General features: G+C 71.2%; 63 protein-coding genes, 2 tRNA genes, 1 pseudogene and 1 other annotated feature (2 of these 67 cut by a window edge). Of the genes and pseudogenes, 47 read left to right on the forward strand and 19 right to left on the reverse strand.

Annotated features, from left to right (window positions below; translation table 11 throughout):
- Together AB0H37_RS04845 and AB0H37_RS04850 are read left to right on the forward strand one after the other, a co-directional pair.
- On the forward strand, positions 1-847 hold the 3' portion of the coding sequence (locus AB0H37_RS04845) for an alpha/beta hydrolase (RefSeq protein ID WP_360611419.1). The gene continues 104 nt to the left of window position 1, outside the view; the window shows 847 of its 951 coding nt (coding positions 105-951); the start codon falls outside the window, past its left edge; it ends in the stop codon at positions 845-847.
- Between the two features lie 29 nt (positions 848-876).
- Entirely contained in the window at positions 877-1,584 is a 708-nt protein-coding gene (locus AB0H37_RS04850) for a YafY family protein (RefSeq protein ID WP_179836475.1), read from the forward strand.
- An 80-nt stretch (positions 1,585-1,664) separates the two neighbouring features.
- Here the strand turns inward: AB0H37_RS04850 and AB0H37_RS04855 are convergent, their stop codons facing one another.
- Entirely contained in the window at positions 1,665-1,967 is a 303-nt protein-coding gene (locus tag AB0H37_RS04855; protein ID WP_329087732.1) for a hypothetical protein, read from the reverse strand.
- A 22-nt stretch (positions 1,968-1,989) separates the two neighbouring features.
- Positions 1,990-2,751: a L,D-transpeptidase gene (locus AB0H37_RS04860; RefSeq protein ID WP_360611421.1), complete on the reverse strand. Its 762-nt coding sequence runs from the start codon at positions 2,749-2,751 to the stop codon at positions 1,990-1,992.
- A 93-nt stretch (positions 2,752-2,844) separates the two neighbouring features.
- On the opposite strand from AB0H37_RS04860, the gene AB0H37_RS04865 reads away from it, so the two are divergent.
- Together AB0H37_RS04865 and AB0H37_RS04870 are read left to right on the forward strand one after the other, a co-directional pair.
- Positions 2,845-3,534, forward strand: coding sequence for a response regulator transcription factor (locus tag AB0H37_RS04865; protein WP_179836472.1), 690 nt, complete (start codon positions 2,845-2,847; stop codon positions 3,532-3,534).
- 7 nt (positions 3,535-3,541) lie between these two features.
- Positions 3,542-5,557 carry an ATP-binding protein gene (locus AB0H37_RS04870; RefSeq protein WP_329087737.1) on the forward strand — a complete coding sequence of 672 codons (2,016 nt, stop codon included), beginning with the start codon at positions 3,542-3,544 and terminating at the stop codon, positions 5,555-5,557.
- A gap of 106 nt (positions 5,558-5,663) precedes the next feature.
- Here AB0H37_RS04870 and AB0H37_RS04875 read toward each other — a convergent pair whose 3' ends face one another.
- Together AB0H37_RS04875 and AB0H37_RS04880 are read right to left on the reverse strand one after the other, a co-directional pair.
- Entirely contained in the window at positions 5,664-5,885 is a 222-nt protein-coding gene (locus AB0H37_RS04875) for a hypothetical protein (protein ID WP_360611424.1), read from the reverse strand.
- Between the two features lie 145 nt (positions 5,886-6,030).
- Entirely contained in the window at positions 6,031-6,537 is a 507-nt protein-coding gene (locus tag AB0H37_RS04880) for a hypothetical protein (protein WP_360611425.1), read from the reverse strand.
- Positions 6,538-6,770: 233 nt separating this feature from the next.
- Between AB0H37_RS04880 and AB0H37_RS04885 the strand changes: the two genes are divergently transcribed.
- The gene (locus AB0H37_RS04885) at positions 6,771-7,328 is read left to right on the forward strand and encodes a sigma-70 family RNA polymerase sigma factor (protein WP_329087739.1); all 558 of its coding nucleotides are present in this window, start codon (positions 6,771-6,773) and stop codon (positions 7,326-7,328) included.
- Positions 7,325-8,446 carry a CU044_5270 family protein gene (locus AB0H37_RS04890; protein WP_360611428.1) on the forward strand — a complete coding sequence of 374 codons (1,122 nt, stop codon included), beginning with the start codon at positions 7,325-7,327 and terminating at the stop codon, positions 8,444-8,446. Before AB0H37_RS04885 ends, AB0H37_RS04890 begins: the two co-directional genes overlap by 4 nt.
- 91 nt (positions 8,447-8,537) lie before the next feature.
- Here the strand turns inward: AB0H37_RS04890 and AB0H37_RS04895 are convergent, their stop codons facing one another.
- Positions 8,538-10,838 carry an ABC transporter permease gene (locus tag AB0H37_RS04895; protein ID WP_360611430.1) on the reverse strand — a complete coding sequence of 767 codons (2,301 nt, stop codon included), beginning with the start codon at positions 10,836-10,838 and terminating at the stop codon, positions 8,538-8,540.
- Positions 10,835-11,509 (reverse strand): ABC transporter ATP-binding protein, encoded by a 675-nt coding sequence (locus AB0H37_RS04900; protein ID WP_179836466.1) that lies wholly within the window; start codon positions 11,507-11,509, stop codon positions 10,835-10,837. The genes AB0H37_RS04895 and AB0H37_RS04900 overlap by 4 nt, the downstream gene beginning before the upstream one ends.
- 139 nt (positions 11,510-11,648) lie before the next feature.
- Between AB0H37_RS04900 and AB0H37_RS04905 the strand changes: the two genes are divergently transcribed.
- The 4 genes from AB0H37_RS04905 to AB0H37_RS04920 all read left to right on the forward strand — a co-directional run bounded on the left by AB0H37_RS04905 (position 11,649) and on the right by AB0H37_RS04920 (position 14,728).
- Positions 11,649-12,425: a histidine kinase gene (locus AB0H37_RS04905; protein ID WP_360611432.1), complete on the forward strand. Its 777-nt coding sequence runs from the start codon at positions 11,649-11,651 to the stop codon at positions 12,423-12,425.
- Entirely contained in the window at positions 12,422-13,069 is a 648-nt protein-coding gene (locus AB0H37_RS04910; protein WP_360611434.1) for a response regulator transcription factor, read from the forward strand. Before AB0H37_RS04905 ends, AB0H37_RS04910 begins: the two co-directional genes overlap by 4 nt.
- A 246-nt stretch (positions 13,070-13,315) precedes the next feature.
- Positions 13,316-13,906, forward strand: coding sequence for a VOC family protein (locus AB0H37_RS04915; protein ID WP_360611436.1), 591 nt, complete (start codon positions 13,316-13,318; stop codon positions 13,904-13,906).
- A gap of 447 nt (positions 13,907-14,353) precedes the next feature.
- Complete coding sequence (locus AB0H37_RS04920; RefSeq protein ID WP_179836462.1) at positions 14,354-14,728, forward strand: VOC family protein; 375 nt, start codon at positions 14,354-14,356, stop codon at positions 14,726-14,728.
- A gap of 96 nt (positions 14,729-14,824) precedes the next feature.
- On the opposite strand, the gene aceE is transcribed toward AB0H37_RS04920, so the two are convergent.
- On the reverse strand, positions 14,825-17,614 hold the full coding sequence (gene aceE / locus AB0H37_RS04925; RefSeq protein ID WP_360611438.1) for a pyruvate dehydrogenase (acetyl-transferring), homodimeric type: 2,790 nt from the start codon (positions 17,612-17,614) through the stop codon (positions 14,825-14,827).
- Between the two features lie 317 nt (positions 17,615-17,931).
- Between aceE and AB0H37_RS04930 the strand changes: the two genes are divergently transcribed.
- From AB0H37_RS04930 to AB0H37_RS04955, 6 genes are all read left to right on the forward strand, one after another.
- A complete protein-coding gene (locus AB0H37_RS04930) occupies positions 17,932-18,129 on the forward strand; it encodes a DUF1918 domain-containing protein (RefSeq protein WP_179836460.1) in 198 nt (65 codons plus the stop codon).
- A gap of 73 nt (positions 18,130-18,202) precedes the next feature.
- Positions 18,203-18,610 (forward strand): YjbQ family protein, encoded by a 408-nt coding sequence (locus AB0H37_RS04935; RefSeq protein ID WP_329087753.1) that lies wholly within the window; start codon positions 18,203-18,205, stop codon positions 18,608-18,610.
- Positions 18,611-18,947: 337 nt separating this feature from the next.
- A complete protein-coding gene (locus tag AB0H37_RS04940) occupies positions 18,948-19,376 on the forward strand; it encodes a DUF3052 domain-containing protein (protein WP_179836458.1) in 429 nt (142 codons plus the stop codon).
- A gap of 20 nt (positions 19,377-19,396) precedes the next feature.
- A complete protein-coding gene (locus AB0H37_RS04945; protein ID WP_179836457.1) occupies positions 19,397-19,864 on the forward strand; it encodes a peroxiredoxin in 468 nt (155 codons plus the stop codon).
- Between the two features lie 81 nt (positions 19,865-19,945).
- Positions 19,946-20,296, forward strand: coding sequence for a hypothetical protein (locus AB0H37_RS04950; RefSeq protein WP_360611442.1), 351 nt, complete (start codon positions 19,946-19,948; stop codon positions 20,294-20,296).
- Between the two features lie 104 nt (positions 20,297-20,400).
- Positions 20,401-21,459, forward strand: coding sequence for an ion channel (locus AB0H37_RS04955; RefSeq protein WP_329087760.1), 1,059 nt, complete (start codon positions 20,401-20,403; stop codon positions 21,457-21,459).
- A 166-nt stretch (positions 21,460-21,625) separates the two neighbouring features.
- Here the strand turns inward: AB0H37_RS04955 and AB0H37_RS04960 are convergent, their stop codons facing one another.
- Complete coding sequence (locus tag AB0H37_RS04960) at positions 21,626-22,597, reverse strand: phosphoribulokinase (RefSeq protein ID WP_360611444.1); 972 nt, start codon at positions 22,595-22,597, stop codon at positions 21,626-21,628.
- A 159-nt stretch (positions 22,598-22,756) separates the two neighbouring features.
- Here AB0H37_RS04960 and AB0H37_RS04965 point away from each other — a divergent pair, with 159 nt between their 5' ends.
- Positions 22,757-23,413 carry a response regulator transcription factor gene (locus AB0H37_RS04965; RefSeq protein WP_179836454.1) on the forward strand — a complete coding sequence of 219 codons (657 nt, stop codon included), beginning with the start codon at positions 22,757-22,759 and terminating at the stop codon, positions 23,411-23,413.
- Complete coding sequence (locus AB0H37_RS04970) at positions 23,410-24,558, forward strand: GAF domain-containing sensor histidine kinase (RefSeq protein ID WP_360611446.1); 1,149 nt, start codon at positions 23,410-23,412, stop codon at positions 24,556-24,558. The genes AB0H37_RS04965 and AB0H37_RS04970 overlap by 4 nt, the downstream gene beginning before the upstream one ends.
- 74 nt (positions 24,559-24,632) lie before the next feature.
- Here AB0H37_RS04970 and AB0H37_RS04975 read toward each other — a convergent pair whose 3' ends face one another.
- A complete protein-coding gene (locus tag AB0H37_RS04975; protein ID WP_360611448.1) occupies positions 24,633-25,811 on the reverse strand; it encodes a saccharopine dehydrogenase NADP-binding domain-containing protein in 1,179 nt (392 codons plus the stop codon).
- A gap of 125 nt (positions 25,812-25,936) precedes the next feature.
- On the opposite strand from AB0H37_RS04975, the gene AB0H37_RS04980 reads away from it, so the two are divergent.
- Positions 25,937-26,113, forward strand: coding sequence for a hypothetical protein (locus tag AB0H37_RS04980; protein ID WP_360611450.1), 177 nt, complete (start codon positions 25,937-25,939; stop codon positions 26,111-26,113).
- On the opposite strand, the gene AB0H37_RS04985 is transcribed toward AB0H37_RS04980, so the two are convergent.
- Positions 26,070-26,996 (reverse strand): LysR substrate-binding domain-containing protein, encoded by a 927-nt coding sequence (locus AB0H37_RS04985; protein ID WP_360611452.1) that lies wholly within the window; start codon positions 26,994-26,996, stop codon positions 26,070-26,072. The two genes, AB0H37_RS04980 and AB0H37_RS04985, sit on opposite strands and share 44 nt — an antisense overlap.
- 209 nt (positions 26,997-27,205) lie before the next feature.
- On the opposite strand from AB0H37_RS04985, the gene AB0H37_RS04990 reads away from it, so the two are divergent.
- From AB0H37_RS04990 to AB0H37_RS05030, 9 genes are all read left to right on the forward strand, one after another.
- Entirely contained in the window at positions 27,206-28,639 is a 1,434-nt protein-coding gene (locus AB0H37_RS04990; RefSeq protein WP_179836441.1) for a form I ribulose bisphosphate carboxylase large subunit, read from the forward strand.
- Between the two features lies 1 nt (position 28,640).
- On the forward strand, positions 28,641-29,069 hold the full coding sequence (locus tag AB0H37_RS04995) for a ribulose bisphosphate carboxylase small subunit (RefSeq protein ID WP_179836440.1): 429 nt from the start codon (positions 28,641-28,643) through the stop codon (positions 29,067-29,069).
- Positions 29,066-30,031 carry a CbbX protein gene (cbbX, locus tag AB0H37_RS05000; protein WP_329087774.1) on the forward strand — a complete coding sequence of 322 codons (966 nt, stop codon included), beginning with the start codon at positions 29,066-29,068 and terminating at the stop codon, positions 30,029-30,031. Before AB0H37_RS04995 ends, cbbX begins: the two co-directional genes overlap by 4 nt.
- Positions 30,032-30,146: 115 nt before the next feature.
- On the forward strand, positions 30,147-31,055 hold the full coding sequence (locus AB0H37_RS05005; protein ID WP_360611455.1) for a PAC2 family protein: 909 nt from the start codon (positions 30,147-30,149) through the stop codon (positions 31,053-31,055).
- A 48-nt stretch (positions 31,056-31,103) separates the two neighbouring features.
- Positions 31,104-31,523 (forward strand): CBS domain-containing protein, encoded by a 420-nt coding sequence (locus AB0H37_RS05010; protein ID WP_179836438.1) that lies wholly within the window; start codon positions 31,104-31,106, stop codon positions 31,521-31,523.
- On the forward strand, positions 31,520-32,155 hold the full coding sequence (locus AB0H37_RS05015; protein ID WP_329087779.1) for a dienelactone hydrolase family protein: 636 nt from the start codon (positions 31,520-31,522) through the stop codon (positions 32,153-32,155). The genes AB0H37_RS05010 and AB0H37_RS05015 overlap by 4 nt, the downstream gene beginning before the upstream one ends.
- Positions 32,155-33,324, forward strand: a complete 1,170-nt coding sequence (locus tag AB0H37_RS05020; protein WP_360611457.1) for a geranylgeranyl reductase family protein — start codon at positions 32,155-32,157, stop codon at positions 33,322-33,324. The genes AB0H37_RS05015 and AB0H37_RS05020 overlap by 1 nt, the downstream gene beginning before the upstream one ends.
- A gap of 68 nt (positions 33,325-33,392) precedes the next feature.
- Positions 33,393-33,785, forward strand: coding sequence for a nuclear transport factor 2 family protein (locus tag AB0H37_RS05025; RefSeq protein ID WP_360611459.1), 393 nt, complete (start codon positions 33,393-33,395; stop codon positions 33,783-33,785).
- A 224-nt stretch (positions 33,786-34,009) separates the two neighbouring features.
- Positions 34,010-34,084 (forward strand) — tRNA-Val (locus AB0H37_RS05030).
- Between the two features lie 84 nt (positions 34,085-34,168).
- Here AB0H37_RS05030 and AB0H37_RS05035 read toward each other — a convergent pair.
- From AB0H37_RS05035 to AB0H37_RS05045, 3 genes are all read right to left on the reverse strand, one after another.
- Entirely contained in the window at positions 34,169-34,357 is a 189-nt protein-coding gene (locus AB0H37_RS05035) for a tyrosine-type recombinase/integrase (protein ID WP_360611461.1), read from the reverse strand.
- A gap of 660 nt (positions 34,358-35,017) precedes the next feature.
- A complete protein-coding gene (locus AB0H37_RS05040) occupies positions 35,018-35,275 on the reverse strand; it encodes a hypothetical protein (RefSeq protein ID WP_360611462.1) in 258 nt (85 codons plus the stop codon).
- Entirely contained in the window at positions 35,272-35,571 is a 300-nt protein-coding gene (locus AB0H37_RS05045; protein ID WP_360353022.1) for a DUF6247 family protein, read from the reverse strand. The genes AB0H37_RS05040 and AB0H37_RS05045 overlap by 4 nt, the downstream gene beginning before the upstream one ends.
- 135 nt (positions 35,572-35,706) lie before the next feature.
- Here AB0H37_RS05045 and AB0H37_RS05050 point away from each other — a divergent pair.
- A tRNA-Arg gene (locus tag AB0H37_RS05050) sits at positions 35,707-35,772 on the forward strand.
- A gap of 312 nt (positions 35,773-36,084) precedes the next feature.
- On the opposite strand, the gene AB0H37_RS05055 is transcribed toward AB0H37_RS05050, so the two are convergent.
- The gene (locus tag AB0H37_RS05055; protein WP_360611464.1) at positions 36,085-36,480 is read right to left on the reverse strand and encodes a hypothetical protein; all 396 of its coding nucleotides are present in this window, start codon (positions 36,478-36,480) and stop codon (positions 36,085-36,087) included.
- Between the two features lie 63 nt (positions 36,481-36,543).
- Between AB0H37_RS05055 and AB0H37_RS05060 the strand changes: the two genes are divergently transcribed.
- Positions 36,544-37,107 carry a dihydrofolate reductase family protein gene (locus AB0H37_RS05060; RefSeq protein WP_360611466.1) on the forward strand — a complete coding sequence of 188 codons (564 nt, stop codon included), beginning with the start codon at positions 36,544-36,546 and terminating at the stop codon, positions 37,105-37,107.
- A 328-nt stretch (positions 37,108-37,435) separates the two neighbouring features.
- On the opposite strand, the gene AB0H37_RS05065 is transcribed toward AB0H37_RS05060, so the two are convergent.
- Complete coding sequence (locus tag AB0H37_RS05065) at positions 37,436-38,443, reverse strand: RNA polymerase subunit sigma-70 (protein ID WP_360611467.1); 1,008 nt, start codon at positions 38,441-38,443, stop codon at positions 37,436-37,438.
- Positions 38,444-38,646: 203 nt separating this feature from the next.
- Here AB0H37_RS05065 and AB0H37_RS05070 point away from each other — a divergent pair, with 203 nt between their 5' ends.
- From AB0H37_RS05070 to AB0H37_RS05115, 10 genes and pseudogenes are all read left to right on the forward strand, one after another.
- Entirely contained in the window at positions 38,647-38,850 is a 204-nt protein-coding gene (locus AB0H37_RS05070) for a hypothetical protein (protein ID WP_360611469.1), read from the forward strand.
- Positions 38,851-39,217: 367 nt separating this feature from the next.
- On the forward strand, positions 39,218-39,577 hold the full coding sequence (locus AB0H37_RS05075) for a hypothetical protein (RefSeq protein WP_360611471.1): 360 nt from the start codon (positions 39,218-39,220) through the stop codon (positions 39,575-39,577).
- Positions 39,578-39,591: 14 nt separating this feature from the next.
- Positions 39,592-39,942 carry a hypothetical protein gene (locus AB0H37_RS05080; protein ID WP_360611473.1) on the forward strand — a complete coding sequence of 117 codons (351 nt, stop codon included), beginning with the start codon at positions 39,592-39,594 and terminating at the stop codon, positions 39,940-39,942.
- Positions 39,897-40,028, forward strand: a sequence feature (AL1L pseudoknot). It overlaps the preceding gene by 46 nt.
- Positions 39,996-40,514 (forward strand): IS3 family transposase, encoded by a 519-nt coding sequence (locus tag AB0H37_RS05085; RefSeq protein WP_360611475.1) that lies wholly within the window; start codon positions 39,996-39,998, stop codon positions 40,512-40,514. It overlaps the preceding feature by 33 nt.
- Positions 40,515-40,523: 9 nt before the next feature.
- A complete protein-coding gene (locus AB0H37_RS05090; RefSeq protein WP_360611477.1) occupies positions 40,524-41,399 on the forward strand; it encodes a maleylpyruvate isomerase family mycothiol-dependent enzyme in 876 nt (291 codons plus the stop codon).
- Between the two features lie 290 nt (positions 41,400-41,689).
- Positions 41,690-42,580, forward strand: a pseudogene (locus tag AB0H37_RS05095) (IS30 family transposase).
- A 69-nt stretch (positions 42,581-42,649) separates the two neighbouring features.
- Positions 42,650-43,486: a methyltransferase gene (locus AB0H37_RS05100; protein WP_360611479.1), complete on the forward strand. Its 837-nt coding sequence runs from the start codon at positions 42,650-42,652 to the stop codon at positions 43,484-43,486.
- 12 nt (positions 43,487-43,498) lie between these two features.
- The gene (locus AB0H37_RS05105) at positions 43,499-43,786 is read left to right on the forward strand and encodes a peptide deformylase (protein WP_360611481.1); all 288 of its coding nucleotides are present in this window, start codon (positions 43,499-43,501) and stop codon (positions 43,784-43,786) included.
- 73 nt (positions 43,787-43,859) lie between these two features.
- Complete coding sequence (locus AB0H37_RS05110) at positions 43,860-44,177, forward strand: hypothetical protein (RefSeq protein ID WP_360611626.1); 318 nt, start codon at positions 43,860-43,862, stop codon at positions 44,175-44,177.
- A 39-nt stretch (positions 44,178-44,216) separates the two neighbouring features.
- On the forward strand, positions 44,217-44,804 hold the full coding sequence (locus tag AB0H37_RS05115; RefSeq protein WP_360611483.1) for a hypothetical protein: 588 nt from the start codon (positions 44,217-44,219) through the stop codon (positions 44,802-44,804).
- A 502-nt stretch (positions 44,805-45,306) separates the two neighbouring features.
- On the opposite strand, the gene AB0H37_RS05120 is transcribed toward AB0H37_RS05115, so the two are convergent.
- Together AB0H37_RS05120 and AB0H37_RS05125 are read right to left on the reverse strand one after the other, a co-directional pair.
- Positions 45,307-45,408, reverse strand: a complete 102-nt coding sequence (locus tag AB0H37_RS05120) for a ribonuclease domain-containing protein (RefSeq protein WP_360611620.1) — start codon at positions 45,406-45,408, stop codon at positions 45,307-45,309.
- A gap of 171 nt (positions 45,409-45,579) precedes the next feature.
- Entirely contained in the window at positions 45,580-46,242 is a 663-nt protein-coding gene (locus AB0H37_RS05125; protein ID WP_360611484.1) for a hypothetical protein, read from the reverse strand.
- Between the two features lie 668 nt (positions 46,243-46,910).
- On the opposite strand from AB0H37_RS05125, the gene AB0H37_RS05130 reads away from it, so the two are divergent.
- Positions 46,911-47,255 (forward strand): hypothetical protein, encoded by a 345-nt coding sequence (locus AB0H37_RS05130; protein WP_360611486.1) that lies wholly within the window; start codon positions 46,911-46,913, stop codon positions 47,253-47,255.
- Positions 47,256-47,413: 158 nt separating this feature from the next.
- On the opposite strand, the gene AB0H37_RS05135 is transcribed toward AB0H37_RS05130, so the two are convergent.
- Together AB0H37_RS05135 and AB0H37_RS05140 are read right to left on the reverse strand one after the other, a co-directional pair.
- On the reverse strand, positions 47,414-47,881 hold the full coding sequence (locus AB0H37_RS05135; RefSeq protein WP_329087028.1) for a nucleoside deaminase: 468 nt from the start codon (positions 47,879-47,881) through the stop codon (positions 47,414-47,416).
- Positions 47,878-48,696: an LLM class flavin-dependent oxidoreductase gene (locus AB0H37_RS05140; RefSeq protein WP_329087026.1), complete on the reverse strand. Its 819-nt coding sequence runs from the start codon at positions 48,694-48,696 to the stop codon at positions 47,878-47,880. Before AB0H37_RS05140 ends, AB0H37_RS05135 begins: the two co-directional genes overlap by 4 nt.
- Positions 48,697-48,789: 93 nt before the next feature.
- On the opposite strand from AB0H37_RS05140, the gene AB0H37_RS05145 reads away from it, so the two are divergent.
- The 6 genes from AB0H37_RS05145 to AB0H37_RS05170 form a co-directional block, all read left to right on the forward strand.
- Positions 48,790-49,236, forward strand: coding sequence for an Lrp/AsnC family transcriptional regulator (locus AB0H37_RS05145; RefSeq protein ID WP_360611489.1), 447 nt, complete (start codon positions 48,790-48,792; stop codon positions 49,234-49,236).
- A gap of 287 nt (positions 49,237-49,523) precedes the next feature.
- Positions 49,524-50,927 carry a PLP-dependent aminotransferase family protein gene (locus AB0H37_RS05150; protein ID WP_360611491.1) on the forward strand — a complete coding sequence of 468 codons (1,404 nt, stop codon included), beginning with the start codon at positions 49,524-49,526 and terminating at the stop codon, positions 50,925-50,927.
- A gap of 92 nt (positions 50,928-51,019) precedes the next feature.
- Entirely contained in the window at positions 51,020-51,799 is a 780-nt protein-coding gene (locus AB0H37_RS05155) for an ABC transporter permease (protein WP_229810538.1), read from the forward strand.
- A 38-nt stretch (positions 51,800-51,837) separates the two neighbouring features.
- Entirely contained in the window at positions 51,838-52,881 is a 1,044-nt protein-coding gene (locus AB0H37_RS05160; RefSeq protein ID WP_360611494.1) for a glycine betaine ABC transporter substrate-binding protein, read from the forward strand.
- Complete coding sequence (locus tag AB0H37_RS05165) at positions 52,865-53,653, forward strand: ABC transporter ATP-binding protein (protein WP_360611496.1); 789 nt, start codon at positions 52,865-52,867, stop codon at positions 53,651-53,653. Before AB0H37_RS05160 ends, AB0H37_RS05165 begins: the two co-directional genes overlap by 17 nt.
- A gap of 26 nt (positions 53,654-53,679) precedes the next feature.
- Positions 53,680-54,541, forward strand: the 5' portion of a protein-coding gene (locus AB0H37_RS05170) for an LLM class flavin-dependent oxidoreductase (protein ID WP_179836841.1). 254 nt of this gene lie beyond the right edge of the window; only the first 862 of its 1,116 coding nucleotides appear in the window; its start codon is at positions 53,680-53,682; its stop codon lies off the right edge, out of view.

A 54,541-nucleotide genomic window follows, 5' to 3' on the forward strand; every position in this document is an offset into this window, starting at 1 on the left:
CGAATGCTGGTACTCCTGGCGGCACCAGCTCACCGCGCTCGCCGAGGCCGGGTTCCACGCCGTCGCGCCCGACCAGCGCGGCTACGCCCGCACGGGCGGCCCCGCGGACGCCGGCCGGTACACGATCCTGCACCTGGCCGCGGACGCGGTCGGGCTCATCGGCCCGCTCGGCGCGGACCGCGCCGTCGTGGTCGGCCACGACTGGGGCGCCCCCGTCGCCTGGGCCGTGGCCCAGATGCGCCCCGACAGGGTGCGCGGCGTGGTCGGCATGTCGGTTCCGCACCGTCCGCGCAGCAGCGGGCCGCCCGTGGAGTCCATGCGCCGCCTCTTCGGCGACGGCTTCTACATGGTGCACTTCCAGCAGCCGGACGTCCCGGAGACCGAACTCGACCGCGACCGGGCTGCCACCTTCCGCCGCATGCTGTACGGGGTGTCCGGCGACGGCCCGTGCCCGCCGCTGGTCGTCCCGGAGGGCGGTGGCTTCCTCGACGGCCTCCCCGAGCCGGAGAAGCTGCCCGGCTGGCTCACCGCCGAGGACATCGCCGCCTACGTCGAGGAGTACGCCGAGAGCGGCTTCACCGGCCCCGTCAACTGGTACCGCAACCTCGACCGCAACTGGGAACTCACGGCCGCCTGGCACCGCGCCCCCATCGGCCCGCCCGCCCTCTACATCGCGGGCGACCGCGACCTCGTCGCCATCGGCGCCCGCGACACGATCGCCTCCATGCGCGACTTCGTGCCGAACCTGCGCGACACCGTCTGGCTGTCCGGATGCGGCCACTGGACGCAGCAGGAACGCCCCGCCGAGGTCAACGACGCCGTGATCGGCTTCCTCCGCGCCCTCTGACTGTCGGAGCCGGCGCGTACGGTCGGCGCGTGAACCGCACCGACCGCTTGTACGCCTTGGTGGAGGAGTTGCGCGCGTGCGCCCCGCGCCGGGTCAGCGCGCGGGAACTGGCCGCGCGGTACGAGGTGAGCGTCCGCACGATCGAGCGCGACATCGGCGCGCTCCAGCAGGCCGGTGTGCCGATCTTCGCGGACGTGGGCCGCGGAGGCGGCTACACCCTCGACAAGAGCCGGACGCTGCCGCCGCTGAACTTCACCCCCGCCGAGGCGGTGGCCCTCGCGATCACCCTGTCCCGGGCCGGCGGCTCGCCCTACTCCCGGGCCGCCCGCACCGCCCTGCACAAGATCGTCGCCGCGATGTCGGCCGCCGACAGTGCCTCGGCCCGCGAACTGGCCCAGCGCGTCCGCTTCCTGACCCCCGCCGAGGTCGACGATCCGGCGTCCGTGCCGGCCGTGCTGGAGGAGGCCATCCGGACCCGCCGGGTGGTCCGCCTCACCTACGTCGACCGGACGGGCACCGAGACCGAACGCGACGTGGAGCCCGTCACGTTCACCGCGTCCGGCAACGGCTGGTACCTGACCGCCTGGTGCCGCATGCGAGACGGAAGCCGCATCTTCCGCACCGACCGCGTCCGCCGCGCCGCCCTCCTGGAGGAGACCGCCCCCGACCGCCCCGTCGAGGCCATGCACGACGACATCCCGTCCGACTACACCGTCCGCCCCCTGGAGTTCATCTGAGAACACCGGCACAGGGCCGTCGCGGCGCTTCTACGGCGGCAGGCCCGCACGACGGGAGACGTGCGGGCCTGCGGTCACGGTCAGCCGGTGTAGTTCGGCACCCTGGGGATGGCATTGCCGGGGGGCATGGCGGTCGGCGGCTCGCTGGGCATCGGCAGGTTGCCGCCGGGGCGCTGGGACGGGGTCGGGACGCCGGGGCGCTGGGGCGCCGGAGAGCCGGGGTGCTGGGGCGGGTTCGAGGCGCCGGGGTGCTGGGGCGGGGTCGGGACGCCGGGTGAGGTGGTCGGGTGGGGGGTGGCGGTGGCGGCCTCGGCGGCGGCCATCCCGGTGCCGGCCAGGCCGACGCCCAGCGCGACGGCCGCGATGAGGGACTTCAGATGCATCGATGTTCCTTTCGGTGTTGTTTCACTTCTTGACGACGACAGGCGTGCCGATCGCCAGGTTCTTGGCCATCCAGGTGATGTCGTCGTTGCCGACCCGCACGCAGCCGTGGCTGACCTTGCCGCCCAGCGCCGACGCCTTGTTCGTGCCGTGCACGGCGAGCTGTCCTGGGCCGCCGGCGAACGTCTTCAGCGTCGGCGAGAAACCGCTCAGCCCGAAGGCGTACGCGCCGTAGTCACCGTTGGGGTTCGGCGGTCGGACCAGCTCGGTGAAGTAGAAGCGACCGGCCGGGGTCGGGGTGCCGCCCTCGCCGGTGGCGACCTTGCCGGTGCGCGCCACCTTGTCGCCGTCGAAGACGGTGAACGTGAACGCCTTCGGGTCGATCTCCACGCGGTGGGGCGTCGACGACAGCTTCACGTCGGACGCCCTGACCCAGCCGGTGCTGCCGTTCGGCCGGATCGGCAGCAGCACCTTGAGCCACTCGCCGTCCTTGGCGGCGACGAGGAAGACCCGGGTGGCGCCCATCTCGTTGGGGCTGGACAGCGTCTTCCAAGTCGCGCCGTCGCCCTTCTGCTTGTGCACGGCGATCCGGCGGCCCTGCACGGTCGCTATCTCGGCGCCCTGCGGCTGCCGCCCTGACCGCTGTGGCTCGGCGGCGGCCGCCGGTCGGTCCGCATCGGGCGGGCCGTCCCCTGATCTGCGGTTGTCCGACGAGCCGCAGCCGGCCAGCCCGGTGATCAGGCCGGCGGCGAGCAGGACGCCGGTGTGGATCTTGACTTGGCGCATGCCGCGAGATGCTGGCCGAGGAGTGTGAAGAACCTGTGAGGCCGATGTGATGATCCCGTGGTGCCGGGATCGGCTTGGCTACGCTCAGGCCCCATGTGCGCGAATGTCCTGGTCGCGGAGGACGACCCCAAACAGGCGGAGCTGCTGCGCCTCTACCTCCAGCGCGAGGGGCACTCCGTGGTCGTCGTCCACGACGGGCGGGCCGCGATCGACGAGGCTCGCGCGCGCCGCCCCGACATCGTGCTGCTGGACGTGATGATGCCGGGGGTCGACGGCCTCGACGTGTGCCGCGGGCTGCGCGCCGAGTCCGACGTCCCGGTGCTCATGCTGACCGCCCGCTCGACGGAGGACGACCTGCTGCGCGGCCTCGACCTCGGCGCCGACGACTACGTCACCAAGCCCTACAGCCCGCGCGAGCTGATGGCCCGGGTGCGCACGCTGCTGCGGCGGACCGGGCGGGGGAGCGGCGAGCAGGTGTACCGGGTCGGCGGCATCACGGTGGACCCCGAACGGCACACGGTCCTCGCGGACGGGCGCGAGGTCGAGTGCACGCCCGCGGAGTTCCGCCTCCTGGAGGCGCTGGCCGAGCGGCCGGGCCGGGTGCTCACCCGGGTGCAGCTCCTGGAGCACCTGCACGGCTTCGACCGCTTCATCACCGAGCGCACCGTCGATGTGCACGTGAAGAACCTGCGCAAGAAGATCGAGCCGCAGCCGCGGCGGCCGGTCCGGCTGTGCACCGTGTACGGCGTCGGATACAAGCTGGTCGGCGACCGTGCGCCATAGCCTGCTCGTGCGACTGGTCGCCAGCTCGGTACTGATCGCGGTGTGCTCGATCGTGGCGACCGCGTGGCTGGCGGCGCGCAGCACGTCCGGCGAGATCCGGCAGCGGCAGGGCCGGACGCTCGCCCGCGACGCCCGGATCAACGACGCGCTGCTCGGCTACGCGGCGAGCCATCCGCGTTGGGACGGCGTCGGGGAGACCGTGCGCGGGCTGGCCCGGCAGAGCGACCAGCGGGTCGCGCTGGCGACCGAGGACGGCACCCGGATCGCGGACTCGGCGGCCGGCCGGCCGCCGCTGCCGGCGCGCCCCTCGGCCGTCGTCGACCCGCTCGCCGTCGACGTCTCGCTGGGGCCCGGTGCGGCCACCGACCGGATCGACGCGCGTGCGGCCGGGCCGTTCCGGCTGCCGGATCCCGAGCGGGTGCGGCTGCGGCGGGAGGTCGACGCGCAGGCGGCGTGCCTGCGCCGCGAGGGCCAGCGCGCCACGGTCGTCGTCGGGCCCGGCGGCCGCCCGTACCTCCGCCGCGAGGGCGGTCCGACCAGCCCGGCACCGGGCACGAACCCTCCGGGCGCGCCTGTCGGCGCGCCTTCCGGACACGCTCCTTCCACGCCGCGAGCGGCGCTTGCGCGACCGTCCGGTGGCGGAGCGTTTCGGCTCGCCGAAGTCGCCGAGACGCCGTCGGCCGAGGTCCCGCCGACGCCGAGACCTTCCTCGTCGGCCGAGCCCGGGGAGAAGCCGCAGCAGCCGGGGAACACGCCCGACGCGCCGCCCGGCGTGCCGACCCGGGCGCCCGGCGCGCAGACCGGCGCGCCCGGCGGCAGGCCGGCGGACCGGCCCACCGCGGAGCCGGAGCCCGCGGTGCCGCCCGCGTCGTGCTCGCCGGACGCACCCGGGCCGACCACGACCGAGAAGCGCGCGCTCACCCAGCTCGCCGCCCTGGTCCGGCAGTGCCGCGGAAGCCAGGTCGACGTGTGGCTGGACGAGACCGGCACGCCGGCCGCTCCGGCGTCGGCCGCCGAGTGCCTGGCCACCGCGCGCCGCACCCAGCTGAAGTCCTACGTCGCGCCGGCCGCGCTGCTCTACATCGGCTCGTCGGAGGACCGCACGCCCGCCATCGACCCGTACGGCATCGCGGGGGTCACCGCGGTGATCCTCGTCCTGGCGGTCGGGATCAGCGTCCTCGTCGCCACCCGGCTGGCGCGGCCGGTGCGGGCGGTGACCGCGGCGGCCCGGCGGATGCGGGCCGGCGACGGCTCGGCGCGGGTCGCGATGCGCGCCAAGGGCGAGGTCGGCGAGCTGGGCGCCGCGTTCAACGAGATGTCCGAGCACCTGGACCGCATGGAGCGGCAGCGCAAGGCGATGGTCAGCGACGTGTCGCACGAGCTGCGCACGCCGCTGAGCAACATCCGGGGCTGGCTGGAGGCCGCCCAGGACGGCGTGGCCGACCTGGGCCCGGCGCTGACCGCTTCGCTGGTCGAGGAGGCCACGTTGCTGCAGCACATCGTCGACGACCTCCAGCAACTCGCGCTCGCCGACGTGGGCAAGCTGCGGCTGCACCCCGAGCCGGTCGACGTGGCCGATCTGGTCGAGCAGATCGCGACCGTCTACCGGGCCGCGGCCGAGGCCGCCGAGCTGGTGCTGACCGCCGAGGTGACCGGTCGGCCGCACCTGGACGCCGATCCGGTACGGCTGCGGCAGGCGGTCGGCAACCTGCTCGCCAACGCGGTCCGCTACACGCCGGCCGGCGGACGGGTGGGCCTGAGCGCGCACGCCGACGGCGACGACGTGCTGATCGAGGTCGCCGACACCGGGCCGGGCATCGCGCCCGAGCACCTGCCGCACCTCTTCGACCGGTTCTGGCGGGCCGAGAAGTCGCGCAGCCGGCAGACCGGCGGCAGCGGACTGGGCCTGGCCATCGTGCGGCAGCTGGCCGAGGCGCACGGAGGCTCCGCCGCGGTGCGCAGCGAGCCGGGCCAAGGCGCGACGTTCACCCTGCGACTGCCCCGCGCACCGGACAACGCCTAGCCGCCCGCCGCTCCCCGAGGCGCGTCTCCACAGGTCAGCGCCTCGGGGTCCGGTGCGGAGGAGGGGCAGGAGGGAGGGACGCGATCCGGCCCCTGGCCGGTGGTGCTCAGCACTCGCGGAGCGAGTAGGGGTCGAGGCCGCCGCCCCACAGCCAGGCGTGCCCCTCCCAGCCGTACCGGATCTTGACCCAGTCCGACCTGGTCCGGCCCCAGGAGGTCATCTGCGAGCCGTCGGTGATGTGGCACAGGGCGCTGGCCTCCGCGGGCGGCATGATCGAGCCGATGATCCTGCCCGGCGGGACGCCCGGAGCCCCCGGATCTTCCCGCACGTGCAGGGCCTGGCCCAGTCGCCGACGGTGACCTGGTCCGCGCGAGCGCGGGCCGGAGAGTCGGCGACCGCGGCCGAGGGCGCCGCCACGGCCGACAGCGCCAGCGCCAGCGCCGCGACCATTCCGGCCCCGGTTCGCCAGGGGTTCATCGACCCTCCTCGCGAGCCCGGCAGCCGCAGGTCTTGCCGTCCCCGCCGCGGTCGGTCTTGATCCTCGGGCACCCGCAGAGGCACGGGCGGATGACTTCGTGGGGGTTGAGCCCGGGGTCCCACAGCCAGGCGGTGCGCTCCCCACCTAGGTCGATCTTGACCCAGGTCGAGCCGGTCCTGCCCTTGAAGGCGGTGATCGTGGCGCCCTCGGCCGCGCAGAGGGCCATGGCGCCGTCTCCCGGACGCTTCGCCCCGATGATATTTCCGGGCCGGCCGCCCGGCCAGCCCGGGTGATCCCGGATGTTGAGATGGGGTTTCGCCCACTGGGCCACCTTGACGCGGTACACGGGGGGCGCCGCCGACACACCGGACGGGACGCTCCCGGCCGCCGCTTCCGGCGGGGCCGCTGACCGGTTCACCGAGCCACCGGTGGCGGAGGCGGCCTGGCCGCTCGCGCTGAACGGGGCCGCCGCGAGCAGGCCCACCGCCGCCGTCAGGGTCACGCACACGCCACTCCTTGAAGCGCCAATCGCCGTCCTGCCGGCCATCGAGCGCCGGCGCATCCATCGTGGACGGTCAGCCTTGAGGCAATGCGCGCCTACCCGGCCGTCCAGGCAGGACGCCGCGCGCCCGTCGCCGTGGCGCGATCGCCGAAGGATTTCCGGGCCCGCGAGGTAATCCGCCGTGCCCTTCTCGGACTTCTCGGCGTACCGGCTCCGAGAAGAGAGGAGGTGGCGTGGACGAGCAAGAGGCCCGATTCACCCGCCTCTACGAGGCGTACTACCGCAACGTCTTCGGCTACGTCGTGCTGCGGGCCGCCCCCCAGGCCGCCGAGGATCTGACGGGCGAGGTGTTCACCGTCGCGTGGCGGAAGATCGACGAGATCCCCGACCAGGCGCTGCCGTGGCTGCTGGGCGTGGCCGGGAACCTGGTCCGCCAGTCGCACGGCGCGGCGGGCAGGGCGCGCGGCCTGGTCGACCGGCTGGCCGGCCTCAGCACCGACGCCGACCTGCACGCCTGGGACGTCGCCGACCACCTCATAGCCCGCGACCAGGCGCTGACCGCCCTGCGGGCCCTTTCCGCCAAGGAGGCCGAAGCGGTCACCCTGACCGCCTGGCACGGGCTCGACCCCGCGGAGGCGGCCCGTGTCGCGGGCTGCTCCCGCACCGCCTTCGTCGTCCGGCTGCACCGGGGGCGCCGGCGGCTGGCCAAGGCGATCGAGGCGTCCCAGGAAGGCACCGCGCGAGCGCATGGACGCGCCCCGCGCCCGCGAGTCACCCAGGAGAAGCAATGAAGCAGGACGAACTCGACGATCTGATCGTCGCCCTGAAGCCCGCGGCGGTCGCGGAACTGGCCGACGACGCCTACGCGCGGCGCCCCGGCGTGGCGCAGGTCCGTGCGCGCGCCGGTGCCGTGAACCCGCGCATCGTCCCCGCGCGACGGCCGGTCCGGCGGCTGGCTCTCGCCGCCGGCGTGACCGCCGTGGCGGCGGCCGCCACGGCGCTGACCGCCGGCGTGCCTTCAGACGGCCCCGGCCCCGGCTCCGGACATGACGACACGATCGATACCCGCGCATTCCTGCTGGCCAGCGCGAAGACGGCCGCCAAGCAGCCCGACACCCGCGGGGACTGCTGGTACAAACGGACCCGCACGTGGCAGGACATCATGCCCTTCAAGCCCGGCCCGGGCGTACCGACGCCCCTGGGCGAGCCCCAAAGGTTCCAGGCGCGGACCGCGAGCAGCGCCGAGGACTGGGCGTGCGCTGGAGGCGGGACCGGCATGCGCTTCCGTTCACACGGACCGCTGGACATCGAGGTCACCTTCCCCACGAAGAAGGACGAGGCCGCCTGGAAGGCGGCGGGATCGCCCCCGCTCGACGTCAACGGCGGCACGACCGCCTCGAAACCGCTCACGGTCACCTACGGCAAGCGCTCGCACCTGGTGAACCCCACCATCGGGTCCCACGAGATCGAATGGAAGACGATCGCGAAGCTGCCGGCGACCGAGACCGCCCTGGAGAGCCACCTGCGCAAGCTGTGGCGGCAGGACCGCCGGGGCGGCGCGAACGGCTACACCGCCCCGGCCGACTTCGGCCAGTACGTCTTCGTCAGCGCCTGGGACCTGTTCATGGCCCCGACCACCCCCGGCACCCGAGCGGCCCTCTACCGGATCCTGGCGCGCACCCCGTCCGTCCGCGTCACCGGACAGATCAAGGACCGACTGGGCAGGCCCGGCGTGGCCATCACCGCCCAGGGCACCAGCGTGCGGCTGGTCGTGGACCGTAAGAGCGCCCAACTCCTCGACTTCGAGGACCAGTACACCGCCCTCCCCGGCAAGCCGGCCGGCAGTGAGTACCTGGCCTTCGAGAGCCAGGGGTGGGTGAACAAGATGGGAGCCACCCCCGCCCGCTGACCGGCGACGACCGCGGGGACGCCGCACACCGCGGCGGCCCCGCCCTCGCCTCCGTCCGCCCACCCGGGGTCCTCTGCCCCGGGTGGGCGGGTCACTCCGAGCGCAGGGCCGCCGCCGTCTTGATCCGGGACGCCCGGCCGGCCGGGATCAGGGCGCCGAGCAGGGCGATCGCGATCCCCGCCAGGACGGACAGGAGCATCAGCGGCCAGGGGAAGGTCTCCATGAGGCCGTAGGGGAGGACCAGGCCGCCTGTGTCGGCCATGGCCGGCAGCACCACATGGTGGGCGGCCACCCCCAGCGGCAGTCCGATGAGTCCGCCGACCAGGCCGAGCACGGCCATGGAGGCGAGCACGACCGTCAGGACCTGCCGCGGTGTCGCGCCCAGCGATTTCAGGACGCCGAAGTCGCGCGCCCGGTCCTGGGTGTTGAGGATCACCGTGTTGAACACCCCGAGCCCGGCGACCGTGGTCAGTCCCAGGGTCAGCAGGGTGAGGAGTCCGAGGAGGATCACCTGGCCGGATTCGATGCCCTCGGCGGCCGGCTCGGCCGGGACCCCGTCCGCCCTGAGCGCGGCGGCGTAGTGCTCCGGGGAGGTGCCGGGGGTGAGGGTGACCTCCAGAAGAGAGGTCACCATGCCGGAGCGCGGGCCGGAGGGTTCCGGGGACGCCGCAGGCTTCCCGCGGTCGACGAGCGAGGTGAGGGACGCCCAGTCCGTGAGGACGGTGTCGCCGCCGTCCACGAGCGCCGTCCCGACGATCCGCAGTGCGGCCTTCCTGCCGTCCGCGGTCACGACGACGGTGTCGCCGATCTTCTTGCCGCCGGTCTTCAGGAACGGGTCGCCCACGACGGCCTCACCCGGCCCGCCGAGCCAGCGGCCGTGCACCATCCGGTAGCCGTGCCGGTCGGTGACGTCCCCCTGGTAGGCCTTGACCTGCACCGGCCGGTCGAACCCCGGCACGTGGACCTGCTCGAAGCGCGTGACCGCGACCTTGGCGGTGCCGGGCCGCCCGGCCAGTGAGACCGGCCGGCCGCCGTCGACGGGGACCAGGACGTGGACGGTCTCGGTGAGTTCCGCGTCGGCGAGGTAGGCGCTGAGGGACCGGTTGAGGCCGGCGGCGAACGTCACCGCCGCCACTCCGAACGCGACGGCGGTGACGGTCAGCGCGGTACGGCCCGGCCGGGCGAACGGCAGGCCCAGGCCCAGGCTGACCGGGCGCGACAGCCGCGTCCGGGCCAGCGCCCGCTGCACCCGCAGGGCCCGGCCCCGCCGCGTCGCGGCGCCCGCGCTGACCGCGACCGCCGTCGGGATCCGCCCGGCCCGGACGGCCGGCACCAGCGCGGTGACGACGGCGACCGCGAGCACGCCCGTGAAGGCCAGGACGTCCACCCAGGGCGAGACGCCGGTGGCGGTCGGCAGGTCGAACGAGTCGCCCAGCGTGGTGGTGACCGTCCCCGCCAGGACGTTGCCCGCGGCGATTCCGATCAGGCTTCCCAGCACCCCGGGTATCGCGATCATCACCAGGTAGACGCCGGTGACCTGCGCGGGGGTGAAGCCGAGGGACTTGAGGACGCCGATGTGCCGGAACCCCGACACGACGGCGCCGCTGACCACGTTGGCGATGACGAGCACCGCGACGAGCAGCCCGGCGATCCCGAACGCGATCAGGAACGGGATGACGGTCGTTCCGGCCTCGGTGGCCTGCTGCCGGGAGACGAGATAGCTCTGGCTCGCGGTCGCCGGCAGCCCGGCGGTGACCGTGCCGGCCGGGGCGGCCGGGTCGGCGAGCCGGTAGAGCATCTGGAGGCCGTCCGGGGCGGTCAGCTGGCCGGGCGCCACCCACGCCTGGGAGGACCGGGTGATCGACCGGCCGATTCCGACGATGGTGAAGGTCCGCCCGTCGCCGAAGGTCACCTTTTTCCCGATCGGGTCGAACGGGAACCGCGCGTAGTCGGTGCCCAGCACGATCTCGCCGGGCGCGCCGGCCCAGCGGCCGCTCCTGAGCGTCAGGCGGTCGACCGGGTCGCCGGCGCGGCCGGTCCGCTCGGTGACCGTGAAGGGGCCGGGCGGAAGCAGCCCCGGACGCGACCGGTCGGTCTCCTCCGGGATGTTGACGACCTGCGAGCGGTACGGGCCGCCCGCCGCCGTCACGCCCGGCCGGGACGCCGACGCCGCGACCTGCGCGGCCGTCGCCTTCGCGGGGTCGTAGGAGACCGTCAGATGTGCGCCGTGCTGCCGCGCGAACGCCTTGTCGTACGGGCCGTCCACGGTGGCGAGCAGGCCCAGCGCGAGCACGACCGTCCCGGTCGACACCAGCAGCACCAGCGTGATGATGGTCGTCTGCAGCCTGCGCCGCCGCACCGCGAACCGCGCGGCCTGCCACACCGCCCTCACCGGGTCACCTCGGCGGCCACGCGGCCGTCCTCGAACGCGACGACCCGGTCGGCGACCCGGGTGGCCAGCCGCTCGTCGTGGGTGACGATGAGCAGGGTCTGGCCGATCTGGTTGAGGTCCAGCAGCAGGTCCATGACCTGTTCGCCGGCCCGCGAGTCGAGCGCGCCCGTCGGCTCGTCGGCCAGCAGCAGGGCGGGCCGGTTCATCAGCGCGCGGGCGACGCCGACCCGCTGCCGTTCCCCGCCCGACAGCACCACCGGGTAGGCGTTGCGGCGATCGGCGATGCCCAGCTCGTCGAGCAGCTCCATCGCGCGGGCCTGCGCCTGCTTGCGCGCGGTGCCGAGCAGCTGGGCGGCCAGCATCACGTTCTCCAGCACCGGCAGGTCGTCGAGCAGGTTGAAGAACTGGAAGACCATGCCGATGCGGCGGCGCCGGTACCGGGCCAGCTCGGCCTCGCCCATGTCCGTGATGTCCTCCCCGCGCACCACCACGGTGCCGGAGGTGGGCCGGTCCAAACCGGCGATCATGTTGAGGAGGGTCGACTTGCCCGACCCCGACGGGCCCATCACCGCGACGGCCTGACCGGCCTGGATGTCGAGGCTCACCCCGGCGAGCGCGGCGGTCTCGCCGTACTCCTTGCGTACGTCCATCAGCTGGACCATCGGCTCCATGACCGTGACGGTACGAGCCGCGCCACCGCCCGCGCGTCGGGTCCTGGATGTAAGTACGGGGCCGGGTCATCCGAGGGATGTACGGGCGTGGACCGCCAGAATGATGCGTTCCGCCCGGGTCTGGCGGGAGGATGGGCGCATGCTGCCCGCGTGGCTCGTGCCCCTCCTCGCCGCGGTTCCGTGCACATGGGCTCTGTGGGAGCGGCGCAGGCGCCGCTCCGAGCTCGGGGCGCGAACCTGGCTGCTGGAACGTGAACGCGAGGGCGCCGCGCGCCGGGCCGTCGATGAGGAGCGGGCCCGGGTGGCCCGGGACCTGCACGACATCGTCAGCCACAGCGTCAGCGTCATGGTCGTGCAGGCGGGCGCCGCCCGGCACGGTGTCGACGGCGAGGCCGAGGACGCGCTGCTGGCCGTCGAGCGGACCGGTCGGGAGGCGATGACCGAGCTGCGGCACCTGCTCGGTGTGCTCGCGCCCGCCCCGGACGGCGACGGTGAGGCGTTCACCCCGCAGCCGTCGCTGGCGCACCTGGGGACCCTGGTCGACCGGATCGCGTTCGCGGGCCTGCCCGTCGATGTTCGGGTGACGGGCGAACCGTGCCCGCTGCCCGCCGGGATCGACGCGACCGGGTACCGCATCGTCCAGGAGGCGCTCACCAACGCGCTGAAACACGGCACCCCCGGGGCGACGGCGGAGGTGACGGTGAGTTACGGGAGGCGGAACCTGCGGCTGGAGGTCCTCAACACCGGCCCGAGCGTGCTCACCGGGACGGGCCAGGCCCCGCCCGAGAGCAGGGGCGGCCGGGGCCTGGCCGGGCTGCGCGAACGGGTCGCGGTGTACGGCGGCGACCTCGACGCGCGGCGGCGGTTGGGCGGCGGCTACCGGGTGCGGGCGCGGATCCCCCTGGAGCGGCCGTGACGCGGGTGCTGATCGCCGACGACCAGACACTGGTGCGCGGCGGGTTCCGGATGATCCTCAGCAGGTCCGGGATCGAGGTGGTCGGGGAGGCCGCCGACGGGCTGGAGGCGGTGTCCGCCGCGCGGCGGCTGCGGCCGGACGTGGTGCTGATGGACATCCGCATGCCCGGGATGGACGGCCTGGAGGCCACCCGCCGGGTCCTCGCCGACGACCCGGCGTGCCGGGTGCTGATCCTGACGACCTTCGACCTCGACCGGTACGTGTACTCCGCGCTCGCCGCGGGCGCGAGCGGTTTCCTGCTGAAGGACGTCACCCCCGAACACCTCGTGGCGTCGGTCAAGCTGATCGAGACCGGGGACGCGCTGCTCGCCCCCTCCATCACCCGCCGCCTCGTCGAGCGTTTCGCCCGCCCCGCGCCTGCGCCCCAGGGCCTGGACGTCCTGACCCCGCGCGAGAAGGAAGTGCTCCGCCTGGTCGGCGGCGGCCTGTCCAACACCGAACTGGCCGCCCATCTCCACCTCAGCGAGGCGACGGTCAAGACCCACGTGACCCGCATCTTCGCCAAGCTCGGCCTGCGCGACCGTGCCCAGGCGGTCGTGGTCGCCTACGAGTCGGGCCTGGTCGTCCCCGGCACCCCCGAGTGACCGAACACGCTGCACCGACGTGTACCGGATCCTGAAGGGTTCCCGGAATGGCGCAGCCGGTCGTCGTGAAGCGGTACGAGTCAGGAACGGGGCCTTGTGCTCGGGGATCTTGGTCGGCAGGGTGTCCGGGGTGCGTGCTGGTTTCGGTCCGGGCGACTTGTGAGGCGGGTGTCTCGCCGCTCCCGAATGGCATGCCGGCAGCGGTGGCGAGAGCAGGCGACGGGTTCGACAGCCTGGGGGAATGGAATGCTGACCGGGATCGTGATCGACGCGCTGGATGTCGCGCGTATGGAACGCTTCTGGCAGGACGCGACGCGGGGCCGGACGGACGGCCTGCGGCTGCGGTTCGTGCCGACGGCGGAGCCGAAGGCGGGCAAGAACCGGCTCCACCTCGACCTGGCCGGGGGGCCGGACTGGGAGGCCGAGGTGGCGCGCCTGCTCACACTCGGTGCGACGCGGATCGACATCGGCCAGGGGGACGTTCCCTGGGATGTGCTGGCTGATCCGGAGGGAAACGAGTTCTGCGTGCTGCGTCCCGGGCATCCCGGAGTGCTTGCAGACTCCGGCCTCGTCGCGATCTGCCTTGACGTGGCCGAGGAGGACCGCTGCGCCCAGCCGTCCTTCTGGGAGTCCCAGGCCGACTGGCACGCCGTCGAATCCCACGACTGGGGCGTCCGGCTTCGACGAAGGCCCACCAGCGCGGTCTCGCTGGTGATGGGGCCGCCTGCAGCGCCGAAAGCGGCGCGGAACAGGCTGCGACTGGAGGTCACCCGTCGCGACCGCCGACCCGGCGAGTTCCTCGACGCCGGCGGTAACGAATTCCACGTCACATACTGATCCCCGGCTACCCCGTCGTACGTGCTGCGGACAGGGGTCGCGTGGCGGGACGTCCCAGCGGAGACCGTGTGCTGCTCCGCAGTAACGGCCTGGCGCCGATCCGGTGCTGGCGAGCGGTGGCTGCAACGCCATCACCCACACGACCTCGGGTGACGGCGGCTGGGTGACGGTTAGCCCGCCGGCCGGAGCGGGTATTCACCGCTTGGAGGTCGCCGACGACGGGGCGGCCGGTGAGCGCCCTCACGTCAAGGGGGAAGACGGCACCGAGACCGGGCGCGGGATGCGGATCGTCGAAGCTCTCCCGAAGCGCTGGGGTTCCGGGCGGACGGGGACCGCACGGTCGTGTGGGCGGAGTTCCGCTTCGAGAACTCGTTCGAAAACTCCGACAGGGGGCTGTCGCGCAGCTCTTCCAAGCTGGTGCCAGCCAGCGTTCGAAGGAGAGGATCAATGACTGTTCCCGCGTTCAACACCGTCACGTGGTTCCAGGTCGGCACCGACGCGCCGGAGGAGGCCCGCCGCTTCTACGGCGACATGTTCGGCTGGAAGTTCGCGATCGACCCGGACGGCGACGGCTACGACCTGGTCAGCTACCCGGGCGCCGACGCGCCGTCCGGCGGCGTCTCCTACGAGCCGGACGCGTCCCGCAACCACGCGATGTTCCTGGTCCTCGTGGAGGACGTCGGCGCCGTCTGCGACCAGACCGTGAAGTCCGGCGGCAAGGTGGCCATGCCCGCCATGACCAACAGCAACGGCCTCACGTTCGCCTACTTGCAGGACCCGTCGGGCAACACCTTCGGCGTCTTCACGCCTCCGTCGTCCTGACGCCGGACGCGAAAGGGCCCCGGGGAGGCGAGAACCTCCCCGGGGCCCTTTCACGCGAGCCGGTGATCGCGGCCTACACCTCCGCGATCACCGTGCTCAAGCGTCGCCGCCGGTGTTGCTCTCGGCGCTGCCGACGCCGCCCGCGAAGACGTCGCTGACGGCGGAGTCCAGCTGGTAGCGCTGGATCGCCTCCGCCAGGGTCTCCGGCTTGACCTCGCCGTGGCGGGCGAGGCGGGTGAGCACCGCGAGGACGATCGACGCGGCGTCCACGTTGAAGAAGCGGCGGGCGGCGGCGCGGGTGTCGGAGAATCCGAACCCGTCCGTGCCGAGCGAGGTGTAGTCCCCGTGCACCCAGGGCGCGATCTGGTCGGGTACGGCGCGCATGTAGTCCGACACCGCGACGATCGGCCCGGCGACGTTGTCGAGCGTCCGGCTGACGTACGGGACGCGCTGCTCGGCGTCGGGGTTCAGCAGGTTCCAGTCGTCGCACTCGCGGGCCTCGCGGGCCAGCTCGTTCCACGACGTGGCCGACCACACGTCCGCGGCGACGCCCCAGTCCTCGGCGAGCAGCCGCTGCGCTTCGAGGGCCCACCGGCCGCCGACGCCGGAGGCGAGGATCTGCGCGCGCGGGGCCTGGCCGTTCCCGGAGGAGACCTCCGGGGCGGCCCGGTGCCGGTACAGGCCCTTGAGGAGCCCGTCGACGTCGAGGTTCTCGGGTTCGGCGGGCTGCTGGTACGGCTCGTTGTAGACGGTGAGGTAGTAGAAGACGTCCTCGCCGTTCGGGTGCTCCTCGGACGACCCGTACATGCGGCGCAGGGCGTCCTTGACGATGTGGGCCAGCTCGAAGGCCCACGTCGGGTCGTAGTGGACGCACGCGGGGTTGGACGCCGCGAGCAGGGGGGAGTGGCCGTCGGCGTGCTGGAGGCCCTCACCGGTGAGCGTGGTGCGGCCGGCGGTCGCGCCGAGCAGGAACCCGCGGCCCATCTGGTCGCCGAGCGCCCACATCTGGTCGCCGGTCCGCTGGAACCCGAACATCGAGTAGAAGATGTAGACCGGGATCATGTGCTCGCCGTGCGTGGCGTAGGCGGTGGCGGCCGCGATGGTGGAGGCCATCGAGCCCGCCTCGCTGATGCCCTCGTGGAGCATCTGGCCGCTTTCGGCCTCCTTGTACGACAGCAGCAGTTTGCGGTCCACGGCGTCGTAGGTCTGCCCGTGCGGCGAGTAGATCTTGGACGTGGGGAACAGCGAGTCCATGCCGAACGTGCGGTACTCGTCCGGGGCGATCGGGACGAACCGGGCGCCGATGTTCTCGTCCTTGATCAGGTCCTTGAGCAGCCGGACGAACGCCATGGTCGTCGCGATGTTCTGCTTGCCGGACCCCTTCTTCAGCTCGCTGTAGACGGGGTCGCCGGGCAGCTTGAGCGTCTTGGCCCGCACGACCCGCTTCGGCAGGAACCCGCCGAGGGCGGCGCGCCGCTCGCGCATGTACTGGATCTCTTCGGAGTCCTCGCCCGGGTGGTAGTAGGGCGGCAGCGGCGCCTCCAGCGCCGAGTCCGGGATGTCCAGGTAGAGGCGGTCCCGGAACTCCTTCAGCTCGGCCTTGGTGAGCTTCTTCATCTGGTGGGTGGCGTTGCGGGCCTCGAAGTCCGAGCCGAGCGTCCAGCCCTTGATGGTGTGCGCGAGGATCACGGTCGGCTGCCCGACGTGCTCGCGGGCCGACTTGAACGCCGCGTACACCTTGCGGTAGTCGTGCCCGCCGCGCGACAGCTTGCGCAGGTCGTCGTCCGACAGATGCTGGACGATCTTGCGCAGCCGGGGGTCGTCGCCGAAGAACTTCTCCCGGATGTACTCGCCGGACTCGACGGAGAACGTCTGGAACTGGCCGTCGGGGGTGGTGTTCATCTGGTTGACCAGGACGCCGTCGACGTCCTGCGCGAGCAGCGGGTCCCAGTCGCGGCCCCAGATGACCTTGATGACGTTCCAGCCGGCGCCGCGGAAGAACGACTCCAGCTCCTGGATGATCTTCCCGTTGCCGCGCACCGGGCCGTCGAGCTGCTGGAGGTTGCAGTTGACGACGAAGGTGAGGTTGTCGAGCTCCTCGCGGGCGGCGAGGCCGATCGCGCCGAGCGACTCCGGCTCGCCCATCTCGCCGTCGCCGAGGAACGCCCACACGTGCGAGCGGGACGTGTCCTTGATCTTGCGGTTGTACAGGTACCGGTTGAACCGGGCCTGGTACACCGAGTCGATCGCGGTCAGGCCCATGGAGACCGTGGGGAACTCCCAGAAGTCCGGCATGAGCCGCGGGTGCGGGTAGGACGACAGGCCGCCGCCGGGGTGCGAGTGCTCCTGACGGAACCCGTCGAGCTTGTCCTCGGGCAGCCGTCCCTCGAGGAACGCGCGCGCGTAGATGCCGGGCGCCGCGTGGCCCTGGATGAACACCTGGTCGCCGGACTCGCCGTGGTCCTTGCCGCGGAAGAAGTGGTTGAAGCCCACCTCGTAGAGCGAGGCCGCGGAGGCGTAGGTGGCGATGTGGCCGCCGACGCCGAGTTCGGGGCGGTTCGCCCGCGACACCATGATCGCGGCATTCCACCGGATGTAGGCGCGGATGCGCCGCTCCACGTGCTCGTCGCCGGGGAACCAGGGCTCGGATTCCGGCGGGATCGTGTTGATGAAGTCGGTGCTGCGCAGGCCGGGTACCCCGACCTGCAGTTCTCGCGCCCTCTCCAGCAGCCGCAGCATCACGTAGCGCGCCCTGCCGCGGCCCTCGGTCTTGATGACCGTGTCCAGCGACTCCAGCCACTCCCGGGTCTCGTCCGGGTTGATGTCGGGCAGCTGGCTCGGCAGCCCGTCGCTGATGATCGAAAAGCGTTGACGTCCGGAAGCCACGGGGTCCCCTCTGTCCTTACCGTCTGTGCTGGTCAGACCTGGGCCGCCGCGCGGGAGGCCGCCGGTCCCGGCAGACTGTTCGTCGCCATGGTTCGTGATCCATCGTCGCCGGTTATCACGGCTAACGCATCTCTACCAACCAGTAACCATCCTCCCCGGTCAGGACGTGAACCGACCCGGCGGAACCACCTTTTTCACTCGGCCGGGAGATTCCCTCGGGCGGAGTGCGGGGAACGTAGGAGACGGGGAGTCAACGGGTGCTGACATGCCCGGCCCGGTCCGCCCCGGCGGCGGGCGAACGAGCTTGGGGGTGGGGGATGAACGGAAAGATCGGAGACCGGCTGCACGTCCACGGGAACGTGGTGGGGCAGCCCGACCGGACCGGCGAGATCGTCGAGGTGCGGGGCCCGGACGGCGGCCCGCCCTTCCTGGTCCGCTTCGACGACGGCCACGAGGGGCTGGTGTACCCGGGGCCGGACGCGGTCATCGAGCCGCGTGCGAAGGCGTCCCGCTAGCCGTGCGGCGCCGGCCGCGGATCCGACCGGGCGCGGATGCGTCCGGGGCCGCGGATGGGGTACACACGGGATCATGGAGAGCACCGTGGTCCGGGTGACCACCGGTACCGGCGAGGCCGTGCACGACATCACGGCGGAATGCGAGCGTTTCGCCGCGTCGGCGGGCGGCGACGGGCTGCTGCACGTCTTCGTCCCGCACGCCACCGCCGGCGTGGCGATCATCGAGCTGGGCTCCGGCAGCGACGACGACCTGCTCGCGGCCCTGCGGGACCTGCTGCCGGCGGACGACCGCTGGCGGCACGCGCACGGGTCGCGGGGGCACGGGCGCTCGCACGTGCTGCCGGCGCTCGTGCCGCCGTTCGCGACCCTCCCGGTCACGGGCGGGCGGCTCGCACTGGGGACCTGGCAGTCGGTCGCCCTGGTCGACCTCAATGTCGACAACCCCGACAGGCAGGTGCGGTTGTCGTTCCTCAAAGGATGAACAGCGTGGACCGGGGGGTACGGGAGGTCGTTCCCCAACAGGGCGCAGGTATGAGTAGCGTGGACCAGGGGATATCGGGGGCCGTCTTCCCGCAGGGTGCGGGAATGAGCAGCGTGAACCCTCCGGGGGGTCACCGTGGGTGGGCGTCCTGTGACGGGGATCTTCGTAATCGGGCCAATGGGGCCACCAAAAGCCGGGAAGACACTTGCGCAAGGGGCCCACACTTGTGTGGACTGTCCCGCAAACACCGCACAGGTGCGGACGGGCCGCCCGTCCCGGGGGGCCGAGAGCCATACGGGCACGGACCGTGCGGACTGACGACAATGGGAGGACTTTCGTGAGCGCGACCGCGGGTCAGGCGCAGTCTGAGCGCAGCCTGGCCGAACGGCTCGGCCTGAAGGCGGGCCAGGTGGTGCAGGAGATCGGCTACGACGAGGACGTCGACGAGGAGCTCCGCCGCTCCGTCGAGCAACTCACGGGGAACGAGCTGGTCGACGAGGACTACGAGGACGTGGTCGACATCGTGCTGCTGTGGTGGCGCGAGGAGGACGGTGACCTGTTCGAGGGCCTGACCGACGCCATGATCCCCCTCACCGGCGGCGGCAACATCTGGCTGCTGACGCCGAAGGCGGGCCGCGACGGGCACGTCGAGCCGAGCGACATCGGCGAGGCCGCGCAGACCGCCGGCCTCTCGCAGACCAGCAGCGTCAGCGCCGCCAGGGAGTGGTCCGGCACGCGGCTGGTCGCGCCCAAGGTCCGCAAGTAGCGCCGGGGCTGGAGACACCTTTGCCGGTCAACGTAGGCGACGCCGCCCCGGACTTCGAGCTGAAGGACCAGCATGGCGCCCCGGTGAGACTGTCGGGTTTCCGCGGCGACAAGAACGTCGTGCTGGTGTTCTACCCGCTGGCGTTCAGCGGCGTCTGCACGGGCGAGCTGTGCGCGCTGCGCGACGATCTGTCCAGCCTCGTCGCAGGGGCGGGCGCGGACGTGCAGGTGCTCGCGGTCTCGGTCGACTCGATGTTCGCGCTGCGGGCCTGGTCCGACCAGGAGGGCTTCCGCTTCCCGCTGCTGGCCGACTTCTGGCCGCACGGCGGTACGGCGCAGCGCTACGGCGTGTTCGACGAGGCCAAGGGCGTGGCGCTGCGCGGAACCTTCATCATCGACACCGAGGGCGTGGTCCGCTGGAAGGTCGTGAACGCGATCCCGGACGCACGTGACATCGACGAGTACCGCAAGGCGCTCGCCGGGCTCTGAGCGAAACGGACCGGTTCCGGCACACCCCACGGCCATCCGGTCCGGGTGGCCGGAACCGGCCCCCGCACCCTTGGAGGTGTGATGCCCTGCTTCCGCTGCGGGGCGCGGCAGACCGACCCCGTGCGCGGCGCGAGCCCGTGGAAACGCGGGGTCCGGGCGGACCACCAGGTCCTGATCTGCCCCCGGTGCCAGGCCGTCCACGACTGGGCGGACGCCCTGGACCACTGCTCGGAGTGCGGCTCGGCCGCGCTGGTGTGCCGGCTCGGCGAGGTGGAGTGCCGCGACTGCGGCCATACCCGCGACGCCGTCCGGGACGAGCCGGGCACGGCCGATCTCGTGCACTCGGGCGCCCAGCCTCCCGCCGACGGCGGCCTCTCCGAGGAGGTCGCGGCGGCGCTGTCGCGCGTCCTGAAACGGGGCCCGGTCGCCTGAGGGCCCGGCCGTCCCCGGACGGCGGCCCTGACCTGGCCTGACCAGGCCCTTCACCGGGCGATCCGGGCTTGACGCGGCATTTTGCCCGGTGCCACGCTTCGCGGATGCCGATCGTGCTGATGCGCCTGGTGCACCGGATCACCGGGCGGACGTGGCGTGCGCCCGCGCTCGTCCTCCTCACGGCCTTCGTGGTGGGCTGGCTGCTCATCGCGGTGTTCGAGGACCCGGGCGCCGACATCAAGAAGCCGCACGAGTACATCTGGTACTTCCTGGTCAGCGGCACGACCACCGGCTACGGCGATCTGTCCCCGACCACGGTCGGCGGCCGGATCGGCGGTGTGCTCATCATGATCGCCGGGCTCACCGCCGGGCTGGTGATGTTCGCCGAGCTGACGCTCTGGATGGGGAAGGGACGCATGATGAGGGCCAACGGCCAGGCGCGGCTGCACCGGCGACGGCACGTCGTGATCGTCGGTTACGAGCGGGACGGGCTGGTCGCCATCATCCGGCAGCTGCGCGCCGACCCGCAGTTCGCTAAGACGCCGGTCGTGACCGTCTTCTGGCCCGGTGAGCTGGCGGGGGAGAACCCGGATCCGGAGCTGTACGACGTGGTCGCGTTCGACGCGACCGCCTTCGAGCGGGCGTGCATGGAGCAGGCGCGGACGGTCCTGGTGGTCGGCCGCAGCGACGACGAGACGGTGCGGGTGATGCTGACCGTCGAGGCCTACCTGCGGCGCAACGGCGACCCGGCCGTCCACCTGCTGGCCGGGGTGCGCGACGGCGGCCGGCGGGCCGAGATCACCGAGGCCCTCCGGCTGGTCGGCGAGAACATCGAGCCGGTCGACATCGACGATCCCGCGGTGACCGCGGTCGCGATCCGCAACCCGGGCATCGCCGCGATCTACCACAACCTGGCCAGCACGCTCGACAGCGACGGCACCCTCTACCGCGTGGACATTCCCGAGGACGCCGGCGAGTGGGCCCGCCTCGACGTGGCGATCTCCCTTCTCCGCCGGGGGAGCACGCTCCTCGCGGTGGGCGACTCGCACCGCCCGGACGCCCGCTTCCGCCTGGCGCCCGCCCCCGACGAGAGGATCCGCGGCGGCCAGTCGCTGGCGGTCGTCGCCACCCACCGCCCCGAGATCCCCTGGCACGAGCTGTAGGGGCCGGGAGGGCGCCCCTCGCGCCCGCTGAGGGCGCCCTCCCGGCGACCGCGGACGCGCGGCCCGGGGCACAGGTCCAGGCCCCGGGGCCTCCCCGCACGCCAGCGGAGTCTCAGGTGTATCCCGTGTGGGAGAAACCTCCAACACTCTCCGGTTCGCTCCGCGCTCATGCTGCTTGGCGCTGGTCGGCGTCGAGCAGGTGGTACAGCAGCAGCAGTTGGGTGATGGCGAGCGGGTCGCTGGAGCCGGCGTCGCCGATGCGGCCGAGGGCGTCCGGATCGGGCAGGGCGGTACCGGCGCGGGGGCCGAGGCGCTCCCAGATGGCCTTCTTGACGACCTTCGACTCCTCGGGCGAGACGTACCCGTGGACGTGCAGCGCGTCCACCGGGCGGCCGTCGGTGTCGCGGTGGAGGCGCAGGTGCATCGCGGTCTCGGTGTCGCCGGGGCCGCTCTCCAGGACGTCGGCGAGCTCGGGGTGGTCGATGGTGGGGCGCAGCAGCAGCTCGGCCGACAGCGGGGTGCCGGGCGGATCGAGGCGGCCGGCGACGGGCGCGAACCGGACGACGATGTCGGCGTGCTTGCGCTGCGGGCGGATGTAGGCGGCGCTCTCGGGCTCGCGGCGGGTGAGCTCCGCCATCACCTGCTCGGGGCTGTATCCGCGCTTGTCGCAGTCGCGCCGGACCTTCCAGGAGTGGCGCAGCGGCTCGGGCGGGTCGAGGTAGACGGTGATGTCGAAGCAGGCCCGCGCGAGCCGGGTGTGGAGCGGGAGCAGTCCCTCGACGATCACGAAGTCGCGGGGCTCGACCAGTTCCGGCCGGACGAGCTCGCCGGTCGCGTGGTCGTAGACCGGTTTGAGGATCGGCTCGCCCATCGACAGCAGCTGGAGGTGCTGCTCCATGATGTCGACGTGGTTGCAGTCCGGGTGCAGCGCCGTGAACGGCTTCCCGGCCCGCTCGGCGCGGTCGTAGCGGTGGTAGTCGTCCACGCAGACCGCCGTCATCCGGTCCGCCCCCAGGCACCGCACAAGCCCCCTGGTCAGGGTGGTCTTGCCCGCCGCGCTGTCCCCCGCGATGGCGAGCATGACGGGGCGGCGGCCCGACCCGCGCGCCCGCAGCATGTGCACGATCCGATGGGGCACTGATTCCTCCGTCCTGCGGAATTCGGTTTTCGCTGTGCAGCGTAGGCAGATTCGCGCGGCGGCTCGTCCCCCATTCAGGGGAGAGCGGGGGTGAAGTCGCGGAAGGCCTTTCCCGGTGGGGGCTACTGACGAGTAGCTTGCGGTTGTTATCGTGCCGGGATGGGTGTCCCCGTACGCGTCGTCCTGGTCGACGACCACGAGATGATCCTCGCCGGGCTGACCGCGATGCTGGCCGGGTTCTCCGGCCGCGTGCGCGTCGTCGGGCAGGCGGGGACAGGGGACGAGGCGGCCCGGCTGGTCACCGCGCTGCGCCCCGACGTCGTCCTGCTGGACGTGCGGCTCGGTCCCGAGAGCGGCCTGGACCTGTGCCGCCTGATCACCGGGCGCGTCCCGGAGTCCCGGGTGGTGTTCCTGTCGGTCTACGACGACGAGCAGTACGTCTTCGAGGCGCTGCGCGCGGGGGCGGGCGGCTACCTGCTCAAGCGGGTGGACGGCCCGGAGCTGGTCCGCCGGCTGGAGGAGGTGGCGCAGGGCGAGACGGTCGTCGATCCGACGCTCGCCGGGCGGATGGCGGTGACCGCGGCGCGGCTCACCCGCGGCGAGTTCTGGCCGGGCGCCAACCGCGGCCTCACCCAGCGCGAGAGCGAGGTGCTGTCGCTGCTGGTGGGCGGCCTGTCGAACAAGGCGATCGCCGCGCGGCTCGTGCTCAGCGAGGAGACGGTCAAGAGCCACCTGCGCGCCCTGTACCGCAAGCTGGAGGTGGCCGACCGGTCGGCGGCGATCGCCGTCGCGCTCCGCGAGGGGCTGTTCCGGTGACCGGCGTGCGGCCGCTCGAACTGCTCGCCGGGCGCGGCAGCGACCTGCTCGTGCGCGTCGCGGGCGTGGCCTGCTCCGACCGCGAGCTGCCGCGGATGGCCGAGAAGCTGGCCGAGCTGGTGGTGCGGTCCGCGCGGGCGCTGACGTTCTGCGACGTGTACGTCCTGGACGAGGAGGAGCGCGTGCTGGAATGGCGGGGCGCGCCCGTCCCGCTGGGGGAGGGCGAGGCCGGCCGGGTCGCCGCGCACGGCCGCGCCCGCACGCACCCGGACGGGCGGGGCGCCGCGGTCCCCGTGCACGGCGACGGGATCGTGATCGCCGTCGTGGACGTCCGGTCCGCCGGGCCGTGCCCGCCCGACGACCTCGCGCTCGTCACCGCGCTCGCCGGGCTGTTCGCGCCGGTGCTGTCGTCGTGCCGCCGGCTGCGGACGGCCCGCGAGCGCGAGCACGCGGCCGAGCGGTTCGCCGAGCGGGCCGTCGAGGCGCAGGAGGCGGAGCGGTCGCGGCTGAGCCGGGAGATCCACGACGGCATCGCCCAGCGGCTCGCCAGCCTCGGCTTCCACCTGTCGGCGGCCGAGCGGGCGCTGCCCGAGCACCATCCCGAGGGGCTGGCGCAGATCATGATGGCGCGGCGGCTGTGCGAGCTGGCCGCCGCCGAGACCCGCGCGGCGATCGGGGGCCTGCGCCCGCCCGTCCTGGACGATCTCGGCCTGTCGGCGGCGCTCGCCACCCTGGCCAGGGAGGCCGGGGACGGTTCCGGCGCGCCCGGCGCGCTCGACGTGACGGTGACCGTCGAGGGCGAGCTGGAGGAGGAGCTGCCCGACCACGTGCAGACGGCGCTGTACCGGATCGCGCAGGAGGCGGTCGGCAACAGCCTGCGGCACGCGTCGGCGGACCGCGTCGACCTGCTCCTGGAGCACTCCAGCGACCGGGTTCGGCTCAAGGTGGCCGACGACGGGTCCGGCTTCTCGATGCGGGACGTCCTCGCGCGCGGCGGCCGGGGCCGCCGGCCGGACTCCTACGGGCTGCGCGGCATGCGGGAGCGCGCCGAGCTGCTCGGCGGGCGGGTCGCGGTGACGAGCCGGCCCGGCGTCGGCACGACCGTCGAGGCCGTCATCCCCATCCCCGGCCGCCGCCGTTCCTGAGGTCCACCGGCGGATCAAGCGGGCCCTGGACCCGGACGGCGTGCTGCACCCCGGGAAGGCGATCTGACCGGTGCTCAGCCCGCGTCGAGGACCCGGAAGGAGATCCCGGCCTTGACGAGCCGCTCGATGAGCGCGTCGCCCATCGCGGCGGCCGTCGTGACCTGCCCGGACGTCGCGGGCAGGTCGTCGTGGGCGAGGCACAGCGCCGACTCGGCGAGCATCTTCGCCGTCTCGGTGTACCCGGGGTCGCCGCCCGCGACCTCGGTCACGACGCGCCTGCCGCCGCCCTCCCCGACGAACTTCACGCTGAACCAGTTGCGGGCGCGCCGCTCCTCGGACGGCCCGTCGCCGGGCGTCCGGAGCCGCAGCAGGAGGCTGCGGGTCGGGGGGAGCGTGGCGAGGGCCAGCAGGGCGCCGGAGCCCGCCGCCATCCCCGCCGCGGTGGCGAGCCGCTTGACCGCGACGTAGTGGCCGTAGGAGAAGTCGGGCCCGTACCGGTCCAGGGCCGCGGCCGACCGGACCACGATCCGCGGGTCGATGGTGGGCAGCGGGAGCGTCCAGCCGCCCCCGATGCGGGCCTTCGGCGCCGGGCGCCGCGAGATCCGCACCGTGCGCCCGGCCGGAGGGGCCTCCACCTTGCGGCGCTCGCGCTCGGCGCGCACCATCCCGGCGGCGTCGCCGAAGATCCCGACGGCCGAGTGCAGGGTGCCGCCGGAGGCGTCCCCGCGCACCCGCAGGAATCCCTCGACGTGCAGGGGGACGCCCTCCGGGAGCTGCTTGACGGTGAAGTAGGCGCCGAGGTCGTGCGGGATCGAGTCGAATCCGCAGGCGTGCACGATCCGGGCCCCGCTGCGCACCGCGGTGTCGTGGTGCTTCACGTACATCCGGTCCACGAACGTGGGCTCGCCGGTGAGGTCGACGTAGTCCGTGCCCGCGCGCGCACACGCCGCCACCAGGGGCTCGCCGTACCTGACGTAGGGGCCGACCGTCGTGATGACGACCCGCGCCGACTCCGCGATCTCCTGGATCGACGCCGCGTCGGTGGTGTCGGCGTGCAGCAGCGGCAGCCCGGCGCACGCGGGGTCCAGCTCCGCCAGCCGGTCGCGCACGGCCGCCAGCTTCGCCTGGTTGCGCCCCGCCAGCGCCCAGCGCGTGCCGGGACCGGCGTGCCGGGCGAGGTACTCGGCGGTGAGCGCGCCGGTGAAGCCGGTGGCGCCGAACAGGACGACGTCGTACGGGCGGTCGGCGGTCATGGAGGGCCCCTTTCACGGTTCCGAACACGATTCTGTCGCTTTCGGTGCCGTTCATGCGCGCCGGCCCGCCGATGTGAGGGACCGCACTCCTCTAGGGTTGCTCCGATGATGCGGATGGTGAGGGTGTGACGGGGCTCGCCGTGGCGATGGACGTCGTCGCCGCCGGCTTCCTCGTGAGCTTCGTGGTCATGCTGACGCGCCGGGGCGCCGCCCCGTCCGGCGAGGGCGGTCGGTCGGTCGCGATGATCCTGATCGCCGTCAGCCTGGGCCTGCTGTCGGTGTCGCTGTGGAGCCTGCCCTAGCCGCCGCGGGACCTGCCGTGGCGGGCCGCCAGCCGGGCGCCTCCAGCAGGTGCCGGACGAACAGCAGCGTCGTCGCGGTCGGCGCCGCGCCCCCGACCGCGTGCCACGGCCGGTCCAGGGGCATCCCCGGCGCGTCGACCACCACGAGCCGCCCGGTGTCCAGCTCCGCGCCGACGGCGTCCCGCGAGACCAGCGCGACGCCGAGCCCCGCCGCCGCGCCCGCGATCACCGCGCCGTTGGAGCCGAGCACGAGCCGCGGCGGCGACGCCTCCCGCTCGACGAGGTAGGCGTCCGCGCTCGCCCGCGTCCCCGACCCGGGCTCGCGCATCACCCACGGCGTGCGGGCCAGGGCGAACCCGGCCGCGAGATCCGGCGCGCCCACGACGACCAGCTCGTTCGGCCGCCTGGCCAGCACGGTCGCCGCGACGTCGGCGGGCGGGCGGCCCGCCAGCACGAGGTCGGCCTCGTGCGCGGCGAGGCTGCTCCACACCTGGCGGCGCGGACCCACCTCCAGGGCCAGCTCGACTTCCGGCCAGCGCGCCCGGAACGAGGCCAGCAGTTCGGGAAGGATCTGGTCGGCGGCCGTCGTCACCGCCGCCAGCCGCAACGGCCCGCGCCCCGGATCGGCCGCGCCGCGCGCCGCCGCCCGCCCCTCCTCCAGCAGCCCGAGCACCTGCCGCGCGTACCCGGCGTAGACCGCCCCCGCCCCGGTCAGCCGGACGCCGCGCCCCTCCCGCCGGACGAGCGGGACGCCGAGCTCCCGGGTCAGCGCCGCGACCGCCGCCGACACCGCCGACTCGGTCACGTACAGCCGCCGCGCCGCCGACCGCACCGACCCGGTGTCGGCGAGCGCGACGAGCGCCCGGAGCCGCGCCTCCGTCACGTCCCGCCTCCTTGTTCAAGCGAATGATTGACGGTCACCGTAGAACACTTGATGGACATTGCAAGTGTCGGGAGGCGATTCTCGGACGCGTCACGGTTCCACGTGGCGGGACGCGGCGCTCCACCCCGATCCCCTGGGACATGCCGTCCTCCACCGGGGCGGCGCGCCGCGTCCCGCCACATCCAGGCTTCGGCTGAAGGAGAGCGGCGATGAGCGCGGGCAGATGGTCGGCGGGCGTGATCCCCTACGCGGAGATGGGCTACTGGCGTCCGGACTACGAGCCGAAGGACAGCGACATCCTCGCCGCCTTCCGCATCACGCCCCAGCAGGGCGTGCCGCCGGAGGAGGCGGGCGCGGCCGTCGCGGGCGAGTCGTCCACCGCCACCTGGACGGTCGTGTGGACCGACCGGCTCACCTCCTACGAGAACTACCAGGGCAAGTGCTACAAGGTGGAGCCCGTCCCCGGGCAGGGCGACCAGTTCATCGCCTACATCGCCTACGACCTCGACCTGTTCGAGGAGGGCTCGATCGCGAACCTGACGTCGTCCATCATCGGGAACGTCTTCGGGTTCAAGGCGCTGAAGGCCCTGCGCCTGGAGGACATGCGGATCCCGACCCACTACGTGAAGACGTTCCAGGGCCCGGCGCACGGCATCGTCATGGAACGCGAGTACCTCGGCAAGTTCGGCCGCCCCCTGCTGGGCGCGACCGTCAAGCCGAAGCTCGGCCTGTCGGCCCGCAACTACGGGCGCGTCGTCTACGAGGCCCTCCGCGGCGGCCTGGACTTCACCAAGGACGACGAGAACATCAACTCCCAGCCGTTCATGCGCTGGCGCGACCGCTTCCTGTACTGCATGGAGGGCGTGAACCGGGCGCAGGCCGCGACGGGCGAGGTCAAGGGCCACTACCTCAACGTCACCGCCGCGACGATGGAGGACATGTACGAGCGCGCCGAGTTCGCCAAGGAGCTCGGCAGCGTCATCGTGATGATCGACCTCACCATCGGCTACACGGCGATCCAGTCGATGGCCAACTGGGCGCGCAGGAACGGCGTCATCCTGCACCTGCACCGCGCGGGCCACTCCACGTACACGCGGCAGAAGACCCACGGCGTGAACTTCCGCGTCATCGCCAAGTGGATGCGCCTCGCCGGTGTCGACCACATCCACGCCGGGACGGTCGTCGGCAAGCTCGAAGGCGACCCGAACAGCGTCCGCGGCTACTACGACACCCTCCGCCTCGACCGCGTGGAGGCCGACCCGGTGAAGGGCCTGTACTTCGACCAGGAGTGGGCGTCGATGCCGGGCACGATGCCCGTCGCGTCCGGCGGCATCCACGCCGGGCAGATGCACCAGCTCCTGCACTACCTCGGCGAGGACTCGATCCTGCAGTTCGGCGGCGGGACCATCGGCCACCCGATGGGCATCGCCGCCGGCGCCGCCGCCAACCGCGTCGCGCTGGAGGCGATGATCAAGGCGCGCAACGAGGGCCGCGACTACCTCGCCGAGGGCCCGGGCATCCTGCGCGCCGCCGCCAAGCACAGCCGCGAGCTGGACGTCGCCCTGTCCACCTGGGGCGACATCACCTTCACCTACGACTCCACCGACACCCCCGACGCCGCCCCGACCCCCGTGAGCGTGTGACATGCGGATCACCCAGGGCACCTTCTCCTCCCTGCCCGACCTCACCGACGAGGAGATCGCCAAGCAGATCGCCTACGCCCTGGACCAGGGCTGGCCCTGCTCGGTCGAGTTCACCGACGACCCCCACCCGCGCAACTCCTACTGGGAGATGTGGGGCCTGCCGATGTTCGACCTCACCGACCCGGCCGGCGTCCTGTACGAGGTCAACGAGTGCCGCAAGGCCTACCCGGACCACTACGTCCGGCTGAACGCCTACGACGCCCGCTACGGGCGGCAGACGACGGCGCTGTCGTTCATCGTCCAGCGCCCGGCCGAGGAGCCCGGATTCCGGCTCGACCGCACGGAGACCGCCGACCGGCGCGTCCGCTACGCGATGCACCCCTACGCCCTCGACCGTCCCGAGGGGGACCGTTACGGGGCGGGACGTTGAGCGAACGCCCCGGCTTCGGGATGCGGCAGAACGGCTCCCCGGTGGTGGACGCTCCAGAACCCGCGACCGGGGAGCCGCTCCCCGCCGACGCCCGCGTCGACCTCGCCGAGGAGCGCGCAGACTCCCAGGTCGACACCGTCCTCTCCGCCCTGGACGCCGAACTCGTCGGCCTCGCCCCGGTGAAGACCCGCATCCGGGAGATCGCCGCGCTGCTGCTCGTCGACCGCGTACGGGCCCGGTTCGGCATCGAGTCGGGACGTCCCAACCTGCACATGTGCTTCACCGGCAGCCCCGGGACCGGCAAGACGTCCGTGGCCGTCCGGCTCGCCGAGCTCCTGCACCGCCTCGGCTACGTCCGCCGGGGCCACCTGGTCTCCGTCACCCGCGACGACCTCGTGGGCCAGTACGTCGGCCACACCGCGCCCAAGACCAAGGAGGTCCTGAAGCGCGCCATGGGCGGCGTCCTGTTCATCGACGAGGCGTACTACCTGTACCGGGCCGAGAACGAGCGCGACTACGGGCAGGAGGCCATCGAGATCCTCCTCCAGGTCATGGAGAACCAGCGCGACGACCTGGTGGTCGTCCTCGCCGGCTACAAGGACCGCATGGACTCCTTCTTCACGTCCAACCCCGGCATGAGCTCCCGCATCGCCCACCACATCGACTTCCCCGACTACGAGCCCGGCGAGCTGGAGTCCATCGGCCGTCTGATGATGGACCGCGAGGGCTACACCCTCGCCCCCGAGACCGAGCCGGTCTTCCGCGACTACCTGGCCCGCCGCCGCGCACAGCCCCGCTTCGCCAACGCCCGCTCCGTCCGCAACGCTATAGAACGCGCCCGATTGCGCCACGCCAACCGCCTCCTGGCCCACCCGGGCGAGGTGGACCGCGAGGCCCTCACCACCCTCCACCCCGAAGACTTCCTGACCAGCCGAGTCTTCAGGGAGGCCCGTCCGAGCTGACGGCGGCCCCCACCTGCGGCCCGGGGTGCGGCGGGTGCCGAGGCCCGGAGGCATCGGCACCCGCCTCACCCCAATGGATACTCTTGGGCTGAGGACAGTAGAGGTGGGGGAGAAGTTGCTTAACCCAGAGGATCTGTACGAGCTCGACTCCGACCTGCCGGAGATGACGGGTCCGGTGCTGCTGCACAGCCTGGACGGCTTCGTGGACGCGGGGACCACCGGGCAGCTCGTGCGGGAGCACCTCCTGGAGGCACTGGACCACCGGGTCATCGCCCGGTTCGACGTCGACTCCCTGATCGACTACCGGGCTCGCCGCCCGCCGATGACCTTCGACCGCGACCACTGGGCCACCTACGAGGCGCCCGAGCTGGTCGTCCGGCTGCTGCACGACGAGGCCGGCAGCCCGTTCCTGATGCTGTCCGGCCCTGAGCCCGACCGGCTGTGGGAGGGCTTCACCACGTCCGTCCTGCATCTGGTGGAGCGGCTCGGCGTCGGGCTGGTCGTCGGTTTCCACGGGATCCCGATGGGCGTCCCGCACACCCGCCCGGTCGGCACCACCTCGCACGCGACCCGGCCCGAGCTGATCACCCGCAACTCCTGGTTCGACAAGGTGCAGGTGCCGGGCAGCATCGCGGGACTGCTGGAGCTGCGGCTCGGCGAGGTTGGCCACGACGCCGTCGGGTTCGCCGTGCACGTCCCGCACTACCTGGCGCAGTCGGCCTATCCCGCCGCGGCGGTCGCCGCGATGGAGGCCGTCATCTCCGCGACGGGGCTGGTGCTGCCGGTCGACCGGCTGCGGGAGGCGGCCGCCGCCACCGACGCCGACATCGCCGAGCAGGTGGAAGGCAACGACGAGGTCGAGAAGGTCGTGCGGGCCCTGGAGCAGCAGTACGACGCGTTCGCGGGCGCCGCCGAGCGCGACAACCTCCTCGCCGAGTCGCAGGACATGCCGACCGCCGACGAGCTCGGCGCGCAGTTCGAGCGGTTCCTCGCCGAGCAGGAGGGCCCCGACTCGCCCGGGTAGACATATCCCGTCCGCCGCTGGGTACGCGAGCCCTGAGGGAGGTCTCGCATGGGCCAGAAGGTGAACGAAGTGATGACGCCCGCGCCCGTGGCGGTGTCCCCGGACACGAACCTGGTCGAGGTCGGGGACCTCATGCGCCGGCACGGCATCGGCGACGTCCTGGTGGTCCACGAGGGGCGGCTGCGCGGCCTGGTCACCGACCGCGACATCGTCGTCCGCGCCGTGGCCGAGCACCGGGACATGTCCCGCACGACCGTCGCCGACATCTGCAGCACCAACATGATCACGATCGGGCCCGGGGCGGACGCCGAGGAGGCCGTGCGGCTGATGCGGGCGCACACCGTCCGCCGACTCCCGGTCGTGGACGGCGACCGCCCGATCGGCATGGTGTCCATCGGCGACCTCGCCGTCCAGCGCGACGAGCGCTCGGCCCTCGCCGACATCAGCGCGGAGCCGCCCAACACATGATCACGCTGAGGCTGCCGGACGCCGAGCTGGCGGGCGACCTGGACATACCGGACGGCGCGCGGGGCGTCGTCCTTTTCGCGCACGGCAGCGGCAGCTCGCGGCACAGCCCCCGCAACCGCGCGGTCGCGGGCGGCCTGAACGCCGCCGGGATCGGGACGCTCCTCATCGACCTGCTCACCGGCCCCGAGGAGGAGGCCGACCGGGTCACCGCGGCCCTCCGCTTCGACATCGACCTGCTCACCCGCCGGCTCGTCGGCGCGGTCGACGGCCTCGCCGAAGGGCTCGAATCCGCCCCCCACACGGCGGGCCTCCCCATCGGCCTGTTCGGGGCGAGCACCGGCGCGGCCGCCGCGCTCGGCGCCGCCGCGGCCCGTCCCCCGATCGCCGCGGTCGTCTCGCGCGGCGGGCGTCCCGACCTGGCGGGCCCGTCCCTCGCGCGGGTCGGGGCCCACGTCCTGCTGATCGTCGGCGGGCGCGACACCGAGGTGCTGGAGCTGAACGAGCGGGCGCACCGGAGCCTCGCCACGTCCGAGGTGCATGTGATCTCCGGCGCGGGCCACCTGTTCGAGGAGCCCGGGGCGCTGGAAGAGGTCACCGCGCAGGCCGCCGACTGGTTCAACCGGTACCTGTGATGCACGACGTCATCGTGGTGGGAGCCGGCCCCGCGGGCTCGGCGGCCGCGAACCACCTCGCCCGCTCCGGCCTGGACGTCCTGGTGCTGGAGAAGAACTCGTTCCCGCGCGAGAAGGTCTGCGGGGACGGCCTGACGCCGCGGGCCGTCCGGGAGCTGAAGGCCCTCGGCGTCGACACCGCCGGACCGGACTGGTTCCCGAACAAGGGCGTCCGCCTCATCGGCGCCGCCCGCCGCGTGGAGCTCTCCTGGCCGGACGGCCCGGGCCTCACCCGTACGCGGGCCGGCCTCGACGAGCTCCTCGCCCGCCAGGCCGTCCACGTCGGCGCGACCCTGCGGGAGAACACCAGGGTCACCGCGCCGCTGACGGCGAACGGGCGGATCAGGGGCGTCCGGACGTCCGGCGGGACCCACGAGGCGCGCCTGGTCATCGCGGCGGACGGGGCCTCGTCCCGCCTGTCGGTCGCGCTCGGCCTGCGTCCGGCACGCGACCGGCCCCTCGGCATCGCCGGCCGCCGCTACTTCCGCAGCCCCCGCCACGACGACGAGTACCTCGAGATCTGGCTCGACCTCGCGCCCGCCGCGTACGGCTGGGTCTTCGGCATGGGCGACGGTACCTGCAACGTCGGCGTCGCGCTGCTGCGCACCGAGCATCCCGACTACCACCGGCTGTGCTCCCGCTGGCTCGCCTCGCTGCCGGCGTCCTGGGGCTTCACGGAGGGCAACGCCGTCGGCCCGCTGCGCGGCGCGGCCCTGCCGATGGGGTTCGGCCGCCGGCCCCACTACCTGCCGGGCGTCCTCCTGGCCGGGGACTCCGGCGGCATGGTCAACCCGTCCACCGGCGAGGGGATCGGCTACGCGCTGGAAGCGGGCCGCCTCGCCGCCGAAGTGATCACGCTGGCCTCCCGCTCCCCGTTCCCCGAACGCGTTCTGCGGACGTACCCGGACGCGGTCAGGCGCGCCAACGGCGGCCCCTTCACCCTCGGCCGCGCCTTCACCCGCGCCCTCGACGACCCGCGCGTCATGCGCCTCGCGACCCGCCGCGGCCTCGCCCACCCGGCCCTGATGCGGTTCGCGCTCCGCCTCCTCGACGGCCTGCCCGCGCCGGCCTCGCCCACCGCCGCCGACCGTCTCGCCGCGGCGCTGACCCGTCTCACCCCGGCGTCCTGACCGTGCCGCACAGGTTCGAGCAAATCTGAGACGCTGGACTTGCTCCTAGACACCCGGAGGGCAGCACCTTGAGCGAGGCGCACGACATCGTCAAGGCCCACTACGCGGCCGCGGAACGCGGCGACCTGGACGGCATGGTCGAGAAGTTCGCCGACACCGTGGCGTGGACCGAGATGGCCGGGTTCCCCTACGCGGGCACCTACGTCGGGACGGACGCCATCAAGGCCGGAGTGTTCGGCCGGCTGGTCGCGGACTGGAAGGGCTTCCGCGCCGCCCCCGACGAGCTGATCGACGGCGGCGACGGGACCGTCGTGGCGCTCGGCCACTACGAGGGCACCTACCGCGCGACCGGCAAGGGGATGCGCGTCCGCTTCGTCCACGTGTGGCGGGTGCAGGACGGGCTGGTCACCGGCTTCGAGCAGTTCACCGACACCCACCTTTTCCGCGAGGCCATGGCGTGAGCACCCCCGTCCGGGCCCGGACGGGGGCGCCCCTGGACCGCAGAAGCCCGACCCGGGGAGCAACCGTCCCCGACCGGTTCGAGCACCGCCGGCCTGCCACAGACGCCCCTGCCGCCCCCCTCCGGACCCGTGACCTGCCCACCGCCCACACAGACGGCCGGATCCCCCTGATCCCGCCGCTTCGCGATCGCCCCCACGAACCAGGTACGCTTTCCCGGCAACGCGGGCGCGTAGCTCAGGGGTAGAGCACTCGCCTTACAAGCGAGTGGCCGCAGGTTCGAAACCTGCCGCGCCCACCAGCCAGAAGACCCCGTTTCCAAGATCGGGAACGGGGTCTCGTGCCATTAGCCCACGATCGCGAGCGCTCCGGCCGCCCATCATCGTCATCCGGGTCGGCTTTGTTGATCTTGTCGTCCATCGCTCCGGTGCTGGTAGATCAGGGTGGCGCGCACACTGTCATGGCCCATGCGCTCCATGAGGTCGCGCAGCGTCGCCCCGGACTCGGCCGCGAACGTGTTGCCCGTGTGCCGGAGGTCGTGAAAGTGCAGTTCAGGCACGCCCAGCTTGGCCACCGCCTCACCCACTTGGACGCGCGCCGGAAGTTCGCCCGCCGCAGAACGCCGCCGCGCTTGCCAGTAAAGATCAGCGCTTCGGGTTCGGGGCCGGTGAGGTTGCCGAGATGCCGCCGCAGCTCCGGGATGATCGCTTGGGGGAGTGCCACCGTCCGCAGCCCCGCCCGCGACTTCGGCGGTCCGATGACCAGCTCACCCGTGTCCAACTCGACTTGCGCTTGCCGGACGGTGACCGTCCCGGCGTTGACATCAAGGGGCGGCGGCGCTTGGGCCGCTGCGCGGCCCCGCGCCAGGCCGCCCGGAGCGTGCGGCGTGGGCGCCGGTCACCGGACGGCCGCGCCGGGCCGCGATCGTGCCACCGCCGCCCCCGTCCGTCAGCCGCCGGCGGTCACGGGGTCGCGCCGCCGCCCAAGGCTGGAGGCCATCCGTCCGGGCCGGAAGACTTCACCGGCATTAGGGACGCTGTTACTTGGCCTGGAATGGCACAGGGTTCCCCCGACCCGATGTAGCCAGGATGGCGGCGGTCGGAACCCGTCAAGGGCGCCCTTCGGGCGTCACTGCGTGATGGCTACGCCACCCTTGACCGAACCCGTCCGCCGCTAGGTACAGGTCTCGACGGGTCGGGGGAAGGAAGGTGGGGGAAGAACAGCGGCTACGCCGCTACCCCAACCAGAGGATGTCGAGGATGCGCAGCGTCTCTGTCTGCTCGTCCACCAGGAGCGTGAGCATGCCTTCGCCGCCGGCACCGAAGAAGGCGTGCCGGACCGCTGTCTGATCTGCCCGCTCCGGTACCGCGTCCCATGGAGCTTCGAGGAGCTGGAGGAGGCGTTCGAGGAGCGGCCCATTGCGAACCTCCTCGGGGAGTCCGTTCAACTCGTACAGCGCACGGCCGTGGAAGCCGTCGAAGCGGTACGTCACACCTGGCCTTCCCAGCCCGGCGGGGTGTAGCGGACGAAGGTGTCTTCCCGGCCTTGCAGGGCGTCTTGCACAGCCTCTTCGTAGCCGGGACGGGCGTAGGCGATGGCCCGCAGGCGCCAGCGGCGCAGCAACGTCTGTACCTGCTTGAAGCGCGCCAGGTCGTGCGCGGCGTCGAGCGCCTCGTCGTACTCGGCCCGGAACTGGTCGCGATGCGACGGCGGGAGCGCATCGAAGATCGCAGCCGGGTCCTCTCCGGGATCCCGCGAAGCGGCCGGTTCCTCGGGCTGAGCGGTCATGATGCCAATCTACCCGTGTGCCGCACACGGGGACGGGACTCCCCCGTAGGACCAGGAGCAAGATCCGGAGTATGCGCGGAATGATCTTGTGTGCGGTGACGAGCTGCCGAGGAGTGTGCGCAGGTGGGCCGGGGCGCGGGGTCGCCGGAGAACCTCGGACTTCTAATCCGACGGTCGCGGGTTCGAATCCTGCCGGGCGCGCAACAGCCTGACCTGCGGTATTACCACTGCCAAGATCCCAAAATAATGTCCCGCTTCGCCCCCGTGTTCGCTCGATGTTCGCTCGGCAGTCGCGGACCTGTCGCCGCACCCCTCGCGCATCGCCGCGATCACCCGTCCACCGCCGCTCCGGACACAACCACCCAGCGGCCGCTGGAACGCCCCCGGCGCAGGCGGTGCCGGCCTCTACCCGCCGCCTGCCCCTGCCCCACCGCACGAGCGTTGGTGTCCGCCCCCAGAACGGCTCGGGGGGCGGACACCAACGTCAAGAACCCGATGGTCAACACATGCCGGTCACCGGCGTGACGCCTCCGGCAAGTGGACGACACGGCCGGGTGCTGCCGTTCGGTCGGGTTGGGTGCGGGCGTTGAGGATGACGGCGGCGGCCTCGGCAGATTGGCGGACCAGGTCGGGCAGGACACTGGTGTAGGTGTCGGAGGCGATGGTGATCGACGACAACCCCAGCGTCGGGTCTGTCCAGGAGCGACAGAGCCGAAAACCGTACAGTCCCTGATTGGCTTCGGGGGACAGCTTGGCGATCTCCTGCGCGGCAAGAGGGCCCGGCGCTGTAGCTGTGTGACAGGCGTTTGCGAGGGTGAAATCGAGATCCGGTCGGTGGCGCTCGAGTCCGCCGAGTTCGCCGTGCTGAGTCCGGAACGCGAGGACCACCTGCGGACGCAGATCGCGCACCGATTAGGTTTCCGCGCCGCGCCCGTCTGTACGTGTGAGATCGACTCACAGGAGGCTGGCACGATGCGGAAACTGACCTACGGCATGAATTTGAGCCTGGACGGCTTCATCGCCGCGCCCGGCGACGACCTCGGCTGGAGCGCGCCGAGCGACGAGCTGTTCCAGTGGTGGTCCGACCGGGTGGCAGCGACCGGCCTGGCGCTGTACGGGCGCAGATTGTGGGAGACGATGAGCCCCCACTGGCCGACCGCCGACCAGCAGCCCGGCGCCACACCGGCACAGATCGAGTTCGCCGGCCGCTGGCGGGACATGCCGAAGGTGGTGTTCTCCTCCACGATCGACAAGGTCGACTGGAACACCCGCCTGGTCACCGGCGACGCGGTCACCGAGATCACCCGGCTCAAGGCCGAGGACGGCGGCCCCATGGACATTTCCGGTGCCGCACTCGCCGCGGCGCCCATGCGGGCCGGGCTGATCGACGAGTACGCGATCGTCACCCACCCGGTCCTGGTGGGCGGCGGCACGCCGTTCTTCACCACGCTGGACAGCTGGGTGAGCCTGAGCCTGGTCGAGACGCGGACATTTCCCGGCGGCGTGGTGCTGACCCGATACGAGACGAGGCGATGAGCACGGGCCGAATGCTCGGCTCGTAAGGCCGGGTCGAAGTCCTTCCCGGCGTGCTCACCGTGGCCCTCGGCTATGAGGGAACCCTTCCCCGGGCCCTTCCGTGCGTTCCGAGGAGAGCTGTTGACCGACTCGCTGAAGATGAGGACGACGGCGATCGTTGATCGTGACGGCGTTCTTCGGGCGTGAAGACGCCCCGCCGGCAACGCCGGCGGGGCGGTGGTGTTCGCCCTGCCGCGTTGCTGTTCAGCTGGTCGCGGTGCTCGTTCCGCGGTGACTTCGATGACGCCGGCCCGTGCGCTGGACTCGTCGGCGGTGGGGACTCGTCTGATCACAGCGTCGCGGGCAGGCTCAGCCATGGTTTGTCGGTGGCGTCGAATCCGGTGAGCTCGGCGATCTTCCCGTCGACGATGTGCAGGACCGCGATGTTCAGCAAACGGTATTCCGTGTCGCCGGGGGCGCGGAGGTACAGCACGGCGGCAGGCATGCGGTTGACCGTCGTGGCGATGCAGCGCCAGTCGTCGTGGCCGCGCTGGAAGAGCCCGCCGGAGACCCAGCCGTCCACCGCGTCCCTGGCCGTGACGGTCAAGGTGTCCGGCTCGGGCAGCATCGCGAAGCGCAGGTCGTCGCGCAGCAGGGCCGTCAGCCCGTCGAGGTCGTTGCGCTCGTGGGCGTCGATGTACGACTTCACCACGCCGCGCTCGTCATTCGACAGCTCGTGCGTGGCGGGGCTCCGCCAGTCGAGGCGGCGGTCGGGCAGCTGTTCGCGCATCGTCACGCGCGCCCGCTGCAGTGCGCTGGTCACCGATGCGACGGTCAGTTCGAGGGCACCGGCGGCCTTCGACGCCGGCCAGCCGAGGACGTCGCGCAGGATGAACACCGCCCGCTGCCGCGGCGGCAGGTGCTGGACGGCGACGATGAACGCCAGCTCGATCGTCTCCCGCGCCACCACCGATTCCTGCGGGTCCTCCGGGAGCATCCGGTCCGGGTAGGGCTGCAGGTAGCGCACTTCCGAGCCCGCGTCCGGCAGCTCGGCAGGCACGGGTGTGCGGTCGTTGCGCTTGTCCAGGAAGTCGAGGCAGGCGTTCGTCGCGATCCGGTACAGCCAGGTCCGCAGCGCGGCGTGGCCCTTGAACGACTCCCGCTTGTTCCACGCCCGCAGGAACGTCTCCTGCGTCATGTCCTGAGCGTCCTCGTAGTTCGCGAGCATCCGGTAGCAGTGCACCTGCAGCTCACGCCGGTAGCGCTCCGTGATGAGCGCGAACTGTACCGTGTCATTCGAGCGGGCAGCCGCGATGAACGCGGCCTTGTCGGCGCCCAGCAGCCTTGCGTCGGTCATGGTCGTCAATCCTTCCGCGGTTGGCGAGGGGCTACCAGAACTGACGACGTGGCGAAGGACTACTGATCGGTGAAGCAGCTGGCACCGGGCCGTTCGGAGCGAAGTCGCGACCGCCACCGCAGCCCGGGAACTGAAAGAGGAGCCGGCTGGTCGTCGATCCCTCCGATCTGAAGGCTGCGGGCATCATCCATGGCGGGTGGGGAGTGGAGGCGCCCAACGGCTTCCTCAGCGTCGTGTTCGTCGCCCACCGCTGGGAAGGCGACCCGGTGAACGCCGAGCCGAACAAGCACTCCCAGGTGGCCTGGCACCCGGTCGACAAAGTACCGGTGGAGTTCGTGTCGACAACCGGGGCAGCACTGTTGAACTACCTGCGCGGCGGTCCGATGGTGACCGCAGAGGGCTTCTGACCGGCACAGGCCTGGTCTCCTCCGGCACCTGGCCATGTGCAGATTCCGCGTATGACTGTCTACCAAGGCGGTCAGTGAGCTGGTGTTCCACATTTCGTGTCCAGGCCGTGGAGGCGGGGGATTCCGCAGATCTTGGCAAATCGGGTGCACTTGCGCCTGGCTGCTGTGTCATGGATCGAGCAGGGCTCCGGAGTCTCCTGGGGCCGCCCTGCGGCTTTGCCCGCGCAACCCCCTGAGCGAGGCGGCGCCCTCAGCCGGATCGCGGAACATCAGGCCGTTGCACGCCGCCTCAAAATGGATCTTGCGAGTCGCCGTCAGGCACTTGGCGGTCAGGGCCCGTTCGAGTGGTTCGGACGATGACACGGGCGTGCTGCTTTTCGGCAATGAGAAGCCCTTCGCCTCGGGGCGTGGTCCCGGCCGGGTGAACCTCGATCCAGATGTCGCCGCCGGAGCGGCTCTCTTGTTCCCATCGGTGTATCCGGCTGGCGAGGCCGGCCGCGACCTGGTCGCCGAACGGCCCGTAGGAACAGACACCCAGTTTGAAGACGCGCCGCCCACCGGGACCCGCAGGCGCGGGCTGCATGGTCAAGTAGCCGATCGTGTCGGCTGCGGTTTCGCCGACGTGCAGGCCGTGCGTCTTGGCGTTCAGCAGCGCGTTGCTGCGCCGGTCGACTCTGTGGCGATCGGCGTACAGGCCGGAGACTTGCGCTGGGTCGGTGAACGGTGAAGCGCCCGGGTCGGATGGAGGCTCGTTTCCCTGGATCGAGTCATGGCACGTCCGTCCCCTATCCCCCTGAGCTGCGCAGGCGCGCGGTCCGCATGGTGGCCGAGGTCCGCCCGGACTACCCCAGTGAGTGGTCGGCGATGAAGGCCGTCGCAGCCGAGCTGGGAGTCACCTCGACCGAGACGGTGCGCAGCTGGGTGCGTCGGACCGAGGTCGACGCCGGCGCCCGGCCGGGGACCACGACCGAGGAACGAGCGGAGCTCAAGCGGCTCAAGCGGGAGAACGCCGAGCCGCGGCGGGCGAACGAGATCCTCAAGGCAGCTGCGGGTTTCGTCGCGGCCGAGCTCGACCGGCCACACAGGTACTGATCGCGTTCATCGACGCGTTCCGCAAGGTGTTCGGGGTCGAGCCGATCTGCCGGGTGCTGTCTGCGCACGGCACCAAGATCGCACCGTCCACCTACTACGCCGCCAAGCCACGTCCGGCCTCGGCCCGAGCCGAGCGGGACGCATGGCTCAAGACCGAGATCACCCGCATCTACACCGACAACTACCGGGTGTACGGCGCCCGCAAGATCTGGCGGCAGCTTCAGCGCGAGGGCCATGTCGTGTCGCGCTGCACGGTCGAGCGATTGATGCGCGAGCGGGGCCTGCACGGTGCCCGCCGCGGCCGCAGGGTCCGCACCACCATCCGTGACGACGGGCATGAGCGGGCCACCGACCTGCTGCGCCGCGACTTCACCGCCGGCAGCCCGAACCGCCGCTGGGTCGCCGACTTCACCCACGTGACCACCTGGGCCGGCGTGATCTACATCGCGTTCGTGGTCGACATCTTCACCGAACAGCCCGCCGCAGTGCTCGCCCGGATGCTCGGCATCCACATCGCCGTCGCCTGGCAACGCGCCTGCGCCGGAGACTGGACCAGCAGCGCAGAACACTGAGAGGACACGATGACCGACACCTCCTGGTTGGGAACGCCCATCGACGTCCGGCCCGTGCTCGCCGAGCAACAGGTCGCGTTCATCGACCTGCTGCGCCGACTCGACGCCGACGAGTGGGCCAAGCCGACGATCTGCCCCGGATGGAGCGTCAAAGATGTCGCCGCGCATGTGCTCGGCGACCACATCGGACGCCTGTCCATGCACCGCGACGGCTTCCACGTACTGCATCCGCAAGACGGCGAAGCGTTCTCCGCCTTCCTCGACCGGATCAACGCCGAGTGGGTGACCGCGGCCCGTCGCATCAGCCCGCCGATGCTCATCGAGCTCCTGTCGACCATCGGGAACCAGATCGTGGAGTTCTGGCAGACCGTCAACCTGGACGAACTCGGTGGACCGGTGCGCTGGGCCGGCCACGGCCCACATCCCTACTGGCTGGACGTCGCCCGTGAATACACCGAGTACTGGACCCACCAGCAGCAGATCTGCGACGCCACCGGCCGGAGCGGACTCACCGCCCCGCACTACCTTGGCCCCGTCATCGACACCTTCATGCGGGGCCTGCCGCACACCCTGCGCGATGTGACCGCCCCGCAAGGCGCCACCCTCCAGATGAGCGTGACCGGACCCGGCGGCGGAGACTGGACCTGCACCCGCGGACCCGACCGCTGGCGGCTGCACCATCAACCGCACCCCCAGCCCACCGCGCGACTCGAACTCGACGCCGACACCACCTGGCGTCTGTGCACCCGCGGCATCACCCCCGAGCACGCGGCCGAGCACTCCCGCATCGACGGCGACCAACACATCGCAACAGCGGCACTCCAGATCGTGTCGATCATCTGGTCGCCACCAAACCAGAGGCATTCGGAGAGTTCTGACATCTGAGTCCGCCACAGCACGTCGGCCCCGCCCGGTTCACGGGCGGCACGATCGACTTCATCGAAACGACTGGACGGAACCCTGCGGGCCTGCCGGACGGCCTGGCTGATCACCTGTCGTAAAACGATCTTGGGTTCAAGGGGTCAGTGCATCACCGAAAATGATCTTGATCGTTTCGGAGGTGCGAGTGCGGGACTACGGGTTCTCGACGGCTCGGCAGGAGGAGCTGTGGAGTCGTTGGCGTAGGTGTGACCGGCAGAGCCATCGCCCGCGGGCTGGGCCGTCCGGCCTCGACGGTGTCCCGGGAGATCGCGCGTGACGGCGGCCGTGAGGCCTACCGCGCCGGCACAGCCGATGCAGCCGCCGGGCAACGAGGCCGTCGCCCCAAGAAGGCGAAGCTGGCAGAGCGCCCGGATCTGCGATTCATGGTCGAAGAACTGCTTGCACGACGCTGGTCACCACAGCAGATCAGCGGCCGACTGCGCCTGGACTCGCCCGACGACCCCACCATGTGGATCTCCCACGAGACCATCTACCTGGCGTTGTTCGACCCCAGACGCCGCGCCATCAACCGCCAGTTGTCCCGTCAACTGCGCACCGGCCGCCTGATGCGTCTCCCGCGTAAGGCCCGCCAGCCCAGCGGCCGCGGCCGCATCCGCGACATGCTGCCGATCAGCCAACGTCCCGCCGAGGCCGACGACCGCAAGACCGGTGGCCACTGGGAAGGCGATCTGGTGATGGGAACCCGGCCCTCAGCCATTGCCACGCTGGTGGAACGCACCAGCCGCCTGGTCTGCCTCGTCGCGCTCCCCGACGGCATCAAAGCCCACCAAGTCCGGCCGCATCTCACCCGCGCCGCCCTGCAGATCGAACCCCACCTGCGGCGAACGCTGACCTGAGACCGCGGCCGCGAGATGGCCGAACACGCCCGCTTCACCGCCGACACCGCCATGCCCGTCTACTTCTGCAAACGTCGCAGCCCCTGGCAGAGAGGGACCAACGAAAACACCAACGGCCTCCTGCGCCAGTACCTGCCCAAGAACCGCGACCTGCGCACATTCACCCAAGCAGACCTGGACGCCATCGCCGCCGACCTCAACCACCGGCCTCGCAGAATCCACGGCTACCGAACACCCAACGAGGTTTACGCTGACCTTTGCGGCCAGGTCGATCCATTGATCCACTGAGACCGCCATCGATTCTCAACACCCACCAGGTGTCGGCGCTCGCTCGAATCGGCCTGCCACACTGCGGGCATGAACGGAAACTTTCCCGACGACGAGGTCGCCGCGAACCGTGCCCTCTGGGACGCCCGCGCCCAGGCGCATGGCACGACCCCCAACGACATGCTCTACGACGTCGATTCGTTCCTGGCGGGTCGGCAGACGCTCTACGGGATCGAGCTGGAGCTGGCCGGTGATGTGACCGGCCAGGATGTGCTGCATCTGCAGTGCCACTTCGGCATGGACACACTCAACTGGGCCCGTCTGGGGGCCAGGGTCACCGGGGTCGATTTCTCATCGACGGCGATCGTCCGGGCACGCGAGCTGGCCAAGCTCGCCGGGCTGACCGCCGATTTCGTCGAGGCGGACACGCAGAACCTACCGTCCGGCCTGGCAAGCAGGTTCGACCTCGTGATCGCCACCTACGGGGTGCTGTGCTGGATCAGCGACCTTGACGCGTGGATGCGCGGTGCGGAGATGGCGCTGCGGCCAGGTGGAAGGCTGGTGCTGGTCGACCTGCACCCCGCCTACCAGACCCTCGCCAGCTACGAGCCGCTCGTGGCCGACTGGCCCTATGGCGGAGGAGAGCCCCAGCGTGAGGTCGTCACGAACACATATGCGGACCCGGACCTGCCGATGACCGCACAAGAGGTGGTCCAATACCCTCACTCGGTGGGCGAGATCGTGACAGCGGCCGCCGGATCGGGACTGATCATCGACCGGCTCGGCGAGCACACCGAGGCCGAATTCCCCGGAAGTCGCATCCTGCCCGAAGGACCGGACGGTACCCGTCGGTTCCCGTTCAGCGACACCTACCTCCCGATCCTCTACTCGCTCCGAGCGAGATCACCCCGAGCGGCCACTGCGTAGCCACGCGGAACGGTGCCCCGCCCACGCCGGCTGGAGGTCGAGCACACGGGCTTGGACGGCGTCCGCGCCGTCACCGTGTTCACCGACGCCGTGGCCCGCCTGGTCAACCATGAGGTCGACCACCTGTACGGGCCCATCTACGCCGCCCTATGCGCGAGAGCATCCGGCCGATCAGCGTCACCGAGTACAAGGGCACCAGCACCACCTGGACCTACCCTTCCTGACCTGCGGCCTCCCCCATCGAGACCGCCAACGGCGATAACACGCTGTGCCTGCCGAAAAGTACGTCCGCGCAGGTGAGAGCCGTAATGTCCGGCGGGTGGCGTCACAGGTCGGGAACCGTCACGACACTGCCCTCGCCCCGGGATGATGGGTGGTTGAGTTGTTGTGGCTGGCTTACTTGACCGCGGCGAACGCGTTCGTGGTGCTGCGTCTGCTTCCGGTGACCGATCGGGAGAAGGACGCTGAGATCTTGGTGCTGCGGTATCAGATTACGGTGCTGGAGCGCCAATTGGACGGGGCACGGGTGCGGTTCACCGGTCCGGACCAGGTGCTGCTTGTAGTCGAACCCGGTGGCGCGGCGCCGGTCAGGGCAGGCGCGCCAACCGCCGCCGTCGGGGATGCGGCCGAGATTCTTGACATCCACGTACACCAGTTCGACCGGGCCGGTCGCGTTCGTAGCGGCGGATGATCTGGCCGGTGGGCCGATCCGCTAGACGAGTGATTCCTAATGATCACGATGTGGTCGACCCGTCCCGGCATGCGAAGAGGGTGTCCAAGATCAATATGTGAAGACCGACCTGGACACCCTCGTGATCGCACTGCAGTCAAGATCGACGACGACGCCGCCGGAACCCTCCGGCTGCCCGGACGCCCGCCCCGGCTCAGCCATGCCGAGCTGATCTGCCTGGCGGTGATGCAGGCCATGCCCGGCCACACCTACGAAGCACGCTGGCTGCGGCACGTGCGCACCCACCTGGGGCATCTGTTCCCCTTCGTGCCGCAGCAACCCGGCTACAACAAGCGGCTGCGGGCCGGGCTGCCGCAGATCAAACGCACCATATGCACGCTGGCGGCCGACACCGACCTTTGGCACGACAGCGTGTGGATCACCGACTCCACCCCCGCGGAATGCGGACGCTCCCGGTCCACGGCGCAGCGCTCAGACCTGGCCGGATGGGCCGACTACGGCTACTGCCGCTCCCACTCCCGATCTTCTGGGGGCTGCGGCTGTATCTTGGCCATGACCGCCGCGATCTGGCACAACCACCGCACCGGCCAACCCATCACCCGATCACTGACCGCATACGACCATTAAGAATCACTCGTCTAGACTAGACCCGCAACTGCAGCCCGAAATGGGTCGGCAATTGCCCCAATCGCCCCAATAAATGAACTCGAGCTGCCAGTTTCCTTTACCCTGAGATTCGACAGTCTCCGTAGCACTGAGAAGCTGCCATGACACGGCCACAAAGAGCCTCAGATCACGCCGCGCAAACGAATCCGCCCCCAGCATGCTCACAGCAAGAGACCTGGGTCGAGACTGGAACTCAGTGACCAGTAGGTCGAAGAATCCGTCCCAAGACCCTCCAATTGAATCCGGATAGTCCAGGGCCCGCGCAACTGCCAGTGAAGCGTCACGCTCTGAACGCAGTTCACCGACCTCGACAGAGGTTACCTGAAAACCTCGCCCTTTCAAAATTTCCTCTACGTTCTCCCTATCCTGACTCTGAAGCAGGTACGGAGGACGGGAGACCCCTCTGATCATTTTGGAGATGGGATACCAACGCAAGTCTACTCTTCCCGCGATTGATTTTCATTCACCGAAGTCGGAGAAAGTTATCATAATGACTGGAGGTATATTGAACTTCTCCGTTCCTCCCAAATACTAGACGCTCAGTCCCGCGACCTCCGGTCCCTATGCCAGAAGGCCTACGTCACTCTCAGTATAGTATCCGAGAGGTCGAGTCGGAAGCCGTCCATTGCCGTTCCCGTATTCTCCAACTGGGCGACCACTCCTCCTTCCTTGATGAGTCATCGCAGGCGGCCTGCCATTCATGTCGTAGAAATCGACTACTTCACGAATCCGCTGCTCAAGACCTGCCTTGCTTTGACCGAAAACGCCGCCCGTACTCGATCCGGTTCAGCACACCGCCGCGGACATACGGCGTCTCGTCCTCGGGCTTGAGGTTGCCGGGCTCGGCGGCCTTGAAGACCGTCCCGCCCGCCGCCTGATCCACCATCCGAAGACCACCGGCCTTGTCGGCCTCGACCTTCATCCGGTCGGCTTTCAAGCCCATCTGAACCGTGGCCAGCTTCGGGTCCCGTGCAGCCGCGGGGGTCTTGACAACCAGAACGTGACTGAACCCACTGGGCTTGGCCCGCACTACCAAGTCCACGTCCTGGAAAACATTCTGATAGGTCGCTGATTCACCGTCCACGACCGGCGCCGGCAGTGGGCCATGCGGCCAGGCCAGGGACATGGTGCGCCCGGCTCGGCTCATCGTCACCAACGGGCCGCCGCCTCCAGCGGAAAACGCCAAACCGACGGTTGTCGCACCTGGAGCGAGCAGGCCATCGGCGCGACGCCGCAGCTTGGTATCGATCGGCACCCACTTCCCGTCACGCAGGGTGCGGACAGGTCGGGCGCTCACCGTCGCTTCCAAGCGGCCATCCGGCAGCGCACGCACCTCGCGTTGCGGGCCGGTCATCGAGGTGACGGTGACGGGTCGCTTGGTCTTCAGCGCAGCCATCACCGCCTCATGCTGAGAGGGCGCTGCCTGCGGCGCCTCCTTCACCTGAGCCTCGGAAAGGGGGGCGGCGACTCCAGGAAACGGCACCAGGGACAACGGCAGCGACAGAGCGAGCGCCGTAGCCGCACCGGCTACAGTGAACGGCCGACTTCGCACGTGATGTGACCTGGACTTTTGCGCCCGAAAACGACCCCAAAAGGCCACAGAAGTCTCCCGCCCACATAAAGCCCCAATAAAGTCGCTTTAACGTAACGTGACCGATCGCGGCACGGAAGAGCCAGAACGATCAACAAATTATGATCAACATCACTCGTCCTTCGGCAACCCGACCTTGTGACCTGCACGTCTGTGCCGAGTCGCTCACGCCGACGATCACTGGCCGCCACCGAGAGTGACAACTACCCTTCAAGTAACTGACCTGCGAGAACATCTCTCGCCGTCGTCGCGCCGGTTGCAGCCAGATGCCATCGAACGCAGCCGCGCGGCAGTGCTCCCGGAATATAAGCGGAATGACTCGGTCCGCGTTTCCGCAGGTCATACGCGCGCCGGGTCGCCCGGAGTGTGCGGTGGGGGCGCCGGTCGCCGGGCGGCCGCGCATCGCGACACCTCCGCACCGGCCGCCGTCCGCCGGCGGTCACGGGATCCGCTCCGCTGCCCGACATCATGGGCGCATGAGCACATGGGTCTACATACGAGGCTGGCTGGAGTTCTACGGGCAGAAGGCCGAAGCAGAGCACATCATCCACCGCGGAGAGCCTGCAGGATGGGCCTTCCCAGAAGGCGGCTGGCTCGACGCGGCCTGCTATGCCCGAGCCGTTCGCTCCCAGTACTCCGATGACGTCCTCGATCAGATCCGAGAGATCGCCGCCCTCCCCGCCACCGACGAGGACAACGACCGCGTATGTGGGCTCTTCCTCGTCCTCCACGAGGAGGGGCACCAGACCGAATGGCAGATCAGAGACGGGAAGGTTCAGGTTGGCCAGGCACCGGCCCGCTATGACTACCTCTGGCAGTAGCGGATCGGCCTGGAAGGTGGGGGAAGAACAGCGGCTACGCCGCTGGTACAGCGCGCGGCCGTGGAAGCCGTCGAAGCCCCGCATGCGCCAGCGGCGTGGCAACGTCTCATCTGCTTGAAGCGCGCCAGGTCGTGAGCGGCCTCGTAACCGCTATCGCCTCACTCTTGAGCGGACGGTGCCTGCACACCGGCGGAGCCGAGCCGGTAGAAGTCGTCGATGGGGACGCGTGCCTGATCGAACAAGGCCGGCCCGTCCTGCGGCACTGTCGGCCAGGTCCCTGACGGGTTGAGTTCGATGAGCTGCTCGGTGGCGAGGGCGTAGACGACCCGGCCGAGCCCCGAGCGGGCGATGCCGCCGGTGCACATGCCGCAGGGCTGGCAGCTGGTGTACATGGTGGTGCCCGCCGCGGTGCGCGAGTCGAGCTCGCGGGCCGCCCAGCGGGCCAGCTTCAGTTCCGGGTGGGCGCTGATGTCGTTGTCGCGTTGCACCGTGTTGTGCGCCTCGACGAGGACCGTCTCGTCCGGGCCCACCAGGAGGGAGCCGTACGGCGCGTCGCCCGAGGTGACGGCGTGGGCCGCGATGGCTATCGCACGCCGCAGGAATTCTTCGTCGGCAGGGGTGATCATGACCTTGTTCTCCAGTGTGTGGCCACGGCGGTGAGCGCCTTCCATGCCTCCATGGGCCGGCGTGTTTCTTCCGGATCACCGCTGAAGGGGTCGAGCACGACGGTCTCGGCACCCAGCGAGCGAAGCTGGTCGAGGTCGTCGAGGACCTGGTCGATGGTGCCGACACCGGCGAGCCGCCCACCGTCTTCGACGGGCTTGGCGGTCAGTTGCAGCACGATGCGGGGCACGAACGCGGGCGGCGAGTGTTCCGCCAGGGCCGAGCGAAGCCACGGAAGGGTCCTCCGCAGCGGATGCCAGGGGTGGCCGAAGCGGATGGCCCGCCGGATCGCCACGGCGCTGTTCCCGCCGACCCAGATGGGCACCTCGGGCTCGTCTTCCCCGCTGCCCGCAGGCCAGGCGTCGCTCAGGACCGTCAGGTATTCGTCCATGAGCCTGCCGCGCTCGGCGAACGGCACGTCGAGCGCCTCGAACTCCTGGCGTGCCCAGCCGACGCCCACGCCGAGCACGAGCCTGCCGCCGCTCAGTTGGTTCAGGTTGCCGGCCATGCGCGCCACCAGAAGCGGATGCCGGTAGGGCAATATCAGCACGGTCGTGCCCAACCGCACCCTGGTGGTGATGCCGGCCATCCAGGACAGCGTGGTGAACGGCTCGTAGAACGGCTCCGGGTACTGCTCGGCCACGTCCGGGGTGATGGCCACGTGGTCCGACACCATGAGGAGGTCGAATCCGAGCCCCTCCACGACCCCGGCCCACTCGCGCAGGACGCCGGGATCGGTTCCAGGCCCGAAGTTCGGTACGTTGACGCCGAGTTGCATAACGTGAGGCTATCCCGGCGAGCGATCAGTCCGAAACCGACTGTTACCGGTGATATTGGCGATTTTTCGTGAATCTGCCGGTAAAGTCGCGGAATGACCGCGAATCTCGATGCCGTCGATTGGGCGATCATCGACCAGCTGCAACAGGACGCGCGGATCTCCCTCAGCGAGCTGGGACGGCGCGTGAACCTCAGCGCGTCGGCCACCACCGAACGGGTGCGGCAGTTGGAGGCGCAGGGCGTCATCACCGGTTACCAGGCGACCGTCGACCTGGCCAAGGTCGGCTACCCCGTCCTGGCCCTGGTCCGGTTGAAGTATCCCGGCAACCATCACCAGCCGTTGCGCCGGGTGCTCGTCGAGCGCCGGGAGATCCTGGAGTGCCTGCGCACCACCGGAGACGATTGCTACACGCTGAAGGTGGCCGCGACCTCCATGGCGCATCTGGAGCACGTGATGGACGAGTTGGCCGGCTTCGGCAGCACGACCACCAACGTCGTCTACAGCCAGACGCTGCCCTACCGCGGCCCCGACCGGCCCTGAGCAACGGCCGAGCGGCAGGCGATCCTGAGCGCGCCGGCCTCCTCCCACATCCGAAGCTCGCGGGTTCGAATCCTGCCGGGCGCGGCACGCTCTTGGGGCCGTGGCCCTGGGCCGGTGGTTCGCTCCTGCCGGTGCGGGAGCGGGTTCCAGGATGCTGCCGGCCAGGTTGCGGCGGTTCCCTTTGTGTTGGCGTCGGGCGGCGCGCGAGCGGTCGGCCTTTAGGCTGACGCGGTGTGGGGTTGTTTCCGGTTTCGGACGGCGGAGTGGAAGAGCCGCTCTATCGACGGGTGCGGCGCGGGCTTGAGGAGGCGATCCTCGCCGGGCGGTTCGAGGACGGGCGGCTGCCGTCCTCCCGCGAACTGGCCGTCGAGCTGGGCGTGTCGCGCAATACCGTCAACCAGGCGTACCAGGAGCTGGTCACCGACGGCTTCGTGATCGCGCAGGCCCGGTCGGGCTACGTCGTCAACGATGAGATGGCCGTACGCCCGGCGGCCCGTCCGGCGGTACCGGCGGCGCCTCGCTGGCTGGACCGGCTGGCCCCGCCGCCGGGTTTCGCGGAACTGCCGCACATCCGCAAACCGGTGGATTGGGACGGTTACCGGTATCCGTTCGTCACCGGGCACCTGCCGCCCGAGACGTTCCCCGAGCGTGCGTGGCTGCGTTGCCTCAAGGAGGCGCTGCGGCCCGAGCACCGGCGCCACAGCCTTCAGGACGGCATCGACGCCGACGATCCGCTGCTGGTCGAGATGATCTGCAAGCAGATCCTCGCCGGCAGGGGCGTCGCCGCGACCCCCGACCGGGTTCTGGTCACCATCGGTTCCCAGCAGGCGCTGCACCTGGTCGCCACCGCCCTGGTACGGACGGGGACACGGGTCCTGGTCGAGAACCCCGGATATCCGGACGCCCGGCACATCCTCGCCCGCGCCGGGGCGAGGCTGGTCGCCGGGGAAGTGGACGACGGCGGTCTCATCGTCGACGAGCGGCTCCTGGACGTCGGGATGGTCGTCACCACACCGACCCATCACTACCCCTCGAACGTCACGATGAACGGCCGGCGCAGGCAACGGCTGGTCGCACTCGCCCACGAGCGGAACATCGTGGTGGTCGAGGACGACTATGACAGCGAGCTGCGCTTCGTCGGCAGGGCGTCCCCGGCGCTCGCCTCGCTTGGCCCCGAGGCGGTCGTGTACCTCGGCAGCTTCTCGAAGTTCCTGGCTCCGGGCCTGCGGCTGGGATTCGTGCACGGTCCGCCCGCTCTGATCGAGCACCTGCGGGACCTGCGCCGTTACACCGTTCGGCACCCGTCCGGGCACCAGCAGCGCGCCCTGGGCCTGCTCATCGCCTCCGGCGAGTACCGGCGCGGCGTGCGGCACCTGCGCGACGCGCTGCGGCTGCGCTGGGAGGAGGTGGTCGGCGCCGTGCGGCGGCACCTGCCCGACTGGGCGATGCGTCCGCGTGCGGGCGGGGTCAGCGTCTGGATCGGCGGGCCGTACGGGCTGGACACGCGCGAGCTCGCCGCCCGCGTCGCGTCGCGCGGTGTGCTCATCGAGCCCGGCGACACGTTCTTCTTCGCCCCGCCGGTGCCCCGGCACTGGATCAAGCTGGGGTTCGGCGCGATCGACCCCGCGCGGATCGACGCCGGGATCGTGCTGCTCGCCGAGGAGGCGGACCGCATGGCATCTGGTACCTGAGGATCACTCGAAACTGGCTCTTTGCACGGCACCACACAACCAATAGCATCCTTTTCCAACTAGTTTGATCTGAAAAGTGGGGTGTGAGGAAGGTGGCGCGTGCCCTGGTACTCAGAGCCGGCGGGGTCCTGGCCCTGCTGGCCGTCTGGTGGGCCGTCGCGGCCGCGCACATCTGGTCGGAGGTGTTCGTCCCGCCGCCCGGCGCGGTGTGGCATCAGCTGATCCAGACCTCCACCACGCACGACGGCGTGCGCGGTTACAGCGGCCACCTGCTGTACGAGCACCTGGGGGTCAGCCTGCGCCGCATCCTGCTGGGAAGCCTGTACGGCGTGGCGGGCGGGATCGTGCTCGGCCTGGTCGTCGGCCTGGTGCCGACCGTGCGGGCGCTGCTCGGGCCGCTCGTGACGTTCGTGCGCACGCTGCCTCCGCTGGCCTACTTCAGCCTGCTGATCATCTGGTTCGGGATCGACGAGGCGCCCAAGGTGACGCTGCTGTTCGTCGCCGCCCTGCCACCGGTCGCCGTGGCGACCGCCGACGCCGTGCGCGGGGTGCACGAGGACTACGTCTTCGCCGCCCGGTCCCTCGGGGCACGCCGGTGGCAGATCCCACTGAACATCGTGCTGCCCTCCGCCCTGCCCGAGGTCATCACCGGCGTCCGGGTCGCCGTCGGCGTCGCCTACACCACCGTCGTCGCCGCCGAGACGGTCAACGGGGTGCCCGGCATCGGCGGCATGATCCGCGACGCCCAGCGCTACAACCAGACCGACGTCGTGGTGCTCGGGCTGCTGGCCATCGGCGCCTCCGGCCTGCTCATCGACGGCCTGCTGCAACTGGCCGAACGCCGCCTCGTCCCCTGGCGCGGCAAGTCCTGACCCCCTGCGAAACCCGAAGAGAAGCAAGAGGCACGACCTTGAAGAAGACCTACGGACTCGTCCTCGCCGCGCTCTGCCTCGGACTGGCCGCCTGCTCCTCCGGCACCGGCGCGAGCAAGGCCGCCGCCGGCGGCGTCAACGGCGACGGCACTCCGAAGACGCTGCGGATCGGCTACCAGCTCATCCCGAACGGGGACCTGGTGGTCAAGGACCGGAAATGGCTGGAGCAGGCGCTGCCCCACACCAAGATCACCTGGTCCAGGTTCGACTCCGGCGGGGACGTGAACACCGCGATGATCGCCGGCTCGCTCGACATCGGGCTGGCCGGGTCCAGCCCGGTGACCAAGGGCCTTTCCGCCCCGCTGAACATCCCGTACAAGGTGCCGTGGATCTTCGACGTGATCGGCGAGAACGAGGCGCTCGTGGCGCGCGAGGCCACGTCGGTCACCGCGCTCAGGGGCAAGAAGATCGCCACGCCGTTCTCCTCGACCTCCCACTACAGCCTGCTGGCCGCGCTGCGGGACGCCGGGCTCGCCGAGTCCGACGTCAAGATCATTGACCTGGAGCCGCAGGACGTCCAGGCCGCCTGGCAACGAGGCGACATCGACGCCGCGTACGTGTGGACGCCGGTGCTCGGCACGCTGGAGAAGACCGGCAAGGTCCTCATCACCAGCAAGGACCTGGCCGCCAAGGGCAAGGTGACCGCCGACCTCGCCGTGGTGCGCACCGAGTTCGCCGACAGGTACCCCAAGGCGCTGACCACCTGGCTGCAGCAGCAGGACCGGGCGGTCGAACTGATCCGCGGCGACAGGGACGGCGCGGCCGCCGCCGTCGGACGCCAGCTCAACCTGCCCCCCGCCGAGGCCGCGCGCCAGATCGACCAGCTCATCCTGCTGGACGGCGAGCAGCAGGCGGGACCGGAGTACCTGGGCACGGCGGCCAAGCCCGGCGCGTTCGCGCAGACCCTCCACAGCACCGCCCAGTTCCTCAAGGCGCAGAACCAGCTCCCCTCGGTCCCGGCCTTGAGCGTCTTCCAGCAAGGCCTGGCCACGAAGGAACTCGGCGATGCCTTCCCAAGCTGATCCCGCGGTCTCCCTCCGGAACGTCTCGCTGGTGTTCGGCGGCGGGCGCGGACTCCTGCGGGACCCCGCCACCGTGCAGGCACTGCGGGACGTCGACGCCGACATCCCCGCCGGGCAGTTCGTGACCATCGTCGGCCCGTCCGGCTGCGGCAAGAGCACCCTGCTGCGGCTGGTCGCGGGTTTCGCCGAGCCCACCGCCGGAGAGGTCCTCGCGGCCGGCGCGCCGATCACCGGGCCGGGCCCGGATCGCGGCATCGTCTTCCAGCAGCCGCGCCTTTTCCCGTGGCTCAGCGTGCGCCGCAACATCGAATTCGGCCTGCGCACCACCCGCACCCCCAGAGCTCGGCGCGACCGGCGGGCCGACGAACTCCTGCGGCTCGTCGGCCTCGCCGACGCGGCCTCGCGGCGGCCGTACGAGCTGTCCGGCGGGATGCAGCAACGCGCGGCCATCGCACGGGCGCTGGCACCCGACCCCGACATCCTCCTGATGGACGAGCCCTTCGCCGCGCTGGACGCCCTCACCCGGGAGCGGCTGCAGGAAGAGCTGCGCCGCATCTGGCAGCAGACCGGCAAGACCGTCCTGTTCGTCACGCACAGCGTGGACGAGGCCGTCTTCCTCGGCACCCGCGTCATCGTCCTCAGCAAGCGCCCTGGACGGATCGTCCTCGACAGGGCCTCCACGCTGCCCGGCGAGGACGACCCGCACGCGCACCAGGACTTCCTCACGCTGCGCGAGGAGATCGCCGCCACCGTCCGCGAAGCCGCCGCCTGAAACCCCCACCATCAGGAAGGATCGCCATGCGTCTGCACTGGTTCCTGCCCACGACCGGCGACGGCCACGAGGTACGGACCGCCATCATGAGCACCGATGCGCACCGCCCGCCGGGCAGGCCGGGCAGCGTGCGTTACCTGGCGCAGGTGGCGCGGGCGGCCGAGGACGCCGGCTTCGAGGCGGCCCTCACCCCGGTCGGCGCGGGCTGCCCGGACCCGTGGATCGTCTGCGCGGCGGTCGCCCAGCACACCGGACGGCTGAAGCTGCTGGTGGCGTTCCGTCCGGGCTTCACCCTGCCGACTCTCCTGGCCCAGCAGGCACAGGCCTTCCAGGAGATCTCCGGCGGCCGCCTGCTGCTGAACGTCGTCACCGGCGGCGACCCGGTCGAGCAGCGATCGTACGGAGACTTCCTCGACCACGACGCCCGCTACGCCCGTACCGCCGAGTTCCTCGACGTGCTCCGCCGCACCTGGACGGGCCGTCGGTACGACTTCCACGGCGAGCACTACAAGATCGAGGACGGCCTGACCGCACCGCTCGACCCGATCCCGGACGTCTATTTCGGCGGCGCGTCCCCGGCGGCCGAACAGGTCGCGGCCGGGCATGCGGACGTCGCTCTGATGTGGGGCGAACCGCCCGCCGCCATCGCCGCCCGCGCCGCCCGCCTGCGAGCGCTGGCCGCGGCCGAGGGCCGGCATGTGCGTTTCGGCATCCGCCTGCACGTCATCGCCCGCGACACCGCCTCGGAGGCGTGGGCGGAGGCCGAACGCCTGCTGGCCGGCATGGATCCCGCCCGCATCGAGGCCGCGCAGCAGCGCTTCGCCCGTTTCGACTCGACGGGCCAGCAGCGCATGGCCGCACTGCACGGCGGGTCGGTGAAGGGGACGG

Origin of the sequence: Actinomadura sp. NPDC023710 (assembly GCF_040639875.1) — a bacterium.
GTDB classification, from domain to species: Bacteria; Actinomycetota; Actinomycetes; order Streptosporangiales; family Streptosporangiaceae; genus Spirillospora; species Spirillospora citrea.

Coding starts and splice junctions, on each gene's coding strand:
- AB0H37_RS04900 (WP_179836466.1), bottom strand. CDS start 11,509: ATGGAGCCGATGGTCCAGCTGATGGACGTACGCAAGGAGTACGGCGAG.
- AB0H37_RS05135 (WP_329087028.1), bottom strand. CDS start 47,881: ATGATCACCCCTGCCGACGAAGAATTCCTGCGGCGTGCGATAGCCATC.
- AB0H37_RS04965 (WP_179836454.1), top strand. CDS start 22,757: ATGGGTGTCCCCGTACGCGTCGTCCTGGTCGACGACCACGAGATGATC.
- AB0H37_RS05115 (WP_360611483.1), top strand. CDS start 44,217: ATGATCACGATGTGGTCGACCCGTCCCGGCATGCGAAGAGGGTGTCCA.
- AB0H37_RS04950 (WP_360611442.1), top strand. CDS start 19,946: ATGCCCTGCTTCCGCTGCGGGGCGCGGCAGACCGACCCCGTGCGCGGC.
- AB0H37_RS05140 (WP_329087026.1), bottom strand. CDS start 48,696: ATGCAACTCGGCGTCAACGTACCGAACTTCGGGCCTGGAACCGATCCC.
- AB0H37_RS05080 (WP_360611473.1), top strand. CDS start 39,592: ATGGAGGCTCGTTTCCCTGGATCGAGTCATGGCACGTCCGTCCCCTAT.
- AB0H37_RS05090 (WP_360611477.1), top strand. CDS start 40,524: ATGACCGACACCTCCTGGTTGGGAACGCCCATCGACGTCCGGCCCGTG.
- AB0H37_RS05145 (WP_360611489.1), top strand. CDS start 48,790: ATGACCGCGAATCTCGATGCCGTCGATTGGGCGATCATCGACCAGCTG.
- AB0H37_RS04860 (WP_360611421.1), bottom strand. CDS start 2,751: ATGCGCCAAGTCAAGATCCACACCGGCGTCCTGCTCGCCGCCGGCCTG.
- AB0H37_RS04915 (WP_360611436.1), top strand. CDS start 13,316: ATGCTGACCGGGATCGTGATCGACGCGCTGGATGTCGCGCGTATGGAA.
- AB0H37_RS05130 (WP_360611486.1), top strand. CDS start 46,911: ATGAGCACATGGGTCTACATACGAGGCTGGCTGGAGTTCTACGGGCAG.
- AB0H37_RS05060 (WP_360611466.1), top strand. CDS start 36,544: ATGCGGAAACTGACCTACGGCATGAATTTGAGCCTGGACGGCTTCATC.
- AB0H37_RS04995 (WP_179836440.1), top strand. CDS start 28,641: ATGCGGATCACCCAGGGCACCTTCTCCTCCCTGCCCGACCTCACCGAC.
- AB0H37_RS05045 (WP_360353022.1), bottom strand. CDS start 35,571: ATGACCGCTCAGCCCGAGGAACCGGCCGCTTCGCGGGATCCCGGAGAG.
- AB0H37_RS04930 (WP_179836460.1), top strand. CDS start 17,932: ATGAACGGAAAGATCGGAGACCGGCTGCACGTCCACGGGAACGTGGTG.
- AB0H37_RS04890 (WP_360611428.1), top strand. CDS start 7,325: ATGAAGCAGGACGAACTCGACGATCTGATCGTCGCCCTGAAGCCCGCG.
- AB0H37_RS05020 (WP_360611457.1), top strand. CDS start 32,155: ATGCACGACGTCATCGTGGTGGGAGCCGGCCCCGCGGGCTCGGCGGCC.
- AB0H37_RS04905 (WP_360611432.1), top strand. CDS start 11,649: ATGCTGCCCGCGTGGCTCGTGCCCCTCCTCGCCGCGGTTCCGTGCACA.
- AB0H37_RS05100 (WP_360611479.1), top strand. CDS start 42,650: ATGAACGGAAACTTTCCCGACGACGAGGTCGCCGCGAACCGTGCCCTC.
- AB0H37_RS04935 (WP_329087753.1), top strand. CDS start 18,203: ATGGAGAGCACCGTGGTCCGGGTGACCACCGGTACCGGCGAGGCCGTG.
- AB0H37_RS04990 (WP_179836441.1), top strand. CDS start 27,206: ATGAGCGCGGGCAGATGGTCGGCGGGCGTGATCCCCTACGCGGAGATG.
- AB0H37_RS04975 (WP_360611448.1), bottom strand. CDS start 25,811: ATGACCGCCGACCGCCCGTACGACGTCGTCCTGTTCGGCGCCACCGGC.
- AB0H37_RS05165 (WP_360611496.1), top strand. CDS start 52,865: ATGCCTTCCCAAGCTGATCCCGCGGTCTCCCTCCGGAACGTCTCGCTG.
- AB0H37_RS05015 (WP_329087779.1), top strand. CDS start 31,520: ATGATCACGCTGAGGCTGCCGGACGCCGAGCTGGCGGGCGACCTGGAC.
- AB0H37_RS05065 (WP_360611467.1), bottom strand. CDS start 38,443: ATGACCGACGCAAGGCTGCTGGGCGCCGACAAGGCCGCGTTCATCGCG.
- AB0H37_RS04855 (WP_329087732.1), bottom strand. CDS start 1,967: ATGCATCTGAAGTCCCTCATCGCGGCCGTCGCGCTGGGCGTCGGCCTG.
- AB0H37_RS04865 (WP_179836472.1), top strand. CDS start 2,845: ATGTGCGCGAATGTCCTGGTCGCGGAGGACGACCCCAAACAGGCGGAG.
- AB0H37_RS05010 (WP_179836438.1), top strand. CDS start 31,104: ATGGGCCAGAAGGTGAACGAAGTGATGACGCCCGCGCCCGTGGCGGTG.
- AB0H37_RS04920 (WP_179836462.1), top strand. CDS start 14,354: ATGACTGTTCCCGCGTTCAACACCGTCACGTGGTTCCAGGTCGGCACC.
- AB0H37_RS04955 (WP_329087760.1), top strand. CDS start 20,401: ATGCCGATCGTGCTGATGCGCCTGGTGCACCGGATCACCGGGCGGACG.